This is a genomic window from Burkholderia sp. IO2 (assembly GCF_029522185.1).
Lineage (GTDB): Bacteria > Pseudomonadota > Gammaproteobacteria > Burkholderiales > Burkholderiaceae > Burkholderia > Burkholderia cenocepacia.
Window position 1 is genome coordinate 55,614 of sequence record NZ_JAKWFH010000007.1, and the last position, 56,131, is coordinate 111,744.

54 protein-coding genes (2 of these 54 only partly in view) are annotated in these 56,131 nt (G+C 66.9%); 26 read left to right on the plus strand and 28 right to left on the minus strand.

Annotated elements, in window-relative coordinates; all coding sequences use genetic code 11:
• On the plus strand, positions 1–10 hold the end of the coding sequence (locus MMB92_RS06200) for a LysR family transcriptional regulator (protein WP_034178368.1). Its footprint begins 887 nt before the window's first position; 10 of the gene's 897 nt are visible here — the last part of the coding sequence; its start codon lies off the left edge, out of view; it ends in the stop codon at positions 8–10.
• 25 nt (positions 11–35) lie between these two features.
• Here MMB92_RS06200 and MMB92_RS06205 read toward each other — a convergent pair whose 3' ends face one another.
• From MMB92_RS06205 to copC, 4 genes are all read right to left on the minus strand, one after another.
• Positions 36–971: a LysR family transcriptional regulator gene (locus MMB92_RS06205; RefSeq protein ID WP_006482774.1), complete on the minus strand. Its 936-nt coding sequence runs from the start codon at positions 969–971 to the stop codon at positions 36–38.
• A gap of 166 nt (positions 972–1,137) precedes the next feature.
• Positions 1,138–1,911, minus strand: coding sequence for an SDR family oxidoreductase (locus MMB92_RS06210; protein WP_006478064.1), 774 nt, complete (start codon positions 1,909–1,911; stop codon positions 1,138–1,140).
• Between the two features lie 180 nt (positions 1,912–2,091).
• Positions 2,092–2,592: a DinB family protein gene (locus MMB92_RS06215; protein WP_062884363.1), complete on the minus strand. Its 501-nt coding sequence runs from the start codon at positions 2,590–2,592 to the stop codon at positions 2,092–2,094.
• Positions 2,593–2,658: 66 nt separating this feature from the next.
• A complete protein-coding gene (gene copC / locus MMB92_RS06220; RefSeq protein WP_058901744.1) occupies positions 2,659–3,033 on the minus strand; it encodes a copper homeostasis periplasmic binding protein CopC in 375 nt (124 codons plus the stop codon).
• A 115-nt stretch (positions 3,034–3,148) separates the two neighbouring features.
• Between copC and MMB92_RS06225 the strand changes: the two genes are divergently transcribed.
• A complete protein-coding gene (locus MMB92_RS06225; RefSeq protein WP_062884362.1) occupies positions 3,149–3,865 on the plus strand; it encodes a 16S rRNA pseudouridine(516) synthase in 717 nt (238 codons plus the stop codon).
• A gap of 105 nt (positions 3,866–3,970) precedes the next feature.
• On the plus strand, positions 3,971–4,159 hold the full coding sequence (locus MMB92_RS06230) for a hypothetical protein (RefSeq protein ID WP_006496133.1): 189 nt from the start codon (positions 3,971–3,973) through the stop codon (positions 4,157–4,159).
• Here MMB92_RS06230 and MMB92_RS06235 read toward each other — a convergent pair.
• Positions 4,142–5,179: an NAD-dependent epimerase/dehydratase family protein gene (locus tag MMB92_RS06235; RefSeq protein ID WP_258250206.1), complete on the minus strand. Its 1,038-nt coding sequence runs from the start codon at positions 5,177–5,179 to the stop codon at positions 4,142–4,144. The two genes, MMB92_RS06230 and MMB92_RS06235, sit on opposite strands and share 18 nt — an antisense overlap.
• Before the next feature lie 107 nt (positions 5,180–5,286).
• Between MMB92_RS06235 and MMB92_RS06240 the strand changes: the two genes are divergently transcribed.
• The 3 genes from MMB92_RS06240 (at position 5,287) to MMB92_RS06250 (ending at position 8,264) form a co-directional block, all read left to right on the plus strand.
• Positions 5,287–6,318 carry a CDP-6-deoxy-delta-3,4-glucoseen reductase gene (locus MMB92_RS06240; RefSeq protein ID WP_006478058.1) on the plus strand — a complete coding sequence of 344 codons (1,032 nt, stop codon included), beginning with the start codon at positions 5,287–5,289 and terminating at the stop codon, positions 6,316–6,318.
• Between the two features lie 292 nt (positions 6,319–6,610).
• Positions 6,611–7,795, plus strand: a complete 1,185-nt coding sequence (locus tag MMB92_RS06245; protein WP_006488944.1) for an acetylornithine transaminase — start codon at positions 6,611–6,613, stop codon at positions 7,793–7,795.
• A 13-nt stretch (positions 7,796–7,808) separates the two neighbouring features.
• A complete protein-coding gene (locus MMB92_RS06250; protein WP_006488959.1) occupies positions 7,809–8,264 on the plus strand; it encodes a GNAT family acetyltransferase in 456 nt (151 codons plus the stop codon).
• Positions 8,265–8,281: 17 nt separating this feature from the next.
• Here the strand turns inward: MMB92_RS06250 and MMB92_RS06255 are convergent, their stop codons facing one another.
• The 8 genes from MMB92_RS06255 to MMB92_RS06290 form a co-directional block, all read right to left on the minus strand.
• Positions 8,282–8,953, minus strand: coding sequence for a DUF2278 family protein (locus tag MMB92_RS06255; protein ID WP_080324365.1), 672 nt, complete (start codon positions 8,951–8,953; stop codon positions 8,282–8,284).
• Between the two features lie 246 nt (positions 8,954–9,199).
• Entirely contained in the window at positions 9,200–9,916 is a 717-nt protein-coding gene (locus MMB92_RS06260) for an ABC transporter ATP-binding protein (RefSeq protein WP_012492822.1), read from the minus strand.
• Positions 9,916–10,692 (minus strand): ABC transporter ATP-binding protein, encoded by a 777-nt coding sequence (locus MMB92_RS06265; protein WP_006478053.1) that lies wholly within the window; start codon positions 10,690–10,692, stop codon positions 9,916–9,918. Before MMB92_RS06265 ends, MMB92_RS06260 begins: the two co-directional genes overlap by 1 nt.
• 23 nt (positions 10,693–10,715) lie before the next feature.
• Entirely contained in the window at positions 10,716–11,885 is a 1,170-nt protein-coding gene (locus tag MMB92_RS06270; RefSeq protein WP_006488940.1) for an ABC transporter ATP-binding protein, read from the minus strand.
• Between the two features lie 19 nt (positions 11,886–11,904).
• The gene (locus MMB92_RS06275; RefSeq protein ID WP_077055737.1) at positions 11,905–12,855 is read right to left on the minus strand and encodes a branched-chain amino acid ABC transporter permease; all 951 of its coding nucleotides are present in this window, start codon (positions 12,853–12,855) and stop codon (positions 11,905–11,907) included.
• Between the two features lie 211 nt (positions 12,856–13,066).
• Positions 13,067–13,777 carry a hypothetical protein gene (locus tag MMB92_RS06280; protein ID WP_006488963.1) on the minus strand — a complete coding sequence of 237 codons (711 nt, stop codon included), beginning with the start codon at positions 13,775–13,777 and terminating at the stop codon, positions 13,067–13,069.
• 204 nt (positions 13,778–13,981) lie between these two features.
• Entirely contained in the window at positions 13,982–14,962 is a 981-nt protein-coding gene (gene ispH, locus MMB92_RS06285) for a 4-hydroxy-3-methylbut-2-enyl diphosphate reductase (protein ID WP_006488968.1), read from the minus strand.
• A 2-nt stretch (positions 14,963–14,964) separates the two neighbouring features.
• A complete protein-coding gene (locus MMB92_RS06290) occupies positions 14,965–15,420 on the minus strand; it encodes a peptidylprolyl isomerase (RefSeq protein ID WP_006488950.1) in 456 nt (151 codons plus the stop codon).
• 135 nt (positions 15,421–15,555) lie between these two features.
• On the opposite strand from MMB92_RS06290, the gene radC reads away from it, so the two are divergent.
• From radC to nadB, 4 genes are all read left to right on the plus strand, one after another.
• A complete protein-coding gene (radC, locus tag MMB92_RS06295; protein ID WP_006496138.1) occupies positions 15,556–16,329 on the plus strand; it encodes a DNA repair protein RadC in 774 nt (257 codons plus the stop codon).
• Positions 16,330–16,566: 237 nt separating this feature from the next.
• On the plus strand, positions 16,567–16,800 hold the full coding sequence (gene rpmB / locus MMB92_RS06300; RefSeq protein WP_004186391.1) for a 50S ribosomal protein L28: 234 nt from the start codon (positions 16,567–16,569) through the stop codon (positions 16,798–16,800).
• A 17-nt stretch (positions 16,801–16,817) separates the two neighbouring features.
• The gene (gene rpmG, locus MMB92_RS06305; protein ID WP_006478046.1) at positions 16,818–16,985 is read left to right on the plus strand and encodes a 50S ribosomal protein L33; all 168 of its coding nucleotides are present in this window, start codon (positions 16,818–16,820) and stop codon (positions 16,983–16,985) included.
• A gap of 169 nt (positions 16,986–17,154) precedes the next feature.
• Complete coding sequence (gene nadB, locus MMB92_RS06310) at positions 17,155–18,741, plus strand: L-aspartate oxidase (protein ID WP_006488962.1); 1,587 nt, start codon at positions 17,155–17,157, stop codon at positions 18,739–18,741.
• Between the two features lie 95 nt (positions 18,742–18,836).
• Here the strand turns inward: nadB and nadC are convergent, their stop codons facing one another.
• The 6 genes from nadC to purN all read right to left on the minus strand — a co-directional run bounded on the left by nadC (position 18,837) and on the right by purN (position 25,843).
• Positions 18,837–19,718 (minus strand): carboxylating nicotinate-nucleotide diphosphorylase, encoded by an 882-nt coding sequence (gene nadC / locus MMB92_RS06315; protein WP_062884360.1) that lies wholly within the window; start codon positions 19,716–19,718, stop codon positions 18,837–18,839.
• A complete protein-coding gene (nadA, locus tag MMB92_RS06320; RefSeq protein WP_048984591.1) occupies positions 19,715–20,851 on the minus strand; it encodes a quinolinate synthase NadA in 1,137 nt (378 codons plus the stop codon). Before nadA ends, nadC begins: the two co-directional genes overlap by 4 nt.
• Positions 20,852–21,105: 254 nt before the next feature.
• Positions 21,106–22,302, minus strand: coding sequence for an acyl-CoA desaturase (locus MMB92_RS06325; protein ID WP_006491832.1), 1,197 nt, complete (start codon positions 22,300–22,302; stop codon positions 21,106–21,108).
• A 215-nt stretch (positions 22,303–22,517) separates the two neighbouring features.
• Positions 22,518–23,900, minus strand: coding sequence for a mechanosensitive ion channel domain-containing protein (locus MMB92_RS06330; protein WP_006488952.1), 1,383 nt, complete (start codon positions 23,898–23,900; stop codon positions 22,518–22,520).
• A gap of 18 nt (positions 23,901–23,918) precedes the next feature.
• On the minus strand, positions 23,919–25,184 hold the full coding sequence (locus tag MMB92_RS06335) for an RsmB/NOP family class I SAM-dependent RNA methyltransferase (RefSeq protein ID WP_006488956.1): 1,266 nt from the start codon (positions 25,182–25,184) through the stop codon (positions 23,919–23,921).
• On the minus strand, positions 25,181–25,843 hold the full coding sequence (purN, locus tag MMB92_RS06340; RefSeq protein WP_006496140.1) for a phosphoribosylglycinamide formyltransferase: 663 nt from the start codon (positions 25,841–25,843) through the stop codon (positions 25,181–25,183). Before purN ends, MMB92_RS06335 begins: the two co-directional genes overlap by 4 nt.
• A 123-nt stretch (positions 25,844–25,966) precedes the next feature.
• On the opposite strand from purN, the gene MMB92_RS06345 reads away from it, so the two are divergent.
• The 5 genes from MMB92_RS06345 to dut all read left to right on the plus strand — a co-directional run bounded on the left by MMB92_RS06345 (position 25,967) and on the right by dut (position 32,185).
• Positions 25,967–26,959 carry a bifunctional riboflavin kinase/FAD synthetase gene (locus MMB92_RS06345; protein WP_006488971.1) on the plus strand — a complete coding sequence of 331 codons (993 nt, stop codon included), beginning with the start codon at positions 25,967–25,969 and terminating at the stop codon, positions 26,957–26,959.
• A gap of 104 nt (positions 26,960–27,063) precedes the next feature.
• The gene (gene ileS, locus MMB92_RS06350) at positions 27,064–29,901 is read left to right on the plus strand and encodes an isoleucine--tRNA ligase (RefSeq protein WP_277562602.1); all 2,838 of its coding nucleotides are present in this window, start codon (positions 27,064–27,066) and stop codon (positions 29,899–29,901) included.
• Between the two features lie 2 nt (positions 29,902–29,903).
• Positions 29,904–30,404, plus strand: coding sequence for a signal peptidase II (lspA, locus tag MMB92_RS06355; protein WP_006488949.1), 501 nt, complete (start codon positions 29,904–29,906; stop codon positions 30,402–30,404).
• Positions 30,405–30,471: 67 nt separating this feature from the next.
• Complete coding sequence (gene coaBC / locus MMB92_RS06360; protein WP_006488958.1) at positions 30,472–31,683, plus strand: bifunctional phosphopantothenoylcysteine decarboxylase/phosphopantothenate--cysteine ligase CoaBC; 1,212 nt, start codon at positions 30,472–30,474, stop codon at positions 31,681–31,683.
• A gap of 55 nt (positions 31,684–31,738) precedes the next feature.
• Positions 31,739–32,185, plus strand: a complete 447-nt coding sequence (dut, locus tag MMB92_RS06365; protein ID WP_006488961.1) for a dUTP diphosphatase — start codon at positions 31,739–31,741, stop codon at positions 32,183–32,185.
• Positions 32,186–32,245: 60 nt separating this feature from the next.
• Here dut and MMB92_RS06370 read toward each other — a convergent pair whose 3' ends face one another.
• The 4 genes from MMB92_RS06370 to clpS all read right to left on the minus strand — a co-directional run bounded on the left by MMB92_RS06370 (position 32,246) and on the right by clpS (position 37,245).
• On the minus strand, positions 32,246–33,016 hold the full coding sequence (locus MMB92_RS06370; protein WP_006496142.1) for a membrane protein: 771 nt from the start codon (positions 33,014–33,016) through the stop codon (positions 32,246–32,248).
• Positions 33,017–33,150: 134 nt separating this feature from the next.
• Positions 33,151–34,530, minus strand: a complete 1,380-nt coding sequence (locus tag MMB92_RS06375; RefSeq protein WP_006488957.1) for an amino acid permease — start codon at positions 34,528–34,530, stop codon at positions 33,151–33,153.
• A gap of 103 nt (positions 34,531–34,633) precedes the next feature.
• Positions 34,634–36,934 carry an ATP-dependent Clp protease ATP-binding subunit ClpA gene (gene clpA, locus MMB92_RS06380; RefSeq protein ID WP_006496143.1) on the minus strand — a complete coding sequence of 767 codons (2,301 nt, stop codon included), beginning with the start codon at positions 36,932–36,934 and terminating at the stop codon, positions 34,634–34,636.
• Positions 36,931–37,245 (minus strand): ATP-dependent Clp protease adapter ClpS, encoded by a 315-nt coding sequence (clpS, locus tag MMB92_RS06385; RefSeq protein ID WP_006398529.1) that lies wholly within the window; start codon positions 37,243–37,245, stop codon positions 36,931–36,933. Before clpS ends, clpA begins: the two co-directional genes overlap by 4 nt.
• A gap of 289 nt (positions 37,246–37,534) precedes the next feature.
• On the opposite strand from clpS, the gene MMB92_RS06390 reads away from it, so the two are divergent.
• Positions 37,535–37,702, plus strand: coding sequence for a hypothetical protein (locus tag MMB92_RS06390; protein ID WP_153260047.1), 168 nt, complete (start codon positions 37,535–37,537; stop codon positions 37,700–37,702).
• Positions 37,703–37,790: 88 nt separating this feature from the next.
• Complete coding sequence (locus tag MMB92_RS06395; RefSeq protein WP_006488945.1) at positions 37,791–37,994, plus strand: cold-shock protein; 204 nt, start codon at positions 37,791–37,793, stop codon at positions 37,992–37,994.
• Between the two features lie 181 nt (positions 37,995–38,175).
• Here MMB92_RS06395 and MMB92_RS06400 read toward each other — a convergent pair whose 3' ends face one another.
• Positions 38,176–39,774: a multicopper oxidase family protein gene (locus tag MMB92_RS06400; protein WP_277562603.1), complete on the minus strand. Its 1,599-nt coding sequence runs from the start codon at positions 39,772–39,774 to the stop codon at positions 38,176–38,178.
• Between the two features lie 587 nt (positions 39,775–40,361).
• Here MMB92_RS06400 and MMB92_RS06405 point away from each other — a divergent pair.
• Positions 40,362–40,586 carry a hypothetical protein gene (locus MMB92_RS06405; protein ID WP_006490888.1) on the plus strand — a complete coding sequence of 75 codons (225 nt, stop codon included), beginning with the start codon at positions 40,362–40,364 and terminating at the stop codon, positions 40,584–40,586.
• Between the two features lie 123 nt (positions 40,587–40,709).
• On the opposite strand, the gene MMB92_RS06410 is transcribed toward MMB92_RS06405, so the two are convergent.
• Positions 40,710–42,938: an NADP-dependent isocitrate dehydrogenase gene (locus tag MMB92_RS06410; protein WP_048984425.1), complete on the minus strand. Its 2,229-nt coding sequence runs from the start codon at positions 42,936–42,938 to the stop codon at positions 40,710–40,712.
• Positions 42,939–43,220: 282 nt separating this feature from the next.
• Positions 43,221–44,477 carry an NADP-dependent isocitrate dehydrogenase gene (gene icd, locus MMB92_RS06415; RefSeq protein ID WP_006478026.1) on the minus strand — a complete coding sequence of 419 codons (1,257 nt, stop codon included), beginning with the start codon at positions 44,475–44,477 and terminating at the stop codon, positions 43,221–43,223.
• A 277-nt stretch (positions 44,478–44,754) separates the two neighbouring features.
• On the opposite strand from icd, the gene MMB92_RS06420 reads away from it, so the two are divergent.
• The 6 genes from MMB92_RS06420 (at position 44,755) to MMB92_RS06445 (ending at position 51,614) form a co-directional block, all read left to right on the plus strand.
• Positions 44,755–45,333, plus strand: coding sequence for a pseudouridine synthase (locus MMB92_RS06420; RefSeq protein ID WP_006490892.1), 579 nt, complete (start codon positions 44,755–44,757; stop codon positions 45,331–45,333).
• A gap of 281 nt (positions 45,334–45,614) precedes the next feature.
• Entirely contained in the window at positions 45,615–45,830 is a 216-nt protein-coding gene (locus MMB92_RS06425; RefSeq protein WP_011352970.1) for a hypothetical protein, read from the plus strand.
• A gap of 160 nt (positions 45,831–45,990) precedes the next feature.
• Positions 45,991–46,491 (plus strand): DUF192 domain-containing protein, encoded by a 501-nt coding sequence (locus tag MMB92_RS06430; RefSeq protein ID WP_006490889.1) that lies wholly within the window; start codon positions 45,991–45,993, stop codon positions 46,489–46,491.
• Positions 46,492–46,730: 239 nt separating this feature from the next.
• A complete protein-coding gene (fusA, locus tag MMB92_RS06435; protein ID WP_006496147.1) occupies positions 46,731–48,842 on the plus strand; it encodes an elongation factor G in 2,112 nt (703 codons plus the stop codon).
• A 166-nt stretch (positions 48,843–49,008) separates the two neighbouring features.
• Positions 49,009–50,019 (plus strand): HoxN/HupN/NixA family nickel/cobalt transporter, encoded by a 1,011-nt coding sequence (locus tag MMB92_RS06440; protein ID WP_034201438.1) that lies wholly within the window; start codon positions 49,009–49,011, stop codon positions 50,017–50,019.
• Positions 50,020–50,309: 290 nt separating this feature from the next.
• On the plus strand, positions 50,310–51,614 hold the full coding sequence (locus tag MMB92_RS06445) for a hypothetical protein (RefSeq protein WP_277562604.1): 1,305 nt from the start codon (positions 50,310–50,312) through the stop codon (positions 51,612–51,614).
• Between the two features lie 27 nt (positions 51,615–51,641).
• On the opposite strand, the gene MMB92_RS06450 is transcribed toward MMB92_RS06445, so the two are convergent.
• Positions 51,642–52,487 carry an aldo/keto reductase gene (locus MMB92_RS06450; RefSeq protein WP_034201437.1) on the minus strand — a complete coding sequence of 282 codons (846 nt, stop codon included), beginning with the start codon at positions 52,485–52,487 and terminating at the stop codon, positions 51,642–51,644.
• Positions 52,488–52,654: 167 nt separating this feature from the next.
• Between MMB92_RS06450 and MMB92_RS06455 the strand changes: the two genes are divergently transcribed.
• The gene (locus MMB92_RS06455; protein ID WP_006489667.1) at positions 52,655–53,401 is read left to right on the plus strand and encodes a GntR family transcriptional regulator; all 747 of its coding nucleotides are present in this window, start codon (positions 52,655–52,657) and stop codon (positions 53,399–53,401) included.
• 21 nt (positions 53,402–53,422) lie between these two features.
• Here the strand turns inward: MMB92_RS06455 and MMB92_RS06460 are convergent, their stop codons facing one another.
• On the minus strand, positions 53,423–54,814 hold the full coding sequence (locus tag MMB92_RS06460) for a CoA transferase (RefSeq protein ID WP_058902286.1): 1,392 nt from the start codon (positions 54,812–54,814) through the stop codon (positions 53,423–53,425).
• 146 nt (positions 54,815–54,960) lie between these two features.
• Between MMB92_RS06460 and MMB92_RS06465 the strand changes: the two genes are divergently transcribed.
• On the plus strand, positions 54,961–56,131 hold the 5' portion of the coding sequence (locus MMB92_RS06465) for a citrate/2-methylcitrate synthase (RefSeq protein WP_043205384.1). 62 nt of this gene lie beyond the right edge of the window; only the first 1,171 of its 1,233 coding nucleotides appear in the window; its start codon is at positions 54,961–54,963; the stop codon falls past the right edge of the window.

Here is a 56,131-nt window from a genome sequence, read left to right on the forward strand (position 1 = left end):
GCCCGACTGAAGAGCCGCGCGCGCCGGCCTGCCGGTCAGTCGCCGTCCGAACTCGCTGCTTCGCCGGTCCCCGTCAGCGCATCGGCCATCAGTTCCCCGAACCATTCGATGAACGCATTGAGCCGCCTCGACCGGTGCCGGCGGTGCGGATACACGGCCGACACGTCCATCGGCTCGGCGCGATGGCCGGGCATCACGTCGACGAGCGCGCCGCTTGCCAGCAGATGCTCGACGTCGAAGCGCGGAATCTGGATCAGCCCCATGCCCGCGATGCAGCTGGCGATATAGGTTTCGGCGTTGTTGACGATCACGCGGCTCGGCAGCGTCAGCACGCGCCGCTGCCCGTCCGCGCAGTATTCCCAGCCGAGTTCGCGCCCCGTCGTCGGCGACGCATAGCCGATCGCCCAGTGCCCGTGCGCGAGCGCGTCCGGATGCTCGGGCACGCCGCACTCGCGCAGGTAGTCGGGGCTCGCGCAGTTGATCAGCGTGAACTGCCCGAGCGGCCGCACGACGAGGCTGCTGTCCGCGAGCCGCCCGACGCGAATCGCGCAATCGACGCCCTCCTGCACGAGGTCGATCGAGCGGTCCGTGGAGCCGAGCGACAGCTGCAGCTTCGGATAGCGGCGAAACAGCGACGGCAGCGCGGGCGCCACGACGCGCCGCGCGATCCGGCTCGGCACGTCGACGTTCAGCCGCCCGACCACGTCGTGGTCGCGGCGCCGAAACAGGCGGTCGAGTTCATCGGCCTCCGCGAGCAGGCGCCGACCGCGCTCCAGCAGCAGCGCGCCGTCGGCAGTCAATTGCACCTGGCGCGTCGTACGGTGCAACAGACGCGTGCCGAGCGCCGTCTCCAGTTGCTGGACGGCCGCCGACACGGTCGCGCGCGGCGCGTCGAGCGCATGCGCGGCCTTGATGAAGCTGCCCATCTCGGCAACCTGCAGGAAGATCCTGACCTGATCCAGCTTGTCCATCGGCGGGAAACCCGGGTTCGAACGACGGTCACCGCCGGCCGCCGCGCATCGCGACCGGCTTCGGCGGCACAGAGAAAACGGGCGCGCGGCCTCGTGGCTGCGCGCCCGTCCATTGTCCACGCAAACGCGCCAGTGCGGTGCGCCGCGCGGCCCGCGAGCGGCCCGGTTACTTGGTCGTGTAGCCGCCGTTGATCAGGATCGTCTGGCCGGTGATCCACCAGCCGTCGGTCACCAGATGGCGGATGAACGGGACGACGTCCTCGATGTCGGTCAGCCCCGTCTTGCTGAACGGCGACAGCGCGGCGGCCGTCTTGTGATACGCGACCGCGTCGGCGCCTTCGGCCGGATAGAAGAACGGCGTGTCCATCGGGCCCGGCCCGACGGCCGTCACCGAGATCCCGCGCGCGCCGTACTCCTTCGACGCCGCGCGCGTGAAGTGCTCGACCGGCGCCTTCGACCCTTCGTACGCCGCGTAGAACGGCGTGAACGCGCCGAGCAGCGACGTCACGAGCGTGACGAGCTTGCCGTGATCCTCGAGATGCCGGCCTGCTTCCTTGATGAAGAAGAACGCCGACTTGCTGTTGACCGCGAACATCTCGTCGTACTCGGCCTCGCTGATCTCGGTGAACGGCTTCTTCAGCACCTTGCCGACCGTGTTGATCGCGATGTCGATCTTGCCGAAGCGCTGCTTCGCGTCGTCGAACAGCTTCTCGACCGCGGCGGCCGTCGTCAGGTCCGCCTGGAACGTCGCGGCCTCCGCGCCGGCCGCACGGACCGCCGCGGCGGTCTCCTCGGCCTGCGCCTGCGATGCCGCGCTGTTGTAGTGAATCGCCACCGCCTTCGCGCCGTGGCCCGCCAGGTCCCGGGCGATCAGGCCACCGAGATTCTTTGCCCCGCCTGCGATCAGGACGACCTTGTCTGCGAGCGTATGAGTTGCCACGGTTGACTCCTTTTTTCGTTGGACGAAGCTAGGAGTGTAGGCATCCGCGCCCGCTCGATCAGCCGGCTGCGGCTGGATGGATTATCCAGAAAACCGATCCAATCCGAGCCGCGCAATGTGGCGTGCCGCACCGACGGCGGCGCCGGATTCCGGCATGCCAATGCGCGAGCGCCGGCCGACTCAGCGCGCGTACAGCGCCGCGTCGATCTTGCCGAGCAGCCACTGCATGCCGGACAGGTGCTGCTGATCGTGGCTGCACAGGTAATGGACCAGCCCGCGCACGGTCAGCGAACCGTAGCCGTCGAACTCGCCGGTACGCGCGAACTGTTCGGGCGTGAGGCGCGACAGCAGCGCCAGCGTCTCGCGTCGTGCGTCGCGAATCGCCGCGAGCACGTCGGACGCATACGCGTCGTCGTAGCGCCGCTCGATCGCGAGTGCGTCGCCGTCGAGCGAGACCAGCAGCGGCCGGTCTTCGTCGAGCATGCGTCGCAGCCGTACGTGATAGCCGTCGATCTCGATGTCGCGCACATGGCAGAGTTGCCCGAGCGGCGAGAAATGCTCGCTCGGCATGCCGGACCAGTCGTCGGGGGTCCAGCGCGCATAGCCGTCGGGCACGGCCGCGAAATGCGCTTCGAGCTGACGGGGAAAATCGGCGAGTGCGTCGAGCGTCGTCGGATTCATGCGGGAGACTCCCTGTCGGATAAAGGCGGGCGGCAACCCTGGCACGGACCTGCCGCCGCCGTTGCGTCACTTCACGCTGAAGCCGTACGCGCCCTGCGTGCGATGCCCGTCGGTCGCGACGGCCACCCACTTCACCGTGTACGCGCCCGTACCGGGCGCCGCGAGCGGCACCGTCATCCGCTTGCGGTTCGACGCGTCGATGCGCGCGCGGCCGTCCGACACCGTCTTGCCGGCGCCGTCGACAACGACGATCGAGCTGAATGCCGGCTCCAGCGGCTCGGTGAAGTCGATCGTGACGGCGGCCGGTGCGGCAGCCAGCGCCGCGCCCGCCACCGGGTCGCTGTGCGCGAGATGCGCGTGCGCGAACGCGGCCGACGAAACGGTCGCGGCCACGATGACGGCGGCAACGTGTCGGCCGACCGGGAACGAATCGAAAGGCATGGACTTTCCGTGAAGAATGAACGGGGCGCCGCGCACCGCGCAGCGTTCCGGCAGCTTACCAGCGCACGCGCGTTCATGCCGGCCGGGCGCCGGTGCTTGATAGAATGCGCGCGCTATGGATCTCGAAAGCATTCTCTACACCCAGGGCTTCGGCTCGCGTCGCCAGTGCCGCGGCCTGATCGAAACCGGCCGCGTCGCCGTCGCGGGCGCCGCCGCGACCGACCCGGACGCCGCGTTCGACACCGACGGCCTCGTGTTCTCGGTCGATGACGCGGCATGGCCGTTCCATGCGCGTGCGTATCTCGCGCTCAACAAGCCGGCCGGCTACGAGTGTTCGCGCGATCCGCAGCACCATGCGAGCGTGTTCAGCCTGCTGCCCGCGCCGCTCGTCGCGCGCGGCGTGCAGTGCGTCGGCCGGCTCGACCAGGACACGACCGGCCTGCTGCTGCTGTCCGACGACGGCCAGTTCGTGCACGCGTACACGTCGCCGAAGCGCAAGGTGCCGAAGACCTACGTCGCGACCGTGCGCCACCCGCTCGATGACACGCAACTGCACGCGCTGCGCACCGGCGTGCAACTGCACGGCGAGCCGAAGCCGATCGCGGCCGTCGCGGCCGACGCCCGCGCCCCGCACGCGCTCGCGCTGACCGTCCTCGAAGGCAAGTACCACCAGGTCAAGCGGATGGTCGCCGCGGCGAGCAACCGCGTCGAATTGCTGCATCGCGAAAGCATCGGCGGCTTCACGCTGCCGGCCGACCTCGCGCCCGGCGCATGGCGCTGGCTCGACGAAGCCGACCTTGCCGCACTGCGCAATCCCGTCAAAACCCTGTAAGGGAAAATCCGCACGACCGTTCGGTGTCCGGCCGCCTCTTTGCCGCAGGTTCCCCCGCTATACTGAAATCACAAGCTGCAAGAGCAGCGATGCAGGGGGGACATCATGAACATCGACCATTCTTTCGAACTGTCGTCCGTGATGATCGCGTTCGCGGTCATCGGCGTCATCGTGATCGGCGGCCTGCTGGCCGCGATGCATCTGAAGCACAAATATCACCCGAACCTGATCGGCGCGCTGATCGGTGCGCTGCTGTGCTTCCTGCTGATCGAGGCGTTACCGGCGCTCACCTGACGCGCTGCCCGGCGCGAGCGTTTGAAGGAAATCGTCTACGGTCGGATAGCGCAACGTCACGCACAATTCGGCCTTGAGCCGTGCGTTGGACAGGCGCCGCGACTCGCGCATGAACGACAGCAGCGTCGGCTCGAGCAGACGCTCGGCGTCCGCACGGCTGACGCGCGGCGGCCTCGGCAGGCCGAGCACCTGCGCGACCCGGTCGAAATACTCTCCCATCCGCAGTTCCGTGTCGTCCGACGCGTGCACGACGCGCGCCGGCTTGCCGCGCACGGCCGCACGACGCAGGATCGCCGCGAGATCGTCCGCGTGGATGTGGTTCGTGTATACGTCGTCGGCCGGCTCGAGCGCCGGCGTGCCGCGCTCGAGCCGCGCGACCGGCAGGCGGTTCGCCGCGTAGATGCCGGGGATGCGCACGATGCGCGCGGACAGCACGCCGCGCACCGTCGCCGCACGCAGTTGCCGCTCGGCCGACACGCGCCGGAACGCGCGCGGATTCGCCGGGCGCAGCGGCTGCGTTTCGTCGATGCGCGCGCCGCCGCAGTCGCCGTAGACGCCCGTCGTACTGGCGTAGACGAGCGTCGGCGCGCGAAGACCGTCGGGTACAATACGCGCTGCCCGAACGGGCGCGCCGGCCTGTCGGGCCGCGGTGCGCAGCGTTCGGAGCCGGCCGACCGCCGGGGCCGGCGGTGCCGCCGGCCGACGCGCGGGCATGGACGTTGCGGCGATCAGCGCACGCGTGCGCCGGTCGTCGCGGCCGTCGGATGGCGGCGGCGCGAGATGCAGGATCGTGCGGGCGAGGCCCGCGAGACGGCCGAGCGTCGCCGGGCGATCGAGGTCGCCGACGATCGGCGTCGCGCCCGCGGCGCGCAGTTCGTCGCGGCGGGCCGAGTGGCTCGTCAGCGCGAGGATGCGCAGATTGCGGCGCGCGTCACGCCATTGCGCGACGCAGCGCATGCCGACGTCGCCGCAGCCGACGATCAGTACGCGCGGCCGGCGCAGGATTCGTGTCGCGATCATGTTGGTTGCGAAATCAGTAGCCGCCGTTACGCGACGCGCAGCGGTTTTGCATTGTAGCTGCCGTGCGCGACATGCACGGTCCCCCCATTTTGTTCTAGTTTGGTTCTATGGCATTCAACGTCACTCTCAAGCAAAGCGGCCGGCAATTCCAGGTCGAGTCGGACGAAACCGTGCTGGCGGCCGCGCTGCGCCAGAACGTCCATCTGCCGTACGGCTGCAAGAACGGCGCGTGCGGCTCCTGCAAGGGCCAGATCGTGTCGGGCCAGATCGAACAGGGCCCGCACGCCGCGTCGGCGCTGTCCAACGACGAACGCACGCGCGGCCTGGCGCTGCTGTGCTGCTCGAAGGCGCAATGCGACCTCGAGATCGACGTGCGCGAGATCGCCGGCGTCGACGGCGTGCAGGTCAAGAAGCTGCCGTGCCGGATCGCCGCGCTCGAACGCAAGGCGGACGACGTGATGGTCGTGAAGCTGCAGTTGCCCGCCAACGAACGCCTGCAGTACCTCGCGGGCCAGTACGTCGAATTCATCCTGAAGGACGGCTCGCGCCGCAGCTACTCGATGGCGAACGCGCCGCACGAGGAAGGCCCGATCGAGCTGCACATCCGCCACATGCCGGGCGGCAAGTTCACCGACCACGTGTTCGGTGCGATGAAGGAGCGCGACATCCTGCGCTTCGAAGGCCCGCTCGGCACGTTCTTCCTGCGCGAAGACTCCGACAAGCCGATCGTGCTGCTCGCGTCGGGCACCGGCTTCGCGCCGATCAAGGCGATCATCGAGCATGTGAAGCATTCGGGCATCACGCGCCCGATGACGCTTTACTGGGGCGCGCGCCGCAAGAAGGACATCTACCTCGCCGAGCTCGCCGAGCAGTGGGCGCGCGAGATCCCGAACTTCAAGTACGTGCCGGTGCTTTCCGAGCCGGACGACGCCGACCAGTGGACGGGCCGCACCGGCTTCGTCCATCGCGCGGTGATCGAGGATCTGCCCGACCTGTCCGGCCACCAGGTGTACGCGTGCGGCGCGCCGGTGATGGTCGAATCCGCGCAGCGCGACTTCACGCAGCACCACGCGCTGCCGGCCGACGAGTTCTACGCGGACTCGTTCACGAGCGCCGCCGATCTCGCGCATCCGGTCTGAACACCGGGCGCGACCGCACCCCGCCGTGCGCCGCCGCGTCACATCCGTGGCATCGCGGCGGTTTACAGTGGGGCGCGGGATGCCTTATGCTTGCGCACATGAACCGCTTCCTGTCCGCTCTCCGACGTCGCCGCTCGCCGCTCCGCCCGGATGCCGCCGGCTCGTCACGGACTCGCGCGTAACCCTCCTCCGCTTCATCGGTTACGCACAAGCTGTTCGACCCACCAGCCACGGCCTTCCGTGGCTTTTTTATTGCCCGTTTCCCTTTCAACGCCCGCTGGAGTCTGCTGCCATGCCCCTGAACGATTATCCGATCGACTCGCTGATGTACATCACGAACCGCCCCGACATCGTGTTTACGCACGGCAAGGGTTCGTGGCTCTACGATCACACGGGCAAGCGCTATCTGGACTTCATCCAGGGCTGGGCCGTCAACAGCCTCGGCCACTGCAACGACGGCATCGTCGAGGCGCTGAAGACGCAGGCCGACAAGCTGCTGAACCCGTCGCCGGCGTTCTACAACGAGCCGATGGCGAAGCTCGCGGGCCTGCTCACGCAGCACAGCGTGTTCGACAAGGTGTTCTTCACGAACAGCGGCGCGGAAGCGAACGAAGGCGCGATCAAGCTCGCGCGCAAGTGGGGCCGCAAGTTCAAGAACGGCGCATACGAGATCATCACGTTCGACCACAGCTTCCACGGCCGCACGCTCGCGACGATGTCGGCCAGCGGCAAGCCGGGCTGGGACACGATCTACGCACCGCAGGTGCCGGGCTTCCCGAAGGCCGAGCTGAACAACATCGCGTCGGTCGAGAAGCTGATCACCGACAAGACCGTCGCCGTGATGCTCGAACCGATCCAGGGCGAAGGCGGCGTGATTCCGGCGACGCGCGAATTCATGCAGGCGCTGCGCGCGCTGACGAAGCAGCACAACCTGCTGCTGATCGTCGACGAAGTGCAGAGCGGCTGCGGCCGCGCGGGCACGCTGTTCGCGTACGAGCTGTCCGGCATCGAGCCGGACGTTATGACGCTCGCGAAGGGCATCGGCGGCGGCGCACCGCTCGGCGCGCTGCTGTCGAAGGCCGACGTCGCGGTGTTCGAGGCCGGCGACCAGGGCGGTACGTACAACGGCAACCCGCTGATGACGGCGGTCGGCTATTCGGTGATCTCGCAGCTCGTCGCGCCTGGCTTCCTCGAAGGCGTGCGTGCGCGCAGCGAATACCTGAAGCGCAAGCTGCTCGAACTGTCGGAGGAGCGCGGCTTCGAGGGGGAACGCGGCGAAGGCCTGCTGCGCGCGCTGCTGCTGGGCAAGGACATCGGCCCGCAGATCGTCGAGAAGGCGCGCGACATGCAGCCCGACGGCCTGCTGCTGAACGCCGCGCGCCCGAACCTGCTGCGCTTCATGCCCGCGCTGAACGTGACGACCGAAGAAATCGACCAGATGATGGCGATGCTGCGGTCGATCCTCGACACGCTGTAAGGAGACCGCCGCGATGGATGCCGCCGCCGATGCTGTCGCTATCCGCCCGTTCGAACGCGCCGACACCGATGCCGTGCTCGCGGTATGGCGCGACGCGTTCCCGCACTACGACGAAGCCGGTGCGCCGCCGCACCGCGATCCGCTGCGATCGATCGAGCTGAAGCTCGCGACCCAGCCGGAACTGTTCTTCGTCGCGACCAGCGGCGCGCGGGTCGTCGGCACGCTGATGGCCGGTTTCGACGGACATCGCGGCTGGCTCTACTCGTTCGGCGTCGCGAACGACGCGCGCCGGCTCGGCGTCGGCCGCGCGCTGATCGCGCATGCGGAAAGCGCGCTCGCCGCGCGCGGCTGCCTGAAGATCAACCTGCAGGTGCTGCCCGGCAACGACGACGCATGCCGCTTCTATGCGGCGCTCGGCTATCGCGTCGAGGAACGCATCTCGTTCGGCAAGACGCTGCCGGCCGCGTAAGACCGCCGCCGGCCGATTCAGCGCGTGATCGGCCCCGCGCCCGGCAGCGGATTGCCGAGCGCGTCGGTCGGCACGGCCTGCTGCTCGAACGCCGCGAAATACGCGGCCCACTGCGATTCGCTCACGCGCACCAGCAGCGCGCCGTCCTGCCACACGTCGTTGTGGTCGTTGTGGTCGTCGCCCGCGCGATGCAGGTAGTGCGGGCCCGTCGAGCCCTGGTTCATGTGCGTGTCGTGGATGCCGTTGCCTTGCGCATAGGTGCGTCCGAACACGACGACGTCGAGGCCCTGCGACTGCGCGGAGCTCACCAGCCGCAGCAGCGACGGGATCGGCTCCGGATGCTCGGTGCCGTCCATCACCGCGCTCGCGCGCCACGCGCCCGTCTCGTTCAGGATGTCGCTGCGCAGGTAGTCGAGCGCGGGCAGCGCGGTCTGCCCCGTCAGATCGGTATAGCCTTCGGCCGCGGCGGCGAGCGTCTGCGTGACCGGATGGTGGAAATCGTAGACGAGCTTGTAGTTCAGCAGGTCGTCCGCGTCGTTGGTGCCGACGTTGATCGCGACATCCCAGTCGCCCGCCGGCAGCGCCAGCGTCAGGTGAACGTGATACTGGATCTCGCTGCCGTGCGGCGAGCCCTTCAGCTTCGCCACCGACGTCACCTTCGCTTTCACGAAACCGTAGTCCAGACTCATGCGTGTTCTCCGTGTCCCGATGGGTCATCGATGCTACGCAGCCCGTGTGTCGGTTTGCCGACGGCCGGCCGCGGTGTCGCCGGCACGCGATGCAGCCTGCGCAGTGCAACAGTCGAATGGAGTCGCCTTTGCGCGCACAGTTCGACGCGAATCGCGCACGACGAAAAAAAGCCGTCACGGTTTCCCGTGACGGCTTTTCGACAGCCCGGATGCGCCATGCGCAACCGGGCCCGCGCGTTCGATCGCTTACTCGCCCAGATACGCGGCGCGCACCTTCGGATCGTCGAGCATCTGCTTCGCGTCGCCTTCCATCGTGACCGTGCCCGAATCCATCACGTAGCCGCGGTCGGCCGCCTGCAGCGCGAGGCGTGCGTTCTGCTCGACCAGCAGCACCGTGATGCCCTCCTTCGAGATCTCGCGCACCACTTCGAAGATCTTCTCGACCATGATCGGCGACAGGCCCATCGACGGCTCGTCGAGCAACAGCAGCTTCGGCTTGGAGAGGATCGCGCGCGACATCGCCAGCATCTGCTGCTCGCCGCCCGACAACGTGCCCGCGAGCTGCGTCGCCCGCTCCTTCAGGCGCGGGAAGAAGCCGAACATCCGGTCGACGTCCTTCTTGATCTGCTCGTTGTCGTTGCGCAGGTACGCGCCCATCTGCATGTTCTCGATGATCGACATCCGCGCGAAGATCCCGCGGCCTTCCGGCACCATCGCGAGGCCGCGCTTGAGCAGTTCGTGCGGCGGGATGCCCTTGATCGACTTGCCGTCGTACTCGATGTCGCCCGCCGAGTACGGCTTCAGGCCGGTGATCGCCTTCATCGTCGTGGTCTTGCCGGCGCCGTTCGCACCGATCAGCGTCACGAGCTCGCCCTGACGGACTTCCATGTCAACGCCCTTGACGGCCTGAATGCCGCCGTAGTTGACCTGCAAGCCCTTGATTTTCAACATTGCCGCTGCCATCAGTGCACCCCTGCGCCGAGATATGCCTCAATCACCTTCGGATTCTTCTGCACGTCCTGCGGCAGACCCTCGGCGATCACCTTGCCGTAATCGAGCACCGTCATCCGGTTGCACAACCCCATCACGAGCTTCACGTCGTGCTCGATCAGGAGAATGGTGCGGCCGTCCGAGCGGATCTTGTCGAGCAGGCGCGTGAGTTCGACCTTCTCGGTCGCGTTCATCCCGGCCGCCGGCTCGTCGAGCGCGAGCAGCTTCGGGTCGGTCGCGAGCGCACGGGCGATTTCCAGACGACGCTGGTGACCGTACGACAGGTTGCGCGACGTGTAGTCCGCGTACTGCAGCACGCCGACGTATTCGAGCAGCTCGATCGCGCGCTCCTTGATCTCGCGCTCTTCCTGGCGTTCGGCCGGCGTCTGGAACACCGCGCCCAGCAGACCGTGCTTGGTGCGCACGTGGCGGCCCACCATCACGTTCTCGAGCGCCGTCATCCCGCCGAACAGGCGGATGTTCTGGAACGTGCGCGCGATGCCGGCCTTGGCCACCTGGTGCACGGCCGTCGGCGTGTAGTTCGTGCCGTCCAGCTTGAAGTCGCCGGAGTCCGGCGTGTAGAGGCCCGTGATCACGTTGAAGAACGTCGTCTTGCCGGCCCCGTTCGGGCCGATCAGACCGTAGATCTCGCCTTCGCGGATCTGCAGGCCGACGTCGGACAGTGCCTGCAGCCCGCCGAAGCGCTTGTTCACGCCCGAGACGGACAGTCGGATTTGCTTGTCGCTCATGTGTGTATCCCCTTGTCCGTAGGTTAAGCGCGCACCGGCTTCTTGCTGTTGCGCTTCGCCAGTTTCGCGATCTTGTCCTCATGCTTCGGCGCGGGCCACAGGCCTTCCGAGCGGTACAGCATGATGATCACCATCGCGAGGCCGTACAGCGCCTGACGGATCACTTCGGTATCGACGATGTCGTGACCGAACAGCGCGTGCTGCAGCGGGCTCATCGTCGAGCGCAGGAATTCCGGGAAGATCGCGAGCAGCACCGCGCCCAGGATCACGCCCGGGATGTGGCCCATGCCGCCGAGCACCACGCAGGCGAGCACGACGATCGATTCCCAGAACGTGAACGACTCGGGCGACACGAAGCCCTGGAACGCGCCGAACATCGAGCCCGACAGGCCGCCGAACGAAGCGCCCATCGCGAACGCGAGCAGCTTCACGTTACGGGTGTTGATGCCCATCGCCTTCGCGGCGATTTCGTCTTCGCGGATCGCGGCCCACGCGCGGCCGATACGCGAGTGCTGCAGACGCGTACACACCCAGATCACCAGCAGCGAGCAGAGCACGAACAGGTAGTAGTACATGTACACCGACGGCAGCTGGAAGCCGAACAGCGTATGCGTCTGCGACAGGTTGAAGCCGCCGACGTGCACCGGATCGATGCCCGTGATCCCCTTCGGGCCGTTGGTGATGTTCACCGGACGGTCGAGGTTGTTCATGAAGATCCGGACGATTTCACCGAAGCCGAGCGTGACGATCGCCAGGTAGTCGCCGCGCAGGCGCAGCGTCGGCGCGCCGAGCAGGATCCCGAAGGTCGCCGCCAGCGCCATCGCGATCGGCACGATCAGCAGGAACGGCACGTGCAGGCCGTTCGGCGCGAGCGCCGCGATCCACTCGAACTGCGAGGTCAGGTGCGGCGAGCTCAGCAGCGCCGCCGTGTAGGCGCCCACCGCGTAGAACGCGATGTAGCCCAGGTCGAGCAGGCCGGCGAAGCCGACCACCACGTTCAGGCCCAGCGCGAGCATCACGTACAGCATCGCGAAGTCGAGCACGCGGACCCAGTAGTTGCCGCCGGCCGAGCCGATCACGATCGGCGCGGCGATCACGAGGACGGCAGTGAGGAGGCCGATGACGACGGTCTTGGCGGTGTTGCGCTCTTCGACCAGCGACGTCGACGATTCGATCGGTTGAATGGATGTCATGTTGTTTGCTCCCCTTCCGTTACGCGCGGTCCGCGACACGTTCGCCCAGCAGGCCCGACGGACGGAACACCAGCACGATGATCAGCACGATGAAGGCGAACACGTCCTGGTAGTTGCTGCCGAATACGCCACCCGTGAGGTTGCCGATGTAGCCGGCCCCGAGCTGCTCGATCAGGCCGAGCAGCACGCCGCCGACCATCGCGCCGCCGAGGTTGCCGATCCCGCCGAGCACCGCCGCGGTAAACGCCTTCATGCCGGGGATGAAGCCCATGTAGAAGTGCACGTTGCCGTATTCGGACGCGATCATCACGCCGGCCAGCGCGGCGAGCGCGGAGCCGATCATGAACGTCGCCGAGATCACGAAGTTCGGGTTCACGCCCATCAGGCTTGCCGTATTCGGGCTTTCGGCGATCGCGCGCATCGCGCGGCCGAGCTTGGTCTTGTGCACGAGCAGCAGCAGGCCGCCCATCACGATGAACGCGACCGCGATGATCACGATTTCCGTGACCGAGATCACGGCGCCGGGCGTCGTGTCGGTCGCCTTGATCACGTTGATCGGGTCGGTCGGCAGCAATTGCGGGAACGGCAGCGGGTTGCGCGACCAGATGATCATCGCAGCCGTCTGCAGCAGGATCGACACGCCGATCGCGGTGATCAGCGGCGCGAGACGCGGCGCGCGGCGCAGCGGCCGGTACGCGACGCGTTCGATCGTGAAGCCGACGAACGCACAGACGACCGCGGCGATGCTCAGGCCGATCGTCAGCGTCGCGACGTTGCCGAGTCCGGGAAAGTGGTTCTGCAGCACGGTGATGGCCGACAGCGCAACCATCGCGCCGATCATCAGCACGTCGCCGTGCGCGAAGTTGATGATGCCGAGAATGCCGTACACCATCGTGTATCCCAACGCGATGATGGCGTACACACTGCCGAGCACCAGCCCGTTGAGAACCTGCTGGACGAAAATATCCATTTAAAGCTCCTTGGCCCGTGCTGCCGGAGGACGTTGCGCCCCGCGGGTAAGCGAGGAATCGCGCCTTCTCGGCGACACTGCGGGTACTAGTCGATACCGGTAAGGGTGGATCGTCCCGGCGCGCGCCGCCCGGCCTGTACGGCCGGACCTGCCGCCGGAGCGGATACAAAAACGGCACCGCACTGTTCCGGTGCCGTCATGAGTCCCGTCGCTAAATCGTCACGACATCGAGGACGGTGTTCGTGGCCTCCTTGAAGTCGTGGGGCAGCATGCCGAGACGGCCGTCGTCCGGTTTCCCGGCATCCGTGCCTTGGCCCGTCCGGCGCCGCGCAAGCAGCGCGCCCGGACGGATCGGATTCCGCGCCGCGTCGCCCGGCAGGGCGTTGCGGCAGTCGCGCCCGACTTTCGTCAGGACTGCATCGGAATCCATCGTACGAACCAGACTGCGCGTCACGACACGGTCGGTCGCGGCGGCGCGCTGTTTCGTCGAATCGAATTGAAGGGGGGACAGTGGCTTCGGCACGCTGCCGGCAACGCCGCGATCGTCCGGCATCCGTCGACCGGCGGCTTGCCGCGACGCAGTCTGCATGCCCGCTGCCCGGCCCGTCGTCAGGCCAAGCGCGTTGATGTCCTCGATCGTCAAACCTGCCCCGTTTTCCTTGTCCCTGCCCAGTTGCGCGATACGGCGCGCCGATGGCGCCGCACGTCCGGCTCCGGCGACGCGCACGCCGCTGGCCGATGATGCCGCGATTACCGCAGCGTCCCTGCCCGCCCCGTCGTCGCTCTTTTTGCTGCAGCCGGCAAGCATTGCAACCGGTGCGGCGACGGACACGGCGTAAGCCAACTTCACATGCATTGAATGGTCTCCCGCGCCTTGCCAAAACCCGATTTCAAAGCCATTCCGGCTTGAAAACGGGCGCATTGTAACTCCATTTATAGGACGCCAATAATCCTGATTCGATGGGGTTTTCCTGCATTGCAACCAATTTTGAGAAACGATTGGATGAGGCGGGAGCAACCGGGTTGCACCATCATTGGGAATAATGGTTGCGATTACAATTTCGAGACACCAAAAAAAAGCGCGCCGGGAGGCGCGCTTCGGTGTTCCGCGGGTGCGATGCGGCAATCAGGCGGCGGGCGGCAGGTTCAACCCGCGCGGCAGCGGAAACGACACGTTTTCCTCGATGCCGTCGAGTGCGCGGACGTTGCGCACGCCGAGCTCGCGCAGCCGCGCGATCACGGCCTGGGCGAGCACCTCGGGCGCCGACGCGCCGGCCGTCACGCCGATGCGGCGCTTGCCGGCGACCCACGCCGGATCGATCTGGTCCGGTGCATCGACCATGTACGCGGCCACGCCGCGCTTCTCGGCCACTTCGCGCAGCCGGCTCGAGTTCGAGCTGTTCGGACTACCGACCACGATCACGACATCGCATTGCGGCGCCATGAACTTCACCGCGTCCTGGCGGTTCTGCGTCGCGTAGCAGATGTCCTGCTTCTTCGGCTCGCGGATCTTCGGATACTTCGCCTTCAGCGCGCCGATGATCTCGGCCGCGTCGTCGACGGACAGCGTCGTCTGTGTGACGAGCGCGATGCGCTCGGGATCGGCGAGCTCGAGCTTCTGCACGTCCTCCACACTTTCGACGAGGTGCATGCCACGCTCGACCTGGCCCATCGTGCCTTCGACTTCGGGATGGCCCTTGTGGCCGATCATCACGATGTCGACGCCGTCCTGGCGCATCTTCGCCACTTCGACGTGCACCTTCGTGACGAGCGGGCAGGTAGCGTCGTAAATGCGCAGCCCGCGCACGTCGGCCTCGTCGCGCACGGCCTTCGACACGCCGTGCGCACTGAAGATCACAGTGTTGCCGGCCGGCACTTCCTCGAGTTCCTCGACGAAGATCGCGCCCTTCTTCTTCAGATCCTCGACCACGTACTTGTTGTGGACGATTTCGTGACGCACGTAGATCGGCGCACCGTGCATCGCGATGGCGCGCTCGACGATCTCGATCGCGCGATCGACACCCGCGCAGAAACCGCGCGGCTGGGCCAGCAGGATTTCGGCGTCGGCGGCGACGGTCTGCCCGGACAGCGTATCGGTGGTACTCATGATTACAGGATTCCGATGATTTTCACTTCGAACGTGAGCGCCTGGCCCGCGAGCGGATGATTGAAGTCGAACAGCGCCGAGGTCTCGCTGACTTCCTTCAGCACCCCCGCGTAGCGACCGCCATCCGGTGCGTTGAACTCGATGAGTTCGCCCGGCGTGAAATCGTCGCCGACCATCCCGTTCTCGCGCAGCGTCGACAGCGTCACGCGCTGGAGCATGTCGGGATTGCGGGGGCCGAACCCCTGATCGGGGGCTAGCTGAAAAGTCGAATGGTCGCCGACCCGGAGCCCGAGCAGAATCTGTTCCAGCGACGGCGCCAGTTGCCCCGCGCCCAGCAACAGCGTGGCCGGCTTGTCCGAAAAGGTGTTGACGATGTCGGCGCCGTCGGCCAGTGCCAGCCGATAATGCAACGTGACGTGGGAACCGGGCTTCACTTCGGATAGATCGATGAGGCTCATGAATTACTCGTTCAGTCGGCGCCCGCTACGGCCGAATGGCCCGGCGCAAAGCCAATATTGTAAGTCACCTGAGCGTGCAAGGCGGAAAGTGCGACGACGTTGCGCACGCCGCCCGCCGCCAATGGAGTTCCGACCATGCTGTCACCCTGCCTCATCGTGCCGCCGGCCGAATGCCGCGACACCGCCGACACGCCGGCCGATCCGCCCGGCCGCGTGATCCCGATCAACCGGCGCAGGCGCCGCCCGGGCGACTGGCGGCCCGAGCGGCCACGCGAGCGATTGCTGGAGCGCGGGCCGGCCGCGCTGACCGACGACGAGCTGATCGCGCTGCTGCTCGGCACCGGCAAGCCCGGTCACGACGTCTTCGTCACCGCCCGCGCACTGGTCGAGCAGTTCGGCACGTTGCGCGGGCTGCTCGAAGCGAGCGCCGACGATTTCGAGGCGTACCCCGGCATCGGCCCCGCACGCTCCGCGCGGCTCGTCGCGGTCACCGAGATCGCGCGGCGCATGCTGGTGGAGAAAGCGGAAGAACGGATGCCGATCGACTCGCCCGGCGCGGTCGAGGATTGCTTGCGACTGAAGATCGGCACGCGCCAGTACGAAGTGTTCATCGCGGTCTATCTGGATGCGCGCAACCGTCTGATCGACATGGAGGAAATCGCGCGCGGCTCGCTCACCCGCATGGCCGTCTATCCGCGCGAGATCGTGCGCCGCGCGATGAAGCACAACGCCGCGGCGCTGATCGTCGCGCACAATCATCCGTCGGGCGCGGTACAGCCGAGCGCGGAAGACCGCCGCCTGACCCGCGTGCTGAAAGACGCGCTCGAGCTCGTCGACGTGCGGCTGCTCGATCACGTCGTCGTCGGGGTCAGCGATACTTTCTCGTTCGCGCGGGCCGGTTGGCTGTAGACTGTGGCGCGGCGGCCCGTCCCAGGGCGCCGCAACGACGAAGCGAAATTGGGTTTGATTTTTCTGAACTTTTTCTGCTAGAATCGTCGTCTGTCTTTTTTCCAACCAGTTCTAGCCATCGAAGGGCCTTGTCTGTAAGGGCTACGGCGTTCTGAGTGCAGCCATGGATCACGTGGCGGTGCGATGGAACCTTCACCGGCGATCGAACCCCGAATTTAGCGTATTAGGAGTGCTCTCATGGCACGCGTATGCCAAGTAACTGGGAAAGCGCCGATGAGCGGCAACAACGTTTCCCACGCCAACAACAAGACGAAGCGTCGCTTCCTCCCGAACCTGCAGAACCGCCGGTTCTGGGTTGAGAGCGAAAACCGCTGGGTGCGCCTGCGCGTCTCGAACGCCGGCCTGCGCCTGATCGACAAGAACGGCATCGATTCCGTGCTCGCTGACCTGCGCGCACGCGGCGAAGCCTAAGCCCAAGGAGCACAATCATGGCAAAAGGCGCCCGCGACAAGATCAAGCTCGAGTCGACCGCTGGTACGGGTCACTTCTACACGACCACGAAGAACAAGCGCAACATGCCGGAAAAGATGGCGATCAAGAAGTTCGATCCCGTCGTCCGCAAGCACGTTGAATACAAAGAAACCAAGATCAAGTAATCTCCGGTTTCTGCCAGCCTGACGGCGACCGAAAAGCCCCGCACATGCGGGGCTTTTTGTTTTGCGCGGTTTTCGCGCGCACGCGTGAGCCCGACGCGGTATGCTCTCCCCTTTCCGCGGCCGCGGTCGACGGAACGCAAGATCAAAAGCGTAACGATGGAGATGCAGCATGAAATTCGACGTGGCGATCGTCGGCAGCGGCCTGGCAGGGCTGTCGGTCGCACTCAATCTGGCCAGCACGCGACGTGTCGCGCTGATCGCGAAACGTTCGATGATGGAGGGGGCGAGCGATAACGCGCAGGGCGGCATCGCGGCGGTCCTCGACTCGGCGGACAGCATCGAGAACCACGTCGACGACACGCTGGTCGCCGGTGGCGGCCTCTGCGACGAAGGCGCGACGCGCTACATCGTCGAGCACGGCCGCGAAGCCATCGAATGGCTGATCTCGCAAGGCGTGCCGTTCACGAAGGACGACGCGGCCGAACTCGGCTTTCACCTGACGCGCGAAGGCGGCCACAGCCATCGCCGGATCATCCATGCGGCCGATGCGACCGGCCATGCGGTGCTCGCGACGCTGTCGGCGCGCGCGCGCCAGCATCCGAACATCACGTTCTTCGAAAATCATCACGCGATCGACCTGATCACGTCGGATCGGCTCGGCCTGCCCGGCCGCCGCTGCCACGGCCTGTATGCACTCGACGTCGACAACGACCGCACGATCACGATCGAGGCGCCGCACACGGTGCTCGCCACCGGCGGCGCCGGCAAGGTCTACCTGTACACGACGAACCCCGACACCGCGACCGGCGACGGCATCGCGATGGCGTGGCGTGCCGGCTGCCGCGTGTCGAACATGGAATTCATCCAGTTCCACCCGACCTGCCTGTTCCATCCGTACGCAAAATCGTTCCTGATTTCGGAAGCCGTGCGCGGCGAAGGCGGCCTGCTGAAGCTGCCTGACGGCACGCGCTTCATGCCGTCGCACGATCCGCGCGCCGAACTCGCGCCGCGCGACATCGTCGCGCGCGCGATCGACTTCGAGATCAAGAAGCGCGGGATCGACTGCGTGTATCTCGACATCAGCCATCAGCCGGAAGCGTTCCTGCGCGAACATTTCCCGACGATCCATGCGCGCTGCCTCGAATTCGGCATCGACATCGCGAAAGAACCGATCCCGGTCGTGCCGGCCGCGCACTATACGTGCGGCGGGGTCGTCACCGATCTCGCCGGACGCACCGACCTCGCCGGCCTGTACGCGGTCGGCGAAACCTCGTACACGGGGCTGCACGGCGCGAACCGGCTCGCGAGCAACTCGCTGCTCGAATGTCTGGTGATCGGCCGCGCGGCAGCCGAGGCGATCGAGGCGGCCGGCTTCGACGCCGACACGCCGGCCGCGCTGCCCGCGTGGGACGAAAGCCGCGTGTCGGACGCGGACGAGGAAGTCGTCGTGGCCCACAACTGGGACGAACTGCGCCGCCTGATGTGGAACTACGTCGGCATCGTGCGCACCGACAAGCGCCTCGAGCGCGCGAAACATCGCCTGTCGCTGCTGCGCGACGAGATCCACGAGTACTACGCGAACTTCCGCGTGACGCGCGATCTGCTCGAACTGCGCAACCTCGTCGACGTGGCAACGCTGATCGTGAAAAGCGCGCACTCGCGCCGCGAAAGCCGCGGGCTGCACTACAGCCGCGACTGGCCGCATACGCTGCCGAAAGCATTGCCGAGCGTGCTCACGCCGCGCGTGCGCCGCTGAGCGGCGCGCCGCCCTTCCGCGGCCGCGGCAGCACAAGAAAAAAGCCGTTGGCGCTTGCGCGCCAACGGCTTTTTGTCTGATCGGATGATGTTCGGTCAGTCGACGATCCGCATCGAATAATCGGTCGCCCGCACATCCTTCGTCAGCGCGCCGATCGAGATGCGATCGACGCCCGTCTCCGCGAACGTGCGGACCGTCTCGAAATTGACGCCGCCCGAGACTTCGAGCACGGCCTTGCCATCCGCCACGCGCACCGCTTCGCGCATCATGTCGAGCGTGAAGTTGTCGAGCAGCACCGACTGCGCCCCGTGCGCGAGCGCCGTGTCGAGCTGCGCGAGCGTCTCGACTTCGACCTGCACGGGCACGCCCGATTTCAGCGCGAACGCCGCATCGAGCGCCTCGCCGACACCGCCTGCCGCCGCGATGTGGTTCTCCTTGATCAGGATGCCGTCGTACAGCGCGAGACGCTGGTTCTCGCCGCCGCCGACCCGGACCGCGTACTTCTGCGCGAGCCGCAGCCCCGGCAACGTCTTGCGCGTATCGAGGATCTTCGCGCGCGTGCCTTCGACGCGGTCGACGTAACGGCGCGTCGCCGTCGCGACGCCCGACAGCAACTGCAGGAAGTTCAGCCCGTTGCGCTCGGCCGTCAGCAGCGCGCGTGCCGGCCCTTCGAGTTCGCAGACGGTCGAATCGGCCGTCATCCGGCCGCCTTCGCGATAGCGCCAGCGCACGACGATCGACGGATCGATCCGTCCGATCACGGCCTCGAACCACGGTACGCCGCACAGCACCGCTTCCTCGCGCACGATGATCCGCGCGCGGCGGTGCTCGCCGGCCGGCACGAGCCGCCCAGTCTGGTCGCCGGCACCGACGTCTTCGGCGATCGCATCGGCCACGTTGCGCGCGATCGCTTCGTCGAATGCCGCGCCGTACTGCGCGCGGACGGCGTCGAACAGCGGGGATACGGCGTTGCTCATGCGGCCCCCACGTTCGCGAACAATTGCTGGTCGCGCTGCAGGTCGCCGCTCGCCTGCACGCGCTTCTTGTGCGCAGCCGCGAATTCGAGCATCCGGTCGATCGGCAGACGCGCGCGCTCGCCGATCGCGGGATCGACGAAGATCTCGTTGTGACCGCGTTCGAGCACGTCGGCGAGGTTCGCGAGGCCGTTCATCGCCATCCACGGGCAATGCGCGCAGCTCTTGCAGGTCGCGCTGTTGCCGGCCGTCGGCGCGGCGATGAAGGTCTTGCCGGGCGCGGCAAGCTGCATCTTGTGCAGGATGCCGAGATCGGTCGCGACGATGAAGCGGGTCGCGTCGAACTTGACGGCCGCGTCGATCAGCTGCGTGGTCGAGCCGACGACATCGGCCTGCGCCACGACGTTTTCCGGCGACTCGGGATGGACGAGCACCTTCGCGTCCGGATATTCGGCGCGCAGCAGGTCGAGCTCGATGCCCTTGAACTCGTCGTGGACGAGGCACGAGCCCTGCCACAGCAGCATGTCCGCGCCGGTTTTCTTCTGGATGTAGCTGCCGAGATGACGGTCCGGCGCCCAGATGATCTTTTCGCCGCGCGCGTGCAGGTCGGCCACGATCTCGAGGCCGATCGACGACGTGACCATCCAGTCCGCGCGCGCCTTCACGGCCGCGCTGGTGTTCGCGTAGACGACGACGGTACGGTCGGGATGCGCATCGCAGAACGCCGAGAATTCGTCGACCGGGCAGCCGAGGTCGAGCGAGCAGGTCGCGTCGAGATCGGGCATCAGGATCCGTTTGTTCGGGCTCAGGATCTTCGCGGTTTCGCCCATGAAGCGCACGCCGGCGACGACCAGCGTCTGCGCGTCGTGATCGCGGCCGAAGCGCGCCATTTCGAGCGAATCCGCCACGCAGCCGCCCGTTTCGTCGGCCAGTTCCTGCAGTTCGGCGTCCACGTAGTAGTGGGCGACCAGCACGGCCTTTTCACGGGCAAGCAACGCCTTGATGCGTGCTTTCAGCGCAGCGCGTTCCTCGGCGGACGGCGCATCGGGCACCTTGGCCCATGCCTGCCCCACGCCGCACACGGTCCCGGCTGCGACGGGCCGGTCGTACTCGACGGGTTTGATCGTCGATTGCATCTCCATATCTCCTGTCGATCAGCGTTGGCGCTTGAGCGCTTACCCTGATCCCATGCTACGCGGTCGATCGGCGTTGGCGCGTTCGCGCCTGCCCCGATCCCATCCCTTTCATTCGCCCCGGGACACCACCCGCCACGGCCCCAAGCGTCAGACAAATCCCGGCCCGCCGACGCGCTTCACAAACCGGCGGCCCAAATGAAAAAACCCCGCCAACGCGGGGTTTGTGACGTCCTGAGATTCTAATCGATTTCGAATCAGGCGTAGCGACGCAGGCGCGTCGCGAATTCCTGCAGCGCCTTGATGCCGCTTTGTTCTGCGCGATGACACCAATCCTGCAATTGCGCGAGAAGCTGTTCGCGCGACGCGGTCGAACGATCCCAGATCGCGGCCAGATCCTGGCGCAGCTGGAAGTACGTATGCAGCTTCTGGCTGTTCGCGAAGATTTCTGGCAGCAGCTTCTTCTGCGGCTCGTCGAGACCGTCGGCGTCCTTGTGGAACCACTTGCGGGCACCGCGCATCAACTGGTACTTCTCGCTCGAACCGAGTTCCTTCAGGTGCGCGAGCTCCTGGCGGTACGCACGCTTCACGGCCTTGCCGTAGCTCGCCATCACTTCGTAACGGTTCGACAGCACGGCCTGCAGCGTTTCCTGATCGAGCACCGTCTTCGGCTTGTTCAGGCGCGGCGTCGGCGCGACCTTCTTCACCTTCGCGAGACCGAAGGCCGACATGATGCGGATGTACATCCAGCCGATGTCGAACTCGTACCACTTGTTCGACAGCTTCGCCGACGTCGCGAACGTGTGGTGGTTGTTGTGCAGCTCTTCGCCGCCGATCACGATGCCCCACGGGAACAGGTTCGTGCTCGCGTCGGCCGAGTTGAAGTTGCGATAGCCCCAGAAGTGACCGAAGCCGTTGACGACACCGGCCGCCCAGAACGGGATCCACACCATCTGCACGGCCCAGACGGTCAGGCCGAGCACGCCGAACAGCGCGACGTCGATCACCATCATCAGGCTCACACCGAGGATCGGGTACTTCGAGTAGAGGTTGCGTTCGATCCAGTCGTTCGGCGTGCCGTGGCTGAACTTGCGCATCGTCTCTTCGTTCTTCGCTTCCGCGCGATACAGCTCGGCGCCCTCGAGGAACACCTTCCAGATGCCGCGCGTCTGCGGGCTGTGCGGATCTTCCTCGGTCTCGCACTTCGCATGGTGCTTGCGGTGAATCGCGGCCCACTGGCCGGTCAGCATGCCGGTGGTCATCCACAGCCAGAGACGGAAGAAGTGGCTCGCGATCGGATGCAGCTCCAGCGCGCGGTGCGCCTGGCAGCGATGCAGGTAGACCGTCACACCGATGATCGTGACGTGCGTGACGGCGAGCGCGAACAGCGCGACCTGCCACCACGAAAAATGCAGGAGCCCGTGGGAAAGAAAATCGAGCAGGGAATTCAACAAGGCAGTTACCTGTGATGAGAGCGACGCCGCACCGGCGTCAGAAGAATGAAAGCATACCGCGTGTAGACCAGAATTTTACTTCAACCGTTCCAAGTCTTTGTAAAAAATGAATATTTTCTTGCCCTGACGCAATCCGCGCGGTCCACGGCCGGACTGGGAAAGGCCCGCGATCCGGTTCCGACCGCGGAATCGGTACGATTGACCGCCCGCACCCGCTACGCGGCCGGCGCGCGCCCGTCCAGCGCACCGTTGGCGGCGGCCGAATCGTGCCCGGCCGCCACGCCGGCCGCGGCGAAGCCGTCCGGCAACCCGACCACGCGCACTTCGCGCTGCGGAAACGGAATCGAAATCCCGTGCTCGCTGAAGAGCCGCCAGATGTTGCGGTTCACGCTCGAACGCACGCCCGACGTGCCCTTCGCCGAATCCTCGATCCAGAAGCCGAGCTCCAGGTCGATCCCGTCCGCGCCGAAACTCACGAGGTACGGGGTGGGCGCCGGCTCGGCCAGCACGCGCGGCACGTCCTTCGCCGCGTCGGCGAGCAACGCGAGCGCCTGCTCGACGTCGCTCGTGTACGCCACCTGCACCGCCACCTTCGCATAGCCGCGCGTCAGGTACGACGACTGGTTCTGCACGACGTCGGTGATCAGCTTCTCGTTCGGGATCAGCGTCTCGTTGCCGTCGAGGCCGCGCACGACCGTGTAGCGCGTGCGGATCTGGGTGACCACGCCCTGCAGCCCGCCGACGCTGATCGCATCGCCGAGCCGCAGCGAGCGGTCGAGCAGGATGATGAAGCCCGACACGTAGTTGCTGGCGATCTTCTGCAGCCCGAACCCGAGGCCGACGCCGACCGCGCCGCCGAACACGCCGAGCACCGTCACGTCGATGCCGACGAGCGACAGCCCGATCAGGATCGCCGCGAACACGAGCAGCGCGCGGCCGACCCGCGACAGCACGACCTTCAGGTTCGCGTCGAGCGTGCTCGCGCGCGACAGGCGATCCTCGAGCACTGAGCCGAGCCACATCGCGACCATCAGCGTCACGCACACCCACAGCGCGCCGGAAATCACCGACAGCAGCGTGAGGTGCGCGGTCGCGACGCGGAACTGCACGCTGTCGAGCCAGCCGAGCACGTCGCGCTGGATGCCGAGCACGGTCATCACCATCGCGGCCCACACGACGGTCGACACGATCTTCTCGACGATCGACAGCCATGCGTGCGTGTGGCCGTCACGCGCGAACACGCGCCGCGCGAAGAAGAACAGCACGTAGATCAGCCCGATGCCGAACAGCGGCACGAGCGCGAGCGACAGCAGCGACGTCGACATGAACGGGTCGAACGCGAGCTGCGCACCGCCGACGAACACGCTGCCGAACAGCGGAAACAACGCGCGCTTGAGGCTTTGCGCGCCCGCGCCCGGCGCGCGTCCGGCCGCCCGGCGCCGCGCATCGATCCGGCCGTGCACGAAGCGCGCGGCGACCCACGCGAAACACAGCGCACCGACGAGGATCGCCGCCTGCCAGATCATCACCGGCTGGTGGAAATCGCGAATCACCGAGGCCAGCCGGTGCGACAGCAGGCGGCTCTGCAGGTTCTCCATCGTCCGTCCGGGCGGTCGTTACTGCGCCGCGCGGCGCTCGAGCACCGCGGCGAAGAAGCCGTCGGTCGCGTGACGGTGCGGCCACAGCGACAGATAGTCGCCCGTCTCGAGCTCGATGCGCTGGTCGGCCAGCACCTTCTGCGCCGGCACCAGCACGAAGTCCGGATGGTCGGCCAGGAACTGTTCGACGATGCGCTCGTTCTCGGCATCCAGCACGCTGCAGGTCGCGTAGACGAGCCGGCCGCCCTTCTTCACGAGCCGCGCGGCGCTCGCGAGGATCGACGCCTGCTTCGGCGTCAGTTCGTCGATCGCGGTGCGCGTCTGGCGCCATTTGAGGTCCGGATTGCGACGCAGCGTGCCGAGGCCGCTGCACGGCGCATCGACCAGCACGCGGTCGATCTTGCCGGCGAGGCGCTTGATCTTCGCGTCGTGCTCGCTGTCGATCAGCACCGGGTTCACGTTCGACAGCCCGCTGCGCGCGAGGCGCGGCTTCAGCTTCGCGAGACGCTTCTCCGACACGTCGAACGCATAGAGGCGCCCGGTCGAGCGCATCATCGCGCCGAGGGCGAGCGTCTTGCCGCCCGCGCCCGCGCAGAAATCGACGACCATCTCGCCGCGGCGCGGCGCGACCAGCGAGCACAGCAGCTGGCTGCCTTCGTCCTGGACCTCGATCGCGCCCTCCTCGAACAACTTGAGGCGCGTCAGCGCCGGCTTGCCGACCACGCGCACGCCGAACGGCGCGAACGGCGTCGCGCCCGCATCGATGCCGCTCACGCGCAGCGCTTCGATCACCTGGTCGCGGCTTGCCTTCTGCGCGTTGGCACGCAGGTCGAGCGGCGCCGGGTAGTTCAGCGCGGCGGCGAGCTGCGCGAGCTCCTCGGCATCGAAACGCTCCGACAGCGCCTGGTGAATCCAGTCGGGCAGGTTGGTGCGAATGCGCACCGGCAGGCTCGCCGGATCGATCTTCGACACGTGCTCGAGCCACGCGGACTCGGTGTCGGACAGGAACGGCTTCAGCGCATTGCGGCCGACCGTCTGCATCAGGCCGAGCAGCGTGAGGCGTCGCGCAGGTGTGCCGGTGCCGCTCTCGGCCAGGTGCGAAAACTCCATCTTCCGGCGCAGCACCGCGAACACGGCCTCGGCGATCACGCCGCGCTCCGCATGCCCGAGCTTCGGGTGCGCGCGGAAGAACCGGCTCGTCGTCGCGTCGGCGGGGCCGGCGAACTTCAGCACCTCGGCCAGCAAAGTCTCGGTCTGGCCGATCAGGAATCCGTGCAGCTTCATACGCCCTCACTCGTTTCGGTTTGCGGTTGGTCCGCGAAAATCCAGCGCGCCTCTTCGGGCGCCACCACTGCGCGGCCGTTCTCGAGGCGCAACCGCCCGTCGACGAACCAGCGCACCGCACGCGGATACAGCACGTGCTCGACCGCCAGCACGCGCTGCGCGAGCGCGGCCGCGTCGTCGCCGGCGCGCACGGGCACCGCGCCCTGCGCGACGATCGCCCCGCTGTCGAGCTCGGGAATCACGAAATGCACGCTCGCGCCATGCAGCGCGACGCCGGCGTCGAGCGCCTGCTGGTGCGTGTGGATGCCCTTGAAGCTCGGCAGCAGCGACGGATGGATGTTCAGCAGCCGGCCCTCGTATCGTCTGACGAATGCGGGCGTGAGGATGCGCATGAAGCCGGCGAGGACGACGAGATCGGGCGAGAAGCGGTCGATCTCGGCGGCGAGCGCCGCGTCGAAGCTGTCGCGGCCGTCGAACGACCGGTGGTCGACCACCGCCGTCGCCACCCCGTGCGACGCGGCAAAAGCCAGTCCGGCCGCATCGGGCCGGTTGGCGATCACGGCGGCAATCTCGGCCGGCCAGCGTTCCTGCGCGCACGCGCGGACGATGGCCTCCATGTTGCTGCCGCGACCGGAAATCAGGATCACGAGTTTTTTCATCCCCGAATTTTACCATTCGCCCCCGCGTTTCCCGCCTTCTCGGCCGCCGGCCCGCCCGAACGTTTATAATCTTCTGCTTTGCGGCATCCCACCGCCCATTCCCCCGACGCTGCATCCGCTATCGTGAAAGTCTTCCGCGGCCTGCCCAACGCCGAGAGCCGCGCCCCGTGCGCGCTGACGATCGGCAACTTCGACGGTGTCCATCGCGGCCACCAGGCCCTGCTCGCGCGCGTGCGCGCGGCAGCGGACGCGCGCGGCCTGCCCGTGTGCGTGATGACGTTCGAGCCGCACCCGCGCGAATTCTTCAATCCGGCTGGCGCGCCGCCGCGCATCGCGATGCTGCGCGACAAGCTCGAGGCGCTGCGCGATCACGGTGTCGACCGCGTCGTCGTCGAGCACTTCAACCACACCTTCGCGAGCCAGTCGCCGCAGGCGTTCGTCGAGCGCACGCTGGTGAACGGGCTGCATACGCGCTGGATGATGGTCGGCGACGATTTCTGCTACGGCGCGAAGCGCGCGGGCACCTTCGACACGCTGAAGGCGGCCGGCGAGCAGCACGGCTTCGAGGTCGAGCAGATGGGCACGGTGGCCGGCAGCGACGGCACGCGCATTTCCAGCTCCGGCGTGCGCGCGGCGCTCGCCGCGGGCGATCTCGACGCGGCCGCGCAGGCGCTCGGCCACGGCTACGCGATCAGCGGCCACGTCGCGCACGGGCTGAAGCTCGGCCGCGATCTCGGCTTCCCGACGCTGAACCTGCCGATCGCGCACAAGCGGCCGGCGCTCGCGGGCATCTTCGTCGTGCAGGTGCACGGCCTCGGCCCCGAGCCGCTGCCGGGCGTCGCGAGCCTCGGGCTGCGCCCGACCGTCGACGATTCGGGCCGCGTGCTGCTCGAAGTTCACCTGCTCGACTGGCACGGCGATGCGTACGGCAAGCTGATCCGTGTCGAATTCCTGAAGAAGCTGCGCGACGAGGCGAAGTTCGACGATCTCGAGGCGCTGTCGCGCGCGATCGCGCTGGACGTCGCGAATGCGCGCGCGTACTTCATCGAACGCGACCGTGCGCCGGGCAGCCGCGCGACGGGCTTCGCGACGTCGGCTACCGACCGAATTAGCTGATCCGGACGGCGGCGCGCGGGCGCCGCCCCCCTCGCGCCGCCCTCTCGCGCGCATCCCCGATTCACGACGCCCGAGCGTCCCCCGATTGAGATAGCGATCCCATCATGAGCAACAAGAAAGCCGATTCGAAACCGCAGGCCAAGTATCCGGTCAACCTGCTCGACACGCCGTTCCCGATGCGTGGCGACCTGCCCAAGCGCGAGCCGCAGTGGGTCAAGGAGTGGGAAGAGCGCGGCATCTACGACAAGATCCGCGCGGCCAGCCAGGGCCGGCCGAAGTTCATCCTGCACGACGGCCCGCCGTATGCGAACGGCGACATCCACCTCGGCCATGCGGTCAACAAGATCCTGAAGGACATCGTCGTCAAGTCGCGCAACATGGCCGGCTTCGACGCGCCGTACGTGCCGGGCTGGGATTGCCACGGGATGCCGATCGAGATCCAGATCGAGAAGCAGTTCGGCAAGTCGCTGCCGGCGGCCGAAGTGATGAGCAAGGCGCGCGCATACGCGACCGAGCAGATCGAGAAGCAGAAGGTCGGCTTCAAGCGCCTCGGCGTGCTCGGCGACTGGGCGAATCCGTACAAGACGATGAACTTCGTGAACGAGGCGGAAGAAATCCGCGCGCTCGGCAAGATCATCGAGAAGGGCTACGTGTACCGCGGGCTGAAGCCGGTGAACTGGTGCTTCGACTGCGGCTCGGCGCTCGCGGAAGCGGAAGTCGAGTACAAGGACCGCACCGATCCGACGATCGACGTGATGTTCGCGTTCGCGGAACCGGAAAAGACCGCGCAGGCGTTCGGCCTGCCGGCGCTGCCGCGCGCCGACGGCGGCATCGTGATCTGGACCACCACGCCGTGGACGATTCCCGCCAACCAGGCGCTGAACCTCCATCCGGAAATCGTCTACGCGCTGGTCGACACCGAGCGCGGGCTGCTGATCATCGCGGAAGAGCGCGTCGAAGCCTGCATGAGCGACTTCAAGCTGACGGGCCGCATCATCGCGACCACACCCGGCGTGAAGCTCGCGAACCTACGCTTCCACCACCCGCTCGCATCGGCCCACCCCGGCTACAAGCGCACCGCGCCCGTCTACCTCGGCGACTACGTGACGACCGACACCGGTACCGGCGTCGTGCACTCGTCGCCCGCGTACGGTATCGAGGACTTCATGTCGTGCAAGGCGCACGGGATGACCGATTCCGACTTCATCAACCCGGTGATGGGCGACGGCCGCTATATCGAATCGCTGCCGCTGTTCGGCGGCCTGTCGATCTGGGATGCGAACCCGAAGATCGTCGACGCGCTGAACGCGGCCGGCTCGCTGCTGCGCAGCGAGAAGTACACGCACAGCTACATGCACTGCTGGCGCCACAAGACGCCGATCATCTACCGCGCGACGTCGCAATGGTTCGCCGGCATGGACGTGACGCCGCGAGACGGCGGCAAGACGCTGCGCGAAACGGCGCTCGAAGGCGTCGACGCGACCGCGTTCTACCCGTCGTGGGGCAAGCAGCGCCTGTTCAGCATGATCGCGAACCGTCCGGACTGGACGCTGTCGCGCCAGCGCCAGTGGGGCGTGCCGATGGCGTTCTTCGTGCACAAGGAAACCGGCGAGCTGCACCCGCGCACGCTCGAGCTGCTCGAGGAAGTCGCGAAGCGCGTCGAGCAGTCGGGTATCGAGGCGTGGCAATCGCTCGACCCGCGCGAGCTGATCGGCGACGACGCGAACCTGTACGAAAAGAACCGCGACACACTCGACGTGTGGTTCGACTCGGGCACGACGCACTGGCACGTGCTGCGCGGCTCGCACAAGGATCAGCTGCAGTTCCCGGCCGACTTGTACCTCGAAGGCTCGGACCAGCATCGCGGCTGGTTCCACTCGTCGCTGCTGACGGCCTCGATGATCGATGGCCGCGCGCCGTACAAGGGCCTGCTCACGCACGGCTTCACGGTCGACGGCGAAGGCCGCAAGATGAGCAAGTCGCTCGGCAACGGCATCGACCCGCATGAAGTCGCGAACCGCCTCGGCGCGGAAATCATCCGCCTGTGGATCGCGTCGACCGACTACTCGGGCGAGCTCGCGATTTCCGAGGAAATCCTGAAGCGCGTGACCGAAGGCTATCGCCGCATCCGCAACACGCTGCGCTTCCTGCTCGCGAACCTGTCGGACTTCGACTTCGCGCAGCACGCGGTGCCGGTCGACGAATGGCTCGAGATCGACCGCTATGCGGTCGCGTTCTCGCAGCAACTGCAGACGGAACTGCTCGGCCACTACGAGAAGTACGAATTCCACCCGGTCGTCGCGAAGCTGCAGACGTACTGCTCGGAAGACCTCGGCGGCTTCTACCTCGACGTGCTGAAGGATCGCCTGTACACGAGCGCCGCCGATTCGCGCGCGCGCCGCTCCGCGCAGACCGCGCTGTACCACCTGACGCACGGCTTGCTGCGCGTGCTCGCGCCGTTCCTGTCGTTCACGGCGGAAGAAGCGTGGAAGGTGTTCCAGCTGGCGAGCGACACGATCTTCACGGAAACCTACTATGCGTATCCGGAAGTCGCCGGCTCGGCCGCGCTGATCGACAAGTGGGCGCTGCTGCGCGACGTGCGCGGCAACGTGACGAAGGCGCTCGAGGAAGCGCGCACCGCGAACCGCATCGGTTCGTCGCTGCAGGCCGAAGTCACCGTCCATGCGAGCGGCGCGCGCTACGACGCGCTGACGAGCCTCGGCGACGACCTGAAGTTCGTGCTGATCACGTCGGCCGCGACGGTCGTCAAGGTCGACGACGAAGCGCAGGAAAGCGTCGACGTGGCCGCGTCGAAGTACCAGAAGTGCGAGCGCTGCTGGCACTACCGCGAAGATGTCGGCGCGCACGCCGAGCATCCGACGCTGTGCGGCCGCTGCTTCTCGAACCTGTTTGAAAACGGCGAAATCCGGAGCGCTGCGTAAATATGGCGAAGACCCTGTCGAAACCGGCCAGCGGCGCGCTCGCGCCCTGGCTCGGCATTTCGCTGATCGTGATCCTGTTCGACCAGCTGTCGAAGATCGCGATCCTGAAAACGTTCGCGTACGGCGCGCAGCATGCGCTGACGTCGTTCTTCAACCTCGTGCTGGTGTACAACCGCGGCGCCGCGTTCGGCTTCCTGTCGACCGCGAGCGGCTGGCAGCGCTGGGCGTTCACCGCGCTCGGCGTCGGCGCGACGCTCGTGATCTGCTTCCTGCTGAAGCGCCACGGCCACCAGCGGCTGTTCAGCGTGTCGCTCGCGCTGATCCTCGGCGGCGCGCTCGGCAACGTGATCGACCGGCTGGTCTACGGTCACGTGATCGACTTCCTCGATTTCCATCTCGGCGCGTGGCACTTCCCGGCGTTCAACCTTGCCGATTCCGCGATCACGATCGGCGCGGTGCTGCTGATCTACGACGAGCTGCGGCGCGTGCGCGGTTCGCGCTGAGCGCGCATACTCCGTGTCGACGGCCGGCTTCGCGCCGGCCGTTCCGTTTGACCCCAGGAGGCCTGAGTTGGCACACGCAGAACTCGCAGGAAAACACCTCGTTCTCGGCCTGACGGGCGGCATCGCCTGCTACAAGATCGCCGAGCTCACGCGGCTGCTCGTGAAGGCCGGCGCGACCGTGCAGGTCGCGATGACCGACGCCGCCACCCAGTTCATCACGCCCGTCACGATGCAGGCGCTGTCGGGCCGGCCCGTCTATACGAGCCAGTGGGACGCGCGCATCGACAACAACATGGCGCACATCGACCTGTCGCGCGAAGCCGACGCGATCGTGATCGCGCCCGCGTCGACGGATTTCCTCGCGAAGCTCGCGCACGGGTTCGCGGACGATCTGCTGTCGACGCTGTGCGTCGCGCGCGACTGTCCGCTGCTGGTCGTCCCCGCGATGAACCGCCAGATGTGGCAGAACCCGGCCACGCAACGCAACGCCGCGCAACTGCGCGCGGACGGCGTGTCGGTGCTCGGCCCGGATTCGGGCGCGCAGGCGTGCGGCGAAGTCGGCGACGGCCGCATGCTCGAGCCCGAGGCGATCTATGAGGCGATCGTCGCGCACTTCGCGCCGAAGGTGCTCGCGCACCGGCGCGTGCTGATCACGGCCGGCCCGACGTTCGAACCGCTCGATCCGGTGCGCGGCCTGACGAACCGCTCCAGCGGCAAGATGGGTTTCGCGCTCGCGCGCGCCGCGCAACAGGCCGGCGCCGACGTCCATCTGGTCGCCGGGCCGGTCGCGCTCGACACGCCGTGGGGCGTGTACCGCCAGGACGTGCAGACCGCGCAGCAGATGTACGACGCGGTGATGCATGCGGTCGCCGATGCCGACATCTTCATCGCGGTGGCCGCGGTCGCCGACTGGCGCGTCGACCAGCCGGCCGAGCACAAGATGAAGAAGACGGCCGACCGCAAGATGCCGGCGCTCGCGTTCGTCGAGAATCCCGACATCCTCGCGTCGGTCGCGGCGCTGCCCGATGCGCCGTTCTGCGTCGGCTTCGCGGCCGAAAGCGGCGACCTCGACGTGCACGGCGACGAGAAACGCAAGCGCAAGAACGTGCCGCTGCTCGTCGGCAACCTCGGCCCGCTGACGTTCGGCCGCGACGACAACGAAGTCGTGCTGTTCGAGGCCGCCGGCCTCACGCGCCTGCCCCGCGCGCCCAAAGACGAACTCGCGCATGCGCTCGTCGCGGAAATCGCGAAGCGCCTGCCCGACAACCGCCTGATCTGATCACCCGCGCGGCGGTGCGTGCCGCTGCGCCCTTCCCGACCGATTCGACGACCGCATGAAACTCGACCTAAAGATCCTCGACGCGCGCATGCGCGACTACCTGCCCGCCTACGCGACCACCGGCAGCGCGGGCCTCGACCTGCGCGCGTGCCTCGACGCACCGGTCACGCTGCAGCCGGGCGAGACCACGCTCGTGCCGACGGGCCTCGCGATCCACCTTGCGGACCCCGGCTATGCGGCGCTGATCCTGCCGCGCTCGGGCCTCGGCCACAAGCACGGGATCGTGCTCGGCAACCTCGTCGGCCTGATCGACTCCGACTACCAGGGCCAGTTGATGGTCTCGACATGGAACCGCGGTCAGACCGAGTTCGTGCTGAACCCGTTCGAACGCCTCGCGCAGCTCGTGATCGTGCCGGTCGTGCAGGCGCAGTTCAATATCGTCGACGAATTCACCGAGAGCGATCGCGGCGAAGGCGGCTTCGGCAGCACCGGCCGCCACTGAACCTGAGCCACGCAGCACGAAAAAGGGGCCTCGCGGCCCCTTTTCTTTGGCGCGCACCCGTCACTTGCCGGCTGGTTGCGCGATCCGCGCGGGCACCGGTTCGCGACGCCGCGCCTGCGTGATGCTCGCATAGGCGACCATCGCGACCAGCACGCCCGACAGCACCACCGACGAGCCGACCGTGCCGAGCGCGAGGCCGCCCTTCGCGACCGGCTTCGTCAGCAGGTCGCCGACCGTCGCGCCGAACGGCCGCGTGAGCACGAACGCGGCCCAGAACAGCAGCACGCCGGAGAGGCGCGTGAAGTAGTGCGCGAGCACGATCGCCGCGAGCAGGCCGCCGATCAGCAATGCGCCGCCGCCGAAGCCGAGCCCCGAGCTGTCCGCGAGGAAGTCGCCGAGCGCGGTACCGAGCGTGTTCGAGAACAGGATCGCGATCCAGTAGAGCAGCTCGACCTTGCGTGTACGGATCAGGTCGACCGACAGCGATTCGCCGCTGACGCGCCAGACCGCGAAGATCGCCAGCAGGATCGCGACGAGGATCGACGAGCCGGCCGCATAGCCGAGGCCGAGCGTGCGATCCATGAAGTCGGACATCGTCGTGCCGGCCGTGCTCGTCGCGACGATCACGGCCCAGTAGATCGCCGGGCGATAGCGCGTCGTCCTGAGCTGGGCGCCCAGCGTCACGAGAAAGAAACCGAACAGCAGGATCGAGCTGACCGCGTAGCCGACGTTCAGCGTCATCGACAGCAGATCGCCGCCGGTCTCGCCGAGCGTCGTCGCACAGATCTTCATGATCCAGAACGCGAGCGTGATTTCGGGAAGTTTGTTCATTCGAACCCCTTTTTGCAGGAAGCGGCGTGCCGGTGCGGACCGGCACGCATTGCAGACAGGATCGAATGTAGTCGCCGCTCGCTTAACGGAACCTTAGCGACTGGAGAACCGCGTGGGCGGCCGCACCGGCGCGGTCAGCGCGCGTGCTGGTGCCGGTAATGCAGTGCGTAGGCGAGCGTCAGTAGCACGACGAACACGACGCCGACCACCATCGTCATCCGGAATTCGCGCGTGAAGGCGGTCGTCAGCAGGATCGCCGCGACGAGCCCCGCGCCGAGCAGGCTGCCGAACGGGTGCCCCCACATCCGGAATGCGAGTGCGGGGCCGCGATACTGCGAGCGGAACCGCAAGTGCGTGACGAAGATCATCAGCCACGTGAACAGCGCGCCGAACATCGCGATCGCCATCATCACGGTGAACGCGGTGTCGGGCGCCACCGCGACCAGCACGGCCGCCACCGCGACGCCGCTCGTCGAGATCCACAGCGCCGCGCGCGGCACGCCGTTCGCGCCGAGCCGGCCGAACACCGCGGGCGCGAGGCGCGCGCGCGACAGGCTGAACATCATCCGCGTCGTCACGTAGAGCTGGCTGTTCATCGCCGACAGCGCCGCGATCAGCAGCACGAAATTGATCACGCCGGCCGCATACGGCACGTGCGTCGCGGCCATCACCTTCACGAACGGGCTTTCGTCGGTACCGGCCTGCGTCCACGGGACGATCGCGAGCATCAGCGACAGCGTCAGCAGGTAGAACAGCACGAGCCGGAACACGGTCGAGCGGAATGCGCGCGTGACCGCGTGCTGCGGATCGCGCGCCTCGCCGGCCGCGATCGCGACGGCTTCGATGCTCATGTAGCTGAAGATCGCGACGATCACCGCGACCCAGGTGCCCCACGGTCCCTTCGGCATGAAGCCGCCGTGCGCGGTGTAGTTCGCGAAACCGATGCCCGACGCGGCCGGCGCCGCCCACACGAGATAGGCGCCGAGCACGATGAACACGACGATCGCCGCGATCTTCAGCAGCGAGAACGCGTATTCGACCGTGCCGTACAGCGTGACGCTCGCGAGGTTCACCGCGATCAGCAGCGCGGAGAAGCCGATCACCCAGTACCAGCCGGGCACCGCCGGGAACCAGTACTTCATGAACACGGCGATCGCGCTGATCTCGGTGCCGATCGCGAACACGACCGCGAACCAGTACGCATAGCGCACCAGGAAGCCCGCGAGCGGGCCGACGTAATGCTCGGCATACGCGCCGAACGAGCCGGCCGTCGGATGCGCGACGGTCATTTCCGCGAGCGCGCCCATCAGCAGCAGCGCGATCAGCGCGCCGATCGCATAGGAAACCAGCACGCTCGGGCCGGCGAGCCCGATCGCGAACCCGCTGCCGAGGAACAGCCCCGTGCCGATCGCGCCGCCGATCGCGATCATCGCCATCTGCCCCGACGTCAGCGCGTGGCGCAACCCTTGTTCGCGCGCGACGATAGCGTCGAACGACCGTTGTTGTTGTGTCACTGCGTTACCACTCCCCTGCACCACCATCGCGCCGCCGGCGCCGGATAAAACGAAACGGCGCGGAGACCTTCCCGCGCCGTTCGCATGAACAACGAATTATCGCTTACTCGACTTCGACCGTCTCTTCGTTCGGCTTGTGCGGCGGATTCGCCAGCTTGTCGAACGACAACTGCACCTTGTCGCTTTCGTCGACGTCGACCGTCACGTGGCCGCCGTTGAGGAGCTTGCCGAACAGCAGTTCGTCGGCCAGCGCACGTCGGATCGTGTCCTGGATCAGCCGCTGCATCGGCCGCGCGCCCATCAGCGGGTCGAAGCCGTGCTTCGCGAGATGCTTGCGCAACGCGTCGGTGAAGAGCGCGTCGACCTTCTTCTCGTGCAGCTGTTCCTCGAGCTGGATCAGGAACTTGTCGACCACGCGCATGATGATCTCCTCATCGAGCGAGCGGAAGCTGATGATCGCATCCAGGCGGTTGCGGAACTCCGGCGTGAACAGGCGCTTGATGTCGGTCATCTCGTCGCCCGTTTCGCGGCGCGTCGTGAAACCGATCGTCGCCTTCTGCATCGACTCGGCGCCCGCGTTCGTCGTCATGATGATGATGACGTTGCGGAAATCCGCCTTGCGGCCGTTGTTGTCCGTCAGCGTGCCGTGGTCCATCACCTGCAGCAGCACGTTGAAGATGTCCGGATGCGCCTTCTCGATTTCGTCGAGCAGCAGCACGCAATGCGGCTTCTTCGTGACGGCTTCGGTCAGCAGGCCGCCCTGGTCGAACCCGACGTAGCCCGGCGGCGCGCCGATCAACCGGCTCACCGCGTGACGCTCCATGTATTCCGACATGTCGAAGCGGATCAGCTCGATGCCGAGCGTGAACGCGAGCTGGCGCGCCACTTCGGTCTTGCCGACGCCCGTCGGGCCGGAGAACAGGAACGCGCCGATCGGCTTGTCCATCTTGCCGAGGCCCGCACGCGCCATCTTGATCGAGGCCGCGAGCGCGTCGATCGCCGGATCCTGGCCGAACACGACGCTCTTCAGGTCGCGGTCGAGCGTCTGCAGCTTGCTGCGATCGTCCTGCGACACGCTTTGCGCCGGCACGCGCGCGATCTTCGAGATGATTTCCTCGATCTCGCTCTTGCCGATCGTCTTCTTCTGCTTCGACTTCGGCAGGATGCGCTGCGCGGCGCCCGCCTCGTCGATCACGTCGATCGCCTTGTCCGGCAGGTGACGGTCGGTGATGAAGCGTGCCGACAGCTCGGCCGCGGCCGACAGGGCGCCCGACGAATACTTGACGCCGTGATGCTCCTCGAAGCGCGACTTCAGCCCGCGCAGGATCGCGACCGTCTGCTCGACGCTCGGCTCCGTCACGTCGACCTTCTGGAAGCGCCGCGACAGCGCCGCATCCTTTTCGAAGATGCCGCGATATTCGGTGAACGTCGTCGCGCCGATGCACTTGAGCGTGCCCGACGACAACGCCGGCTTCAGCAGGTTCGACGCATCGAGCGTGCCGCCCGACGCGGCGCCCGCGCCGATCAGCGTATGGATTTCGTCGATGAACAGGATCGCGTGCGGGCGCTCCTTCAGCTCTTTGAGCACCGTCTTCAGGCGCTGCTCGAAATCGCCGCGATACTTGGTGCCCGCGAGCAGCGCGCCCATGTCGAGCGAGTACACCTGCGCGTTCGCGAGGATGTCCGGCACTTCGCCGCGCGTGATCCGATACGCGAGCCCTTCGGCGATCGCGGTCTTGCCGACGCCGGCTTCGCCGACGAGCAGCGGGTTGTTCTTGCGGCGACGGCACAGCACCTGCACGACGCGCTCGACCTCGGGCTCGCGACCGATCAGCGGATCGATGCGGCCGTCCTTCGCCATCTGGTTCAGGTTCTGCGTGAACTGCGCGAGCGGCGTTTCCTTCTGCGCATTCGCGTCTTCGCTTTCCGCGTTCGCGTCGGTCGACTTCGCGGCTTCGCCGTTGTTCGTCTTCGCGATGCCGTGCGAAATGAAGTTCACCACGTCGAGGCGCGTGACGCCCTGCTGCTGCAGGTAGTACACGGCGTGCGAATCCTTCTCGCCGAAGATCGCGACCAGCACGTTCGCGCCGGTGACTTCCTTCTTGCCGTTCGACGTCGACTGGACGTGCATGATCGCGCGCTGGATCACACGCTGGAAACCGAGCGTCGGCTGGGTATCGACATCGTCGGTGCCCGGAACGGTAGGTGTGTTGTCGTGGATGAAATTGCGCAGGTTCTGACGCAGGTCCTCGATGTTGGCCGCGCACGCGCGCAACACCTCGGCTGCCGTCGGATTATCCAGCAGGGCCAGCAGCAGATGCTCGACCGTAATGAACTCATGGCGCGCCTGGCGTGCTTCCATGAACGCCATGTGCAGGCTGACTTCCAATTCCTGGGCAATCATGCTTCCTCCATCACGCACTGCAGCGGATGCCCTGCCTGCCGCGCATGGGTAACGACTTGCTCAACCTTGGTCGACGCGATGTCCCGCGTATAGACCCCACAAACCCCTCGCCCTTCGCGATGGACCTTCAGCATGATCTGCGTGGCCGTCTCGCGATCCTTCTTGAAATACTCCTGGACCACCATCACGACGAACTCCATCGGCGTGAAGTCGTCGTTGAGCAGCACCACCTTGTACATCGAAGGCGGCTTGAGCTTCTGCTGCTTGCGTTCCAGGACGGTACTGTCCTGCTTGTCCGGGATAATCGCCATACACCCATTCTAAACAACTCGGACAGGCCCGCAATCCTGCCATTACCCGACCGACCGGCCGGCGCCCTCCCCGGTATCCCGGAACACGCGCTCGTCTTCGCGCCATACGAAAGCCGGCTGCGGTGCCGGCTTTCACGCATGGCGCGGAACACGAACCGTCAGGGGGAATCGCACCGGAACGTCGTGTCCGCATCCAGTATCCCACAAGCCGGGACGACTCGAACGCGTGTCACTCGAGCCTGGTATATGAGCCGATTATGCGGCTTTTCAAGCCCCCGCGCTTGGCCGCATGCTGCAAAGCAAAGCCGGAAAAACCCTGAAAATGGGTTCTTTACAACGACCCTCTAAACGTCTAAAAATTCCACTTGACACTCCAATAAAGAGCGCCAACAATCAAGCTGGCACTTTTTTCAATTTGCCGGTTGGCGAAACGAAAGAGGCCGAGGTGAGCTTGTGAGGGGGGAACGGCTGCATTTTCCGGTCGTTTAGCTTTTCGAGCGTGCTCGTGGTAAGTAGCAGCGACTGTGTGACAGGGGAAGTAGGAAATGGCAACTGGTATCGTTAAGTGGTTCAACGACGCGAAGGGCTTCGGTTTCATCACTCCCGATGAGGGCGGTGAGGATCTGTTTGCGCACTTCTCGGCTATCACCATGAATGGCTTCAAGACGCTGAAGGAAGGCCAGAAGGTGAGCTTTGACGTCGTCCAAGGGCCGAAGGGCAAGCAAGCGTCGAACATCCAGGCCGTATAAGGCATCGGATATCTGACGAAGAAACCCGGCGCATTTGCGCCGGGTTTCTTTTTTTGTGGCCGGCCAATCGATAATCGATTGGCCGGCCTTTTCGTTCAATCCCGATAATTGAACACACATTGTCTTGTCACGCATGCAGATCGGATATCGAATCCGCACGTGAAACAGTTTCGCGGCTTCGTTACACGACCTTCAGCGTCCCCATCATCCCGAGATCCTCGTGTTCGAGAATGTGGCAGTGAAACATGCGCTCGCCGGGCATGTCTTGGGTGACCAGAATCGACACGGTTTCACCGCTGCGCACGTTCACGGTATCGCGCCACGCGCGGAACGGTTCGCTCGTGCGCGAACCGGCCGACGCCCGCTCGATCACCTGGAACTGCGTGCCGTGCAGATGGAACGGATGGTCCATGTCCGTCGTATTGCGGATCTCCCAGCGCTCGACGTCGCCGCGCCGGCTCGTCAGCGTCGCACGGTGCGGCGCGTAGGTGTCGCCGTTGATCGTGAAGCGCATGCCCGCCGGCCGGCCGTGCGCCGCGCCCTTCATCATCGCGTCCATGTCCATTTCCTCGCCGAACGCGACCGTCTTGTGCGCCACCGGTTCGCCCAGCGGCGCCACCGCGCGCAACGTGGCAGGCAGCGCGCGGGCCTCGGCGGGCGCGAACGCGACATCGGCCAGCGCCAGCGCCGGATCGGGCGGCAGGCTGCCGTGGCCGGCGTCGTGCGACATCGCCATCTTGCGGCGGTCGTACTCGGCCGCCTGCAGCACCGCGCGCGACGCGCGGTCGCCGGCACGCACCAGCAGTTCCGCGCGCTCGCCCGGCGCGATCAGCAGCGACGTCACGCGCCGCGGCGCGTCGAACAACCCGCCGTCGGTGCCCACGTGCTCGAACGCGCGGCCGTCGTCGAACGCGATGCGCAGGTAGCGCGCGCTGCACGCGTTCCAGACCCGCCAGCGTTCGTCACCCGCGACGTCGATGCGCGGCCGGCGCGCGCCGTTGACCAGCACGAACTGGCCTTCACGGCCGTTCATCCAGTCCATCATGTCGTTCGGCGCAATCGTGCCGTCGCGTGCAAGCTTCAGGTCCGACACGAACAAGTGGCGCTCGGGCCAGCCGGCAAGCGGATCGTCCGCGGCGCGCACGACGAACGGGCCCGCCAGCCCGCGGAACACCTGCTCGGCGGTCATCATGTGCGGATGCGGGTGGTACCAATAGGTACCGGCGCTGCCCTTCGGCAGCGTGAAGCGATACACGCGCGACCCGCCGGGCGCGACGGGATCGGACGGATTGCCGTCCTGGTCGGGCGGCACAGGCAAGCCGTGCCAGTGAATCGTCGACGGCTGCGGCAGCTTGTTGACGAACCTGATCTCGACCGTATCGCCCTCGCGCACGTCGATCAGCGGGCCGACGACGGGGCCTTGCGTGCCCGCGCCGAACTGCCAGAACAAGGTCGGCCGCGCGCCGTGCAGCAGCGGTCGCGCCACCGGTTGAGCAACCAGCGTGGCCCGGAACGTGCCGGGCTCGCGGCTTTCGTTGGCCAGCGTGCGCAACGTCGCGAGCGGCGCGCCGGCCGGCAGCGCGTCGGCGGCCGCCAGCGCGGCCGGCGCGGGCTGGCCGTGCTGCGCGTGCGCCGACATCCCCGACATGCCCGGCATGTCGTCCATCGCATCCATGCCGGCCATGCCCGCGTGACCGGCATGCTGCGCCCACGCGGTGCGCGCGAACAGCGATGCGGCCGCGACACCGACGGCACGCGACAGGAAAGTTCTCCGTCTCATCAATCGATCCTCGTTGTTCATGCAGCGCCGCGCGACAGCCGCGGCGGTCGCGTCATCATAACCGCAGGGCCGAATCGGAAAACGCCGTCGCCGGGCGGGCGGCGATACGCCGCAGCGAGCATCGCCACCGTGCCGGATGCGGCGCCACGCTTGGCATCGCCGAGCGGCGCCTCGCCAGCGGTCGCTCCTCGTCCGCCGTCCCATGCGCGTTGCGCCCGCCCCCACGTTTCCACCCGCTGCATCGACGATCCGCAAACCCGTTAATTTTTCACGATGCGGAACAAGTCACTGCGTTATAAAAATTCGTGGTGCAGGGCACAAATTTCCCGTTTCGCGATGCCGAAAAACGTTCCGCAATACAAAACGATCGAAATAATTATTTGTTTTTAAAAGAGAATTTTTGTTTCGAGAAGCCGTTCTACATGCACCATCCGGGCGGGTCGCGGACGTAGACTTTGTTCCATGCACTGACGCTTCGCCACGACGGTCCGACACGGAACGCGGCGCAGGCAGCCAGTCGGGCCACCGCCGGCCGAGCCGGCAGGCGGCACAACAGAATCGCTCGTCATCAGAAAGGGAGAACGGAAATGAAGGGATTTCGCTTTGGTTCAGCGCTCGGGTCGTTCTACATCCTGCCGGGTAACGGCGGCTGGGAAGCGACGTTCGGCAACGCCCTGCTCGGCGCATTCTCGTGCCCCGAAGTGGCGGCCGACCACATCTCCCGCGGCGACTGCGAGCAACTGTCCGAACTCGACACCGCGACGCTCGAAGTGCCGCACGAAATCGCCGAATGGGAAATCGTCCACGTCTGAATGGCACGCCTGCAACGAAAAACGCCCCGGGCGACCGGGGCGTTTTCATTGGATGTCGGGCGGCGAACGGCTGACCGCACCGCGTCGACACGCGCATCGGCTCGCGCGAGTGCGCGCCCGGCGTCAGGCGACCGCGTCGACGATGCCGTTCAGCGTCGCGCTCGGGCGCATGGCCTGGCTCGTCAGGTCGACGTTCGGACGGTAGTAGCCGCCGATCGCCTGCGGCTTGCCCTGCGCGGCCGCCAGTTCCTCCAGGATGCGCGCTTCGTTGTCGGACAGCGCCTTCGCCACGCCCTCGAACTGCGCCTTCAGCGCGGCGTCCTCGGTCTGCTCGGCCAATGCCTGCGCCCAGTACAGGCACAGGTAGAAGTGGCTGCCGCGGTTGTCGAGGCCGCCGACCTTGCGCGCCGGCGACTTGTTCTCGTCCAGGAACTTGCCGGTTGCCTGGTCGAGCGTCTTCGCGAGCACGAGCGCCTTCGGGTTCTGGTACGCGTTGCCGAGGTGCTCGAGCGACGCGGCCAGCGCGAGGAATTCGCCGAGCGAATCCCAGCGCAGGAAGCCTTCCTCGACGAACTGCTGCACGTGCTTCGGCGCGGAGCCGCCCGCCCCCGTTTCGAACATCCCGCCGCCGGCCATCAGCGGCACGATCGACAGCATCTTCGCGCTGGTGCCGAGTTCCATGATCGGGAACAGGTCGGTCAGGTAATCGCGCAGCACGTTGCCGGTGACCGAGATCGTGTCCTTGCCCGCGCGGATGCGCTCGAGCGAGAAACGCGTGGCGTCGACCGGCGTCATGATCCGGATGTCGAGGCCGTTCGTGTCGTGATCCTTCAGGTAGCGTTCGACCTTCGCGATGATCTGCGCATCGTGCGCGCGCGCCGGATCGAGCCAGAACACGGCCGGGGCGCCGGTCGCGCGGGCGCGGTTGACCGCGAGCTTGACCCAGTCCTGCACCGGTGCGTCCTTCGTCTGGCACATGCGCCAGATGTCGCCCGCCTCGACCGCGTGCTCGAGCAGCACGTTGCCGGCTTCGTCGGTGACGCGCACGACGCCGTCCGCCGGGATCTGGAACGTCTTGTCGTGCGAACCGTATTCTTCGGCCGCCTGCGCCATCAGGCCGACGTTCGGCACGCTGCCCATCGTGACCGGATCGAACGCGCCGTGCTGCTTGCAGTCCTCGATCACGGCCTGGTACACGCCCGCGTAGCAGCGGTCCGGAATCACGGCCTTCGCGTCGTACAGTTGACCGTCCGGGCCCCACATGCCGCCCGAATCGCGGATCATCGCCGGCATCGATGCATCGACGATCACGTCGCTCGGCACGTGCAGGTTCGTGATGCCCTTGTCCGAGTTGACCATCGCGAGGCGCGGGCGCACCGCGTACTCGGCCTTGACGTCGGCCTCGATCGCTTCGCGCGTGTCGGCCGGCAGGTCCTTCAGGCGCGCGTACAGGTCGCCGATCCCGTTGTTCGGATTGAAGCCGGCCTTCGCCAGCACGTCCGCGTGCTTCGTGAGCGCGTCGCGGTAGAACACCGACACGAAGTGACCGAACAGGATCGGGTCCGAGACCTTCATCATGGTCGCCTTCAGGTGCACCGAGAACAGCACGTCCTGCGCCTTCGCATCGGCGATCTGCGCTTCGATGAAGCTGCGCAGCGCGTTGCGGCTCATCACCGATGCGTCGATCACTTCACCGGCCTTCACGGCCGTCTTTTCCTTCAGCACCTTCTTCGCGCCGTCGGTCGTCGTGAGTTCGATCTTCACGCTGCCGGCCTCGGCGATCAGCGCCGACTTCTCGCTGCCGTAGAAGTCGCCTTCGCTCATGTGCGCGACGTGGGCCTTCGACGTGGACTTCCACGCGCCCATCTTGTGCGGATGCTTGCGTGCGTAGTTCTTGACCGACAGCGGCGCGCGGCGGTCGGAGTTGCCTTCGCGCAGCACCGGGTTCACCGCGCTGCCCTTGATCTTGTCGTAGCGCGCCTTGACGGCCTTCTCTTCGTCCGTCGACGGATCTTCCGGATAGGCCGGCAGCGCGTAGCCCTGCGCCTGCAGTTCGGCGATCGCGGCCTTCAGCTGCGGCACCGATGCGCTGATGTTCGGCAGCTTGATGATGTTCGCTTCCGGCTTCAGCGTGAGCTGGCCCAGCTCGGCCAGATCGTCGGAACCCTTCTGCTCCGACGGCAGGACGTCTGCGAATGCCGCGATGATGCGGCCGGCGAGCGAGATGTCGCGCGTTTCGACGGCGACGCCGGACGAACGCGTGAAGGCCTTGACGATCGGCAGCAGCGAATAGGTCGCGAGCGCCGGCGCTTCGTCGGTGAGGGTGTAGATGATCTTGGGCGAAGTGGACATGGTGGTCAAAGCATTGCTACGTAATGGTGGGACTGAAGAGCGCCGGCGGTAACCGGCGGGGAGCGACCGGGTCGATCGCGAAAGGGGTGCGCCGGCTCAGCCCGGCGGAGGTGTTGCGAGGGCCGTCATGTTCTACCTTGCAGGGCTTGCGGGCCGCACCGCGGCGCCGCGGCCCGCATGCCGGACCGCCCTGCCAACAAACCTGCCATCCACGAAACGCTCCGGCGCCGGCAGTCAGCGCCGAGGCGGCCGGCAACGTGCCGGCCCACCCCGGAAGGGGTCTTACATGTTCTCGATCAGCACTTCGCCGAAGCCGGAGCACGACACCTGCGTCGCGCCTTCCATCAGGCGCGCGAAGTCGTACGTGACGCGCTTCTGCAGGATCGACTTCTCCATCGCGGCGATGATCGTGTCGGCTGCTTCCGTCCAGCCGAGGTGGCGCAGCATCATTTCCGCCGACAGGATCTCGGAACCCGGGTTCACGTAATCCTTGCCCGCGTACTTCGGCGCCGTGCCGTGCGTCGCCTCGAACATCGCGACCGAATCCGACAGGTTCGCGCCCGGCGCGATCCCGATGCCGCCGACCTGCGCGGCCAGCGCGTCGGAGATGTAGTCACCGTTCAGGTTCAGCGTCGCGATCACGTCGTATTCGGCCGGGCGCAGCAGGATCTGCTGCAGGAACGCGTCGGCGATCGAATCCTTGATCACGATCTCGTTACCCGTCTTCGGGTTCTTCACGCGCATCCACGGGCCGCCATCGATCAGCTCGCCGCCGAATTCCTTCTGCGCGAGCGCGTAGCCGGCGTCACGGAACAGGCCTTCCGTGAACTTCATGATGTTGCCCTTGTGCACCAGCGTGACCGACTTGCGATCGTTGTCGATCGCGTACTGGATCGCCTTGCGCACGAGCCGCTCGGTGCCTTCCGTCGACACGGGCTTCACGCCGATCCCGGAGGTTTCCGGGAAACGGATCTTCTTCACGCCCATCTCGTCCTGCAGGAACTTGATCACCTTCTTCGCCTGCTCGGAGCCCGCGGCCCATTCGATGCCCGCGTAGATGTCTTCCGAGTTCTCGCGGAAGATCACCATGTCGATCTTCTGCGGCTCGCGCACCGGCGACGGCACGCCCTTGAAGTACTGGACGGGCCGCAGGCACACGTAGAGATCGAGCTCCTGGCGCAGCGCGACGTTCAGCGAACGGATGCCACCGCCGACCGGGGTCGTGAGCGGCCCCTTGATCGACACCACGTATTCCTTCAGGACCTGCAGCGTTTCGTCCGGCAGCCACACGTCCGGACCGTACACCTTGGTCGCCTTCTCGCCCGCGAAGATCTCCATCCAGTGGATCTTGCGCTTGCCCTTGTACGCGTGCGCGACCGCCGCGTCGACGACCTTGATCATGACCGGCGTGATATCGAAGCCCGTACCGTCGCCTTCGATATAGGGAATGATCGGCTGATCGGAAACGTTGAGCGAGAAGTCCTTGTTGACGGTGATCTTGTCACCGCCCTCCGGAACCTTGATGTGCTGATACGGCATGATCGACTCCAGTGACGTGGCTGAGCAGGTGATGCTGGTCGAAGCTGCGCGCGCGGCGGGGGCGCGGCATGGCCACCCCGTGACGGCAACAGCGAGCCGCTATTCTAGCGCCCCAACCGGGCACTTCGGCGTGAACCGCGGCACTGCGTATCAAGACCTCACTTATGTCTTATATAAGACAGAGGACTTGCCGTTCCGTATTATGCATTAAGATTCCGCCATTTGCCATAGACCGCCCGCTCCCGCCTCCCGCGGTGCGCCGGGCGGGCGCCCTGCCATGAACCTCATCGCCCTCAACAAGCCGTTCGGCACGATTTGCCAGTTTTCCGCGCACGAGACGCGGCCCTCGCTCGGCGACTGGGTCAAAACGCCCGGCGTGTACGCAGCCGGCCGGCTCGACGCGGACAGCGAGGGGCTGCTGCTGCTCACCGACGACGGCGCGCTGCAGGCGCGCATCGCGGAGCCGCGCCACAAACTGGTGAAGCGCTACTGGGCGCAGGTCGACGGCGCACCGGGGCCGGCCGACCTGAAGGCGCTCGCCCGCGGCGTCGACCTCGGCGACTACGTGACGCGCCCGTGCCGCGCCGAATTCATCGAGCCGCCCGACACGCTGTGGCCGCGCAACCCGCCGATCCGCTACCGCGCCGCGATTCCGACCACGTGGATCGAGCTGGCGATCACCGAGGGCAAGAACCGGCAGGTGCGCCGGATGACGGCAGCCGTCGGGTTTCCGACGTTGCGCCTCGTGCGCGTCGGCATCGGCGCACTCGATATATTCGCGCTCGGCATTGCGCCAGGCGAAACAATTGCCCTGCCGCCGCGCGCGCCATGGGACGGTTTCGCGCCCGCCGGATGACGCATCCGGGACGCGCGAATTTTTCGTCATCTTTTTCGTCAACCGCCTGCGGAGATCGTGCGTTAAACCACGCAGATGCCAACCTTAGCTATCCGGCATTGGCAGCCGAACCCGTGTTTGCGTCACGAAAGCGACGTTTTATTCGAATACGATTCGGCGCCCGCAGCGCAAAGAGAAATTTCTCGAAGCGTCTGTCAACCGAAAGGTGGATGGCACCGTTAGACGACATGACTCCTATTGCCGGGTCATTTGGTTAATTAACTAAAGCTGAGGAACACAACATGAACAAACTGATCGCCGCTCTGGTCGCTGGCCTCTTCGCAACGGCTGCTTTCGCACAAGCTTCGGCTCCGGAAGCTGCTCCGGCAGCAGCAGAAGCTGCTTCGGCACCGGCCAAGCACGCTGCCAAGAAGCACCACGCTGCCAAGAAGCACCACAAGGCATCGAAGAAGGCTGCAGCAAGCGACGCAGCAGCACCGGCAGCTGCTTCGAACTAAGTAAGCAAGCTGTAATAACGCAGTCAAGAACACGCAGTCTTGCCGTTCTTACGGCGTTGAAAGGCAGATCACCGCAAGGCGATCTGCCTTTTTCTTTTTTGTGCCCGCCGGCGCGCATCGCGTACCATGCGGGTCTTGTTTTCCAGACAGGAGCCATGCTGTGCACTTCTCCCTGCGCCCGTCGCTCGGCCGCCTTGCGCGTGCCGCCGTGTTTCCCGCCGCGCTCGCCGTCCTCGCGCTCGGCATGCAGGCCGCCGGCGCGCAAGTGCCGCCCGGCGCCAAGCAGCCGAGCGAGTTCCCGCGCGTGAAGCTGCGCGCCGGCATGTACGTGATCGACGCGGCCGTCGCCGCGAACGACGCCGACCGCGAACAGGGGCTGATGTACCGTTCGCAGCTCGCGCCGAACGAAGGCATGCTGTTCGTCTTCAACGAGAACGCCGTGCACTGCTTCTGGATGAAGAACACGCTGATTCCGCTGTCGATCGCGTTCATCCGCGCCGACGGCACGATCACCGACATCGACGAGATGCGCGCGGAAACCACCGACAACCACTGCCCGCGCAACAACGGCGTCTATGCGCTCGAAATGAGCAAGGGCTGGTTCGCCGCGAAGGGCATCAAGCCCGGCATGAAGCTCGACGGCCTGCCGCGGGCCCAGTAACCGCCCCGGCGCGCGCGGCGGCACCGCGCCGCGCACCGACCGAAAGCCGGCCGCCCGTCATTTGTCGTCGGGCGCCGGTTTTTTTTCGCCCGCCGGCGGCGCCCGCCTTGATTCGGCACCCGCTGCCCGCATCTGCAAAAGCCACGGACAAGCGCTATCCTTTAAATCTCGCTAGTTCCAGCCCGGGCCGGCACCCAATCAGACGGCCCGCTTACGATCCGAACCACCAGGAGGTTCACGTGCCCCGCAAAACCCCCATCGAGCGCTATCGAAATATCGGGATCAGCGCTCACATCGATGCCGGCAAGACCACGACGACCGAGCGCATCCTGTTTTACACCGGCGTGAGCCACAAGATCGGTGAAGTGCACGACGGCGCGGCCACGATGGACTGGATGGAGCAGGAGCAGGAACGCGGCATCACGATCACGTCGGCCGCGACCACGGCCTTCTGGAAGGGCATGGCCGGCAACTATCCGGAACACCGGATCAACATCATCGATACGCCCGGGCACGTCGACTTCACGATCGAGGTCGAGCGCTCGATGCGCGTGCTCGACGGCGCGTGCATGGTCTACGACTCGGTCGGCGGCGTGCAGCCGCAATCGGAAACCGTGTGGCGCCAGGCGAACAAGTACAAGGTGCCGCGCATCGCGTTCGTCAACAAGATGGACCGGATCGGCGCCGACTTCTTCCGCGTGCAGAAGCAGATCGGCGAGCGGCTGAAAGGCGTCGCCGTGCCGATCCAGATTCCGATCGGCGCGGAAGATCATTTCCAGGGCGTCGTCGATCTCGTGAAGATGAAGGCGATCGTGTGGGACGACGAAAGCCAGGGCGTGAAGTTCACCTACGAGGACATCCCCGCGAACCTCGTCGAGCTCGCGCACGAATGGCGCGAGAAGATGGTCGAGGCCGCGGCCGAAGCGAGCGAGGAACTGCTCGAGAAGTATCTGCACGACCATGAATCGCTGACCGAGGACGAGATCAAGGCCGCGCTGCGCAAGCGCACGATCGCGAACGAGATCGTGCCGATGCTGTGCGGCAGCGCGTTCAAGAACAAGGGCGTGCAGGCGATGCTCGACGCGGTGATCGACTACCTGCCGTCGCCGGTCGACGTGCCCGCGATCCTCGGCCACGACTTCGCCGATCCGGAAAAGCCGGCGGAACGTCATCCGAGCGATGACGAGCCGTTCTCGTCGCTCGCATTCAAGATCATGACCGACCCGTTCGTCGGCCAGCTGATCTTCTTCCGCGTGTATTCGGGCGTCGTCGAGTCGGGCGACACGGTGCTCAACGCGACGAAGGACAAGAAGGAGCGGCTCGGCCGGATCCTGCAGATGCACGCGAACGAGCGCAAGGAAATCAAGGAAGTGCGCGCGGGCGACATCGCGGCGGCCGTCGGTCTGAAGGAAGCGACCACCGGCGACACGCTGTGCGATCCGGCCAAGCCGATCATCCTGGAAAAGATGGAATTCCCGGAACCGGTGATCTCGCAGGCCGTCGAGCCGAAGACGAAGGCCGACCAGGAAAAGATGGGCCTCGCGCTGAACCGTCTCGCGCAGGAAGATCCGTCGTTCCGCGTGCAGACCGACGAAGAGTCCGGCCAGACGATCATTTCGGGGATGGGCGAGCTCCACCTCGAAATCCTGGTCGACCGGATGAAGCGCGAGTTCGGCGTCGAGGCGACGGTCGGCAAGCCGCAGGTCGCGTATCGCGAAACGGTGCGCACGACGGCGGCCGACGTCGAAGGCAAGTTCGTCAAGCAGTCGGGCGGGCGCGGCCAGTACGGTCATGCGGTGATCACGCTCGAGCCGAACCCGGGCAAGGGCTACGAGTTCCTCGACGAGATCAAGGGCGGCGTGATTCCGCGCGAGTTCATCCCGGCCGTCGACAAGGGCATCACCGAGACGCTGAAGAGCGGCGTGCTCGCGGGCTACCCGGTCGTCGACGTGAAGGTGCACCTGACGTTCGGTTCGTACCACGACGTCGACTCGAACGAAAATGCGTTCCGGATGGCCGGCTCGATGGCGTTCAAGGAAGCGATGCGCAAGGCGAAGCCGGTGCTGCTCGAGCCGATGATGGCCGTCGAGGTCGAGACGCCCGAGGAGTTCATGGGCAACGTGATGGGCGACCTGTCCAGCCGGCGCGGCATCGTGCAGGGGATGGAGGACATCGCGGGCGGCGGCGGCAAGCTCGTGCGCGCCGAAGTGCCGCTCGCGGAGATGTTCGGCTATTCGACGTCGCTGCGCTCGGCCACGCAGGGCCGCGCGACGTACACGATGGAGTTCAAGCAGTACGCGGAAACGCCGGCCAACGTATCGGAAGGCGTGATCAGCGCGAAGACGAAGTAAGCGCCGTTCGCCCGCGCGCTGTCGCAGGCACGCAAGGCCCGTCCGGTTCCGGACGGGCCTTTTTTTCATCCGGCGCACCACGGCGTGCGCGGCTTTTTGATCGGCACGCCGGACATTTTTTTCGCGTGCCACAATGGATCGCGATTCGTCCGATGGAACCCGCCCGATGCCGCCCACCCCTGCCCTGCGCCGCCTGCTGACTCTCTATGCCGGCCTGATCGCCGCGAACGTCGCCGTCTGGCTGTGGGCGCTCGCGGTGCTGCGCGATCATCCGCTGCTGCTCGGCACCGCGGCGATCGCGTACGGGCTCGGGCTACGTCACGCGGTCGACGCGGATCACATCGCCGCGATCGACGTCGCGACGCGCAAGCTGATGCAGGACGGCCAGCGTCCGGTGAGCGTCGGCCTGTTCTTCTCGCTCGGCCATTCGACGATCGTGATCGCCGCGACGCTCGGCATCGCGCTGACCGCGTTCGCGCTGCGCGACCGGTTCGATGCGTTCCGCGACATCGGCGGCACGATCGGCACGGCGGTATCGGCCACGTTCCTGCTGGTGCTCGCGTGCGTGAACCTGATGATCCTGCGCGACGTGTGGCGACGCTATCGCGGCGTATCCGCGCCCGCGCACGACGGCGCGCATGATCATCGCCCCGCCGGCCTCGTATCGCGGCTGCTGCGCCCGCTGTTCCGGTTCGTGTCGAAGAGCTGGCACATGTACCCGGTCGGCGTGCTGTTCGGGCTCGGTTTCGATACTGCAACCGAAATCGGCCTGCTCGCGATTGCCGCCGCGCAGGCGAGCCAGGGGCTGCCGATCTATACGGTCATGCTGTTTCCCGCGCTGTTCACGGCCGGCATGACGCTGATCGACTCGACCGACAACGTGCTGATGATTCACGCATACGGCTGGGCGATGGACGATCCGCAGCGCAAGCTGCTCTACAACGCGAGCATCACGTTCGTGTCGGCGGCCGTCGCGCTGGCGATCGGCGGGATCGAGGCAGCCGGACTGCTGGCCGACAAGCTGTCGCTGACGGGCCCCGTGCGCGACACGCTCGATGCGCTCGGCGAACGCTTCGGCTCGATCGGCTACGGCATCGTCGCGCTGTTCCTCGTCTGCTGGATCGCGTCGATCCTGTTTCACCGCTGGCAGCGCGCGGCCGACGCGCCGGCGCGCTGAACGACGCCCCGACGTTTCATTCCGGAAACAAAACCCTCCCCAACGACGTTGCATGCGTGGTCACGCGACTGCGCCCGCCTTGCGCCACGGCCCCGCGCGGCCGATGGCACGAATCTCGCAGAGTGGGATGCGCACGGCGGGCCCGCGTGCCGATCCGCGTTCGCGGCTAGCGTCAAGCGCTGGCCAGGAGGTCATCGGCTGACGATAGGACAACGAATCTTTTAAGCCCCCCTGCACCACACGTGAATAGTCGCGCGGCAACGAGGCATCGCGCGCATGGGGAGGCCATGATGCATAAGACGAAACAACCGTTCCGCGCGGCGGGACGGCGCCCTCGTGCAACCTTGCTGGCCGCGGCCGCGTTTGCGTGCTGCTGCTCGTATGCCGTCGCACAAAACACCACGCCCGACACCGCGTCCGCCGCGAACGCCAGCGCGGACACCATCATGACGCTGGTCGAGAATGCCTCGCCGTGCGCCGCCAATCCGGCCGCGTGCGCGGTGCACGTTTATGCCGGCCGGGGCGTCGGCAACAGCGGGGCCGGTGCGAGCGGCAGCGGTAATGGGAATGGAAGCGGCAGCGGCACCGGTAATGGCAGTGGCAACGGGACCGGTAGCGGCGGAAATAACGGGAACGGGGCCGTCGGACCCGCCGGTGTCGGTGGAACGACAGGTGGAACTTCAGGCAGTACGAGCGGCACCGGCCGCGGAGGCAATGCGTCGGGTAACGGTGGTTCGGGTGGCGGCACTTCCGGTGGTGGTACTTCCGGTGGCGGCACCTCAGGTGGCGGCACCTCGGGCGGAGGCACTTCGGGTGGCGGCACCTCAGGTGGCGGCACTTCGGGCGGTGGCACTTCAGGCGGCGGCACCTCAGGTGGCGGCAATTCCGGTGGAGGCACCTCAGGTGGCGGCACTTCGGGCGGTGGCACTTCAGGTGGCGGCACCTCAGGTGGCGGTGGGCACGGTGGTGGCGGCGATGGTGATGGCGGTGGTCACGGCCATGGTGGCGGCCACGGCGATGGCGACGGTGACGGCGGTGGTCATGGCCATGGTGGCGGCCACGGCGATGGCGACGGTGGTCACGGCAACGGTGGCGGCCATGGTGACGGCGGCGGTCACGGCAATGGCGGCGGCCATGGTAACGGCGGTGGCGGTGGCGGTGGCGGTGGCGGTGGCGGTGGCGGCGGCGGCGGCAACGGCGGCGGCGGCGGCGGCGGCGGCAACGGCGGCGGCGGCAACGGCGGCGGCAACGGCGGCGGCAACGGCGGCGGTCACGGCGGCGGTCACGGCGGCGGCGGTCACGGCAATGGTGGCGGCAACGGCAATGGCAACGGCAGCGGCGGTGCCGGCAATGGCGGCGCCAACGGTGTCGGCAACGGCCGTGGCAATGGCGGCAATAGCGGCGGTGCCGGCGGAGGCAACGGCGGAAACGGCGGCGCCAATGGCACCGGTGGCCTCGGCAATGGCGGCGGCAACGGTAACGGCAATGGCAGTGGCGGCGCCGGCAATGGCGGGGCCAACGGCGTCGGCAACGGCCATGGCGCCGGCAACGGCGGCGGTCATGGCAACGGCGGATCGTCCGGCGGCAACCACTGACCCGACACGTTGCGCGACCGACTCCGGTCAGAGCATCTCGAGCGCGCGCTTGCTGCGCGGCGGACGGAAATACGCGTCAAGCTGCGCGCGCTCGTCATCGCTCAACACGAAATCGAGCGCGGCGCGGTTGTCGCGCACGTGTTCGATCCGCGACGCCTTCGGAATCGCGAATACCCCCGGCTGCGCGAGCACCCATGCCAGGGCGACGCGCGTCACCGACACGCCGCGCAGCCGTGCGATCTCGTCGAGCGGCGAGCGTTTCGGCAGCCGTCCGTGATCGACCGGGCTGTACGCCATCGCCGGTATCCGGTGGTCGGCCAGCCACGGCAGCAGGTCGAATTCCGGGCCGCGTCGCGCGATGTTGTAGAGAATCTGGTTGGTGGCGCATGCACCGCCGCCCGCCTCGTCGACGAGTTCGGCCATGTCGGCCGTATCGAAATTGCTGACGCCCCAGTGGCGGATCTTGCCCGCGCGCTGCAACGCGTCGAAACCCGCGACGGTTTCCTCGAGCGGCACCGACCCGCGCCAGTGCAGCAGGTACAGGTCGACGCGATCGGTACGCAGGCGCTTGAGGCTCGCGTCGCACGCGGCGACGACGCCGCGCCGGCTCGCATGATGCGGATAGACCTTGCTGACGAGGAACACGTCGTCGCGCAGGCCCGCAAGCGCGTCGCCGACGAGTTCCTCGGTCGCGCCGTCGCCGTACATCTCGGCGGTATCGACCAGCGTCATCCCGAGTTCGATGCCTTCGCGCAACGCGGCAATCTCGTCCGCGCGCCGCGCCGGCCGCTCGCCCATTTCCCAGGTGCCCAGGCCCAGCTTCGGAATCGTCTCGCCGTTTGGCAAAACGACCGTGGCGATCGTGTCTGTCATCCGTTTCCTCGTTGCGGGTTCGTGGCCGCACACCGCGGCCGAAGCATCGAATACGACGCATCAGTGTAGTCAATCGGTGCGCCCCCGGCCTATTACACGGCAAAAACCGGCTATAACGGCGCGGCATGATGACTTAGAATGGCCGCAACCTGATCGATACCCATTGTATGAAGGCACCCACGGACGACCGCTGGCAGGACCTGCGCCCCGACCCCGACAACGATACGCCGCTCTACCTGCAGCTCGCCCGCAAGCTCGGCGATGCGATCCACGACAACCGCTGGACGGCCGGCGAAGCGCTGCCTTCCGAGCGTGTGTTGTCCGAAGCGCTCGGCGTGTCGCGCATCACCGCGCGCAAGGCGATCGCGCTGCTCGTCGAGCAAGGCTTGATCCGCCGCACGCAAGGCGCGGGCAACTTCATCCAGCCGCGCTACGAGGATCCGCTGTCGCGACTGTCGAGCTTCAGCGAAATGCTCGAGCGCCGCGGCTTCAAGCCGAGTTCGCAGTGGCTCGCACGCGAAATCCAGCCCGCCAACCGCGACGAAGTGATCCAGCTCGGGCTGTCGCCGGCCGCATCGGTTACACGCCTGAAACGCCTGCGCCTCGCCGACGGCATCGTGATGGCCGTCGAGAACTCGACGTTCCCCGCGACGCTGATTCCCGATCCGCAGGCGATCGTCGGCTCGCTGTACAGCTATCTCGAAGCACGCGGCACGCCGATCGTGCGCGCGCTGCAGCATTTCCGCGCGGTCAACGCGACCGACGAGATCGCCGAGCAGATGGGCATCGCCCCGCACGACGCACTGCTGCTGATCACACGGATCGGCTATACGTCCGACCAGCGCGCGATCGAACTGACCGATACCTACTGCCGCAACGACTACTACGATTTCGTCGTCGAGCTGCGCAAGTAACGCGAGCCGCGCCAGCGGCCCTCACAACCAGCGCGCGTCGTCGGTGCCGAGCGGCACGGGCGGCCGCGCGAACGCCGGCGGCGTTGCCGACAACCACTCGGCCGGCCGCACGGTGTCGAGCACGCCGAACGGCGACGCGACGCGATCGATCCGGTCGCGCACGTCGGCCAGCGCGAGATCGGGCGCCTGCAACCCGTCCGGCACGGCGCCGAACGACTGCAGCCAGCGCCCCGTCTGAGCGAGCGACATCCGCACGTGCCAACTGCCCCCTTCGCGCGCCCGCCGCGCGAGCGCGATCATCGCGCCGAACGCCGCGAGATACCCCGTTGCATGATCGAGCGCCTGGCACGGCAGATGGCGCGGCCCGCTCGCATGCGCGGCCTGCTGCTCCTGCCAGGCGATTCCGCTCGCCGATTGCACGAGGCTGTCGAACCCGCGCCGCTTCGCCCACGGCCCCGCGCGCCCGTACGCCGACACCGACACGTAGACGATGCCGGGCCGCCGCGCCGCCAGTGCCTGCGGCGTGAAGCCGCGCGCCGCGAGCGCGCCGGGCCGGTACGACTGCAGAAACACGTCCGTCTCGCGTGCCAGCGCGTGCAGCGTATCGACGCCCGCCGCGTCGCGCAGATCGATCCACGTCGAGCGCTTGCCGCGTCCGTTGTCGATCACGAGCGGGGCGATGTTGGGCAGGTGCGGACCGTTGACGAGCAGCGTCTGCGCGCCGTGCGACGCCAGCGTGCGGCCCGCGACCGGCCCAGCGATGATGCGCGTGAGATCGAGCACGCGCACGCCGGCCAGCGGCCGATCGGCCTCGCCGCGGCCGATCGGCTCGGCCGGCGCGTCGCCGATCCGCTCGATCTCGAACAGCGGCAGCGACGCGATCGCGCGCGCCTGCTCGTGCGCCGCCCATTCGTCAGGGGTTCTGATCAATGCCGCGCACAGACCGGCGTCGGCCAGCGCGGTATCGAGTGCCGCGCCGTCCCACGTACGGATCGCCGCGGCGACGTCGGGCGGCTGCGGGCCGCAGCCGAGCACGTCGAGGATGCCGCGCAGGTGATGCGGGAAATTCGCGTGCAGTTGAATCCATCGTCCGTCGCCCGTCTCGAAGAAACCGGTCACCGGATGACGCAACTCCGGCGGCGGCCCGTCGTCCACGCGCAGGTAGCGCTCGCTGCGAAACGCGACGAGCGCGTCGCGCACCGACACGTCGACCGATTGCGCGATGCCCGTGCGCAGCCGATGACATTCGGCTGCCGCGAGCCCGGCCGCGGCGATCGTCGCGGCGGCGAGCGTGCCGACATGAAACGTCGACGGCAACGCCGGGTCCTGCCCGGTCACGGTCGTGCGGGCCAGCGCGTCGGGTTCGCCGTCTGCGAGTTGCCATAGATGCGTCAATGCGCGTTCGGGTGTCATGGTCATGGTGAAGAGGATGCCGTCGAGGAGACGGAATCGAGTCTAGAATTCGCGACAGCCGCGATCAATCTTGATTGCGCGAATCAATACATAACGAATAGTTGTAGCGGGCCCGCGCTTCATGCGCGCCGCCAGGAGCAACCGGCATGACATCCCTCAGTGCGCAGGAAGCCGCCGGCATGCTCGGCGTCAGCGTGAGCACCCTTTACGCGTACGTGAGCCGCGGCCTGCTGCGCTCGCTGCCCGACGGCGCGACCAAGCGCCGCCGCTACGACGCCAACGAAGTGCGCCTGCTCGCGCGCCGCCGCGCCGATGCGAAACGCGCGGGCGGTGTCGCCGAACGTTCGCTCGACTGGGGCGTGCCGGTGCTGGAATCGCGGATCACGCAGATCGCCGACGGCCGCCTGCGCTACCGCGGCGCCGATGCGATCGCGCTGGCCGGTGCAGCGACCCTCGAAGAAACGGCCGCGCGGCTCTGGGACTGTCCGCCCGCGCGGCTGGCCGCCACGTCGCTCGCGTCGACCGGTTTCGACGCGGCGCAGTGGGACGACTGGGCGCGTCGCTGGGCGCACCTCGCACCGCTCGAACGCACGCTGGTGCTGCTGCCGGCCGCCGCCGCGTCGCTGCCGCGCCTGTGGGCGCAGGGGCGCGACGCCCAGCTCGATGCCGCGGCGCTGCTGCTGCGCGTCGCGACGGCCGCACTCGCCGGCATCGCGCCGGGCGACGCGCCCGTGCACCGCCAGCTCGCGTCCGCGTGGCGCGTGCGGCGGCGCGATGACGCCGACCTGCTGCGGCGCGCGCTCGTGCTGTGCGCCGATCACGAATTGAATCCGTCGACCTTCGCGGTGCGCTGCATCGCGTCGACCGGCAGCCACCTGTTCGGCGCGATCTCGGGCGGGCTCGCGGCGCTGTCGGGGCCGCGCCACGGCGGCGAGACGTTCCGCGCCGGCACGCTGCTCGACGAAGCGGCCCGCGCCGCCGATCTCGATCGCTACCTCGCGCTGCGGCTGGCGCACGACGAACGCGCGGACGGCGGCCGCACGGCCCTGTCCGGCTTCGCGCACCCGCTGTATCCCGACGGCGACCCGCGCGCGCGGGCGCTGCTCGATGCACTGCACGCGACGGCGCCCGAGCGGCCGGCGCTGCGCATGGCGCGCGCGCTCGCCGCACGCGTCGAAGCGGCGACGGGCCTGCGGCCGACGATCGATTTCGCGCTCGCGGTGCTGGAGCGCACGCTCGCGCTGCCCGACGGCGCGGCGTTCACGCTGTTCGCGGCCGGCCGCACGGCCGGCTGGATCGCGCATGCGCTCGAACAGT

What these genes read in the sequence shown, in the direction of transcription:
- MMB92_RS06205 (WP_006482774.1), bottom strand. Translation starts at nt 971, where the DNA reads ATGGACAAGCTGGATCAGGTCAGGATCTTCCTGCAGGTTGCCGAGATG.
- MMB92_RS06215 (WP_062884363.1), bottom strand. Translation starts at nt 2,592, where the DNA reads ATGAATCCGACGACGCTCGACGCACTCGCCGATTTTCCCCGTCAGCTC.
- copC (WP_058901744.1), bottom strand. Translation starts at nt 3,033, where the DNA reads ATGCCTTTCGATTCGTTCCCGGTCGGCCGACACGTTGCCGCCGTCATC.
- MMB92_RS06225 (WP_062884362.1), top strand. Translation starts at nt 3,149, where the DNA reads ATGGATCTCGAAAGCATTCTCTACACCCAGGGCTTCGGCTCGCGTCGC.
- MMB92_RS06230 (WP_006496133.1), top strand. Translation starts at nt 3,971, where the DNA reads ATGAACATCGACCATTCTTTCGAACTGTCGTCCGTGATGATCGCGTTC.
- MMB92_RS06235 (WP_258250206.1), bottom strand. Translation starts at nt 5,179, where the DNA reads ATGATCGCGACACGAATCCTGCGCCGGCCGCGCGTACTGATCGTCGGC.
- MMB92_RS06240 (WP_006478058.1), top strand. Translation starts at nt 5,287, where the DNA reads ATGGCATTCAACGTCACTCTCAAGCAAAGCGGCCGGCAATTCCAGGTC.
- MMB92_RS06245 (WP_006488944.1), top strand. Translation starts at nt 6,611, where the DNA reads ATGCCCCTGAACGATTATCCGATCGACTCGCTGATGTACATCACGAAC.
- MMB92_RS06250 (WP_006488959.1), top strand. Translation starts at nt 7,809, where the DNA reads ATGGATGCCGCCGCCGATGCTGTCGCTATCCGCCCGTTCGAACGCGCC.
- MMB92_RS06255 (WP_080324365.1), bottom strand. Translation starts at nt 8,953, where the DNA reads ATGAGTCTGGACTACGGTTTCGTGAAAGCGAAGGTGACGTCGGTGGCG.
- MMB92_RS06260 (WP_012492822.1), bottom strand. Translation starts at nt 9,916, where the DNA reads ATGGCAGCGGCAATGTTGAAAATCAAGGGCTTGCAGGTCAACTACGGC.
- MMB92_RS06265 (WP_006478053.1), bottom strand. Translation starts at nt 10,692, where the DNA reads ATGAGCGACAAGCAAATCCGACTGTCCGTCTCGGGCGTGAACAAGCGC.
- MMB92_RS06270 (WP_006488940.1), bottom strand. Translation starts at nt 11,885, where the DNA reads ATGACATCCATTCAACCGATCGAATCGTCGACGTCGCTGGTCGAAGAG.
- MMB92_RS06275 (WP_077055737.1), bottom strand. Translation starts at nt 12,855, where the DNA reads ATGGATATTTTCGTCCAGCAGGTTCTCAACGGGCTGGTGCTCGGCAGT.
- MMB92_RS06280 (WP_006488963.1), bottom strand. Translation starts at nt 13,777, where the DNA reads ATGCGCCCGTTTTCAAGCCGGAATGGCTTTGAAATCGGGTTTTGGCAA.
- ispH (WP_006488968.1), bottom strand. Translation starts at nt 14,962, where the DNA reads ATGAGTACCACCGATACGCTGTCCGGGCAGACCGTCGCCGCCGACGCC.
- MMB92_RS06290 (WP_006488950.1), bottom strand. Translation starts at nt 15,420, where the DNA reads ATGAGCCTCATCGATCTATCCGAAGTGAAGCCCGGTTCCCACGTCACG.
- radC (WP_006496138.1), top strand. Translation starts at nt 15,556, where the DNA reads ATGCTGTCACCCTGCCTCATCGTGCCGCCGGCCGAATGCCGCGACACC.
- rpmB (WP_004186391.1), top strand. Translation starts at nt 16,567, where the DNA reads ATGGCACGCGTATGCCAAGTAACTGGGAAAGCGCCGATGAGCGGCAAC.
- rpmG (WP_006478046.1), top strand. Translation starts at nt 16,818, where the DNA reads ATGGCAAAAGGCGCCCGCGACAAGATCAAGCTCGAGTCGACCGCTGGT.
- nadB (WP_006488962.1), top strand. Translation starts at nt 17,155, where the DNA reads ATGAAATTCGACGTGGCGATCGTCGGCAGCGGCCTGGCAGGGCTGTCG.
- nadC (WP_062884360.1), bottom strand. Translation starts at nt 19,718, where the DNA reads ATGAGCAACGCCGTATCCCCGCTGTTCGACGCCGTCCGCGCGCAGTAC.
- nadA (WP_048984591.1), bottom strand. Translation starts at nt 20,851, where the DNA reads ATGCAATCGACGATCAAACCCGTCGAGTACGACCGGCCCGTCGCAGCC.
- MMB92_RS06330 (WP_006488952.1), bottom strand. Translation starts at nt 23,900, where the DNA reads ATGGAGAACCTGCAGAGCCGCCTGCTGTCGCACCGGCTGGCCTCGGTG.
- MMB92_RS06335 (WP_006488956.1), bottom strand. Translation starts at nt 25,184, where the DNA reads ATGAAGCTGCACGGATTCCTGATCGGCCAGACCGAGACTTTGCTGGCC.
- purN (WP_006496140.1), bottom strand. Translation starts at nt 25,843, where the DNA reads ATGAAAAAACTCGTGATCCTGATTTCCGGTCGCGGCAGCAACATGGAG.
- ileS (WP_277562602.1), top strand. Translation starts at nt 27,064, where the DNA reads ATGAGCAACAAGAAAGCCGATTCGAAACCGCAGGCCAAGTATCCGGTC.
- lspA (WP_006488949.1), top strand. Translation starts at nt 29,904, where the DNA reads ATGGCGAAGACCCTGTCGAAACCGGCCAGCGGCGCGCTCGCGCCCTGG.
- dut (WP_006488961.1), top strand. Translation starts at nt 31,739, where the DNA reads ATGAAACTCGACCTAAAGATCCTCGACGCGCGCATGCGCGACTACCTG.
- MMB92_RS06370 (WP_006496142.1), bottom strand. Translation starts at nt 33,016, where the DNA reads ATGAACAAACTTCCCGAAATCACGCTCGCGTTCTGGATCATGAAGATC.
- clpA (WP_006496143.1), bottom strand. Translation starts at nt 36,934, where the DNA reads ATGATTGCCCAGGAATTGGAAGTCAGCCTGCACATGGCGTTCATGGAA.
- clpS (WP_006398529.1), bottom strand. Translation starts at nt 37,245, where the DNA reads ATGGCGATTATCCCGGACAAGCAGGACAGTACCGTCCTGGAACGCAAG.
- MMB92_RS06390 (WP_153260047.1), top strand. Translation starts at nt 37,535, where the DNA reads ATGCTGCAAAGCAAAGCCGGAAAAACCCTGAAAATGGGTTCTTTACAA.
- MMB92_RS06395 (WP_006488945.1), top strand. Translation starts at nt 37,791, where the DNA reads ATGGCAACTGGTATCGTTAAGTGGTTCAACGACGCGAAGGGCTTCGGT.
- MMB92_RS06400 (WP_277562603.1), bottom strand. Translation starts at nt 39,774, where the DNA reads ATGAGACGGAGAACTTTCCTGTCGCGTGCCGTCGGTGTCGCGGCCGCA.
- MMB92_RS06405 (WP_006490888.1), top strand. Translation starts at nt 40,362, where the DNA reads ATGAAGGGATTTCGCTTTGGTTCAGCGCTCGGGTCGTTCTACATCCTG.
- MMB92_RS06410 (WP_048984425.1), bottom strand. Translation starts at nt 42,938, where the DNA reads ATGTCCACTTCGCCCAAGATCATCTACACCCTCACCGACGAAGCGCCG.
- icd (WP_006478026.1), bottom strand. Translation starts at nt 44,477, where the DNA reads ATGCCGTATCAGCACATCAAGGTTCCGGAGGGCGGTGACAAGATCACC.
- MMB92_RS06420 (WP_006490892.1), top strand. Translation starts at nt 44,755, where the DNA reads ATGAACCTCATCGCCCTCAACAAGCCGTTCGGCACGATTTGCCAGTTT.
- MMB92_RS06425 (WP_011352970.1), top strand. Translation starts at nt 45,615, where the DNA reads ATGAACAAACTGATCGCCGCTCTGGTCGCTGGCCTCTTCGCAACGGCT.
- MMB92_RS06440 (WP_034201438.1), top strand. Translation starts at nt 49,009, where the DNA reads ATGCCGCCCACCCCTGCCCTGCGCCGCCTGCTGACTCTCTATGCCGGC.
- MMB92_RS06445 (WP_277562604.1), top strand. Translation starts at nt 50,310, where the DNA reads ATGCATAAGACGAAACAACCGTTCCGCGCGGCGGGACGGCGCCCTCGT.
- MMB92_RS06450 (WP_034201437.1), bottom strand. Translation starts at nt 52,487, where the DNA reads ATGACAGACACGATCGCCACGGTCGTTTTGCCAAACGGCGAGACGATT.
- MMB92_RS06455 (WP_006489667.1), top strand. Translation starts at nt 52,655, where the DNA reads ATGAAGGCACCCACGGACGACCGCTGGCAGGACCTGCGCCCCGACCCC.
- MMB92_RS06460 (WP_058902286.1), bottom strand. Translation starts at nt 54,814, where the DNA reads ATGACACCCGAACGCGCATTGACGCATCTATGGCAACTCGCAGACGGC.